The following is a 54,750-nucleotide window of genomic DNA, read 5'->3' as shown; positions in this document are numbered from 1 at the left end:
AAGGGCGGCATGGGACAGGGTCTTGCATTCGGCGAGGTCGATGCGCAGCCCCTTGCCCGAAGCGATCGCCATTTCCGCGAGTGCCAGTGCAAGGCCACCGGACGAGATGTCATGGCAGGCCGTGACCTGGCCGTTGCGGATGGCCGAGCGGATGAAATCGCCGTTGCGGCGTTCGGCGAAGAGATCGACTTCCGGAGCCGGGCCATCGGTCGAGCCGAGAATATCGCGAAGATAGATCGAAGAGCCGAGATGGCTGCCATCAAGGCCGATCATCAGCACATGATCGCCTTCGGAGGCGGAGCCGATGCGTGCCATCGTCTTCCAGTCCGGCAGCAGGCCGACGCCGGCGATGGTGGGGGTCGGCAGGATCGCGACGCCATTGGTTTCGTTGTAGAGCGAGACGTTGCCCGAAACGATGGGGAAATCCAGCGCGCGGCAAGCTTCGCCGATGCCTTTGATCGCGCCGACGAACTGGCCCATGATTTCAGGCTTTTCCGGATTGCCGAAGTTCAGGTTGTCGGTCGCAGCCAAGGGCTCGGCGCCCGTCGCGGTAATGTTGCGCCAGCATTCGGCGACGGCCTGCTTGCCGCCTTCGAACGGATCGGCTTCGACATAGCGCGGGGTGACATCGGACGAGAAGGCCAGCGCCTTGGTCGGATGACCCTCGACGCGGACGACGCCGGCATCGCCGCCGGGAAGCTGCAGCGAATTGCCCTGGATCAGGGTGTCGTACTGCTCGTAGACCCAGCGGCGGCTGGACTGGTTCGCGGAACCCACCAGCTTCAGCAGCGTCTGGCCATAATCTTCCGGAGCTGCGACCAGTTCGGCCGGCAGAGCGGCGCGCTTGTCGGATTCGCGCCACGGGCGGTCATATTCCGGAGCCTGATCGCCGAGATCCTTGATCGGCAGGTTGGCGACTTCCTCGCCCTGATGGATGACGCGGAAGCGCAGGTCGTCCGTCGTCTTGCCGACGATGGCGAAATCCAGGCCCCATTTGACGAAGATCGCCTTGGCGACGGCTTCCTTTTCCGGCTGGAGCACCATGAGCATGCGCTCCTGGCTTTCCGACAGCATCATTTCATAGGCTGTCATCTGCTCTTCGCGCACCGGCACCTTGTCGAGGTCGAGTTCGATGCCGAGGTCGCCCTTGGCGCCCATTTCGACGGCGGAGCAGGTGAGGCCGGCGGCACCCATGTCCTGGATGGCGATGACGGCGCCCGTCTGCATCAGCTCAAGGCAGGCTTCCAGCAGGCACTTTTCGGTGAAGGGGTCGCCGACCTGAACGGTCGGGCGCTTTTCCTCGATCGATTCGTCGAATTCGGCCGACGCCATGGTGGCGCCACCGACGCCGTCTCGGCCGGTCTTTGCGCCGAGATAGACGACCGGCAGGCCGACACCCTTGGCTTCCGAGAGGAAGATGGCGTTGGACTTGGCAAGGCCGGCCGCAAAGGCATTGACCAGGATGTTGCCGTTGTAGCGTGCATCGAACTCGACTTCGCCGCCGACTGTCGGTACGCCGAAGGAATTGCCATAGCCGCCGACGCCGGCAACGACGCCGGACACGAGATGCCGGGTCTTCGGATGATCCGGCTCACCGAAACGCAGGGCGTTCATGGCAGCGACCGGGCGGGCGCCCATGGTGAAGACGTCGCGCAGGATGCCGCCGACGCCGGTCGCAGCACCCTGATAGGGCTCGATGTAGGATGGATGGTTGTGGCTCTCCATCTTGAAGACGACGCAGTCGCCATCGTCGATGTCGACGACGCCGGCATTTTCGCCAGGCCCCTGGATGACGCGTGGCCCCTTGGTGGGCAGGGTGCGAAGCCACTTCTTGGAGGACTTGTACGAGCAATGCTCGTTCCACATGGCCGAAAAGATGCCGAGTTCGGTGAAGGAAGGCTCGCGGCCGATCAGATCCAGAATGCGCTGATATTCATCCGGCTTCAGGCCGTGGGAGGCAATCAGTTCGGGGGTGATCTGGATCGAATTGGAAATGGTCATGGGCGCTCGAGGGTCCTTGCCTGTAAAGGGTTTGAAAGCCGGTCAGGGGATCGGGGTCTCTTTAGCGCAAGTCTCCCTGTCGTGCGACAGGAAAATCACCGGCGTTCACAAGACGCCGGCTGTCAGGATGCACGAACTGCGGATACGGCCATTTGCGGCCGCGCCGCGCGCGTCAGAATTTGTAGCCGACCATGACGCCCGCCCGCGTCATGCCGCCATTGGGGCCGTCGCAAAGATTGGCATGCGATGCATGGGCAATCTGCGCCATCACGTTCCAATGGTTGTCGAAATTGTAGCCGATGCCGGCATATTCGTGGAAGAGGAGGCGACAGCCGAGCATCGGGCCGTGATCCTGCCAGTCGTTGAGATTGCCGCTGTGGACCGTTCCGCCGAAGCCGACTTCCGTGAAGATGCCGTTGCTGTGCGTCAGCGTCCACGAGAGGCCGCCATAGACCTGCGTGGCGGAGCCTGCGGTGCCGATCGACGTTCCGACGTGAATACGTGGATGGGCGAGCTGATCCTTCCAGTCGGCGGTCGGATTGTAACCGAATGGATTGAAGAGCACCTGTACGTCCGGAAAGACACCCTTCTCGTGATCGTAACCGTTCTGAATGGAGCCGCTTGCTCCAAAACGCAATTCATCGAAGACCTTGGCGTCGGAGGCCACGGCAACCTTGTCCGCGGCGGTCGCGACGGATTGCCCTGCGATGAATATGGAACTGACTGCCAGAAAACTCGTAACGAAACGCTTGCTCAAATGACCTGCAAAAATGCTACCAGTAGCCATGCACTCCCCCTGGTATGGCGGGCGAATCTCCTCCTATTGATAGAATGGCAAACTGCCGGGAGTCGAGACGGCCCAAACGGAATTTAAGGGGGTAACTCTCGATAAATCGGGGGGGCTTGCTTAAATGTGACTATCGTATCCCGACGAGCCGTTTTCCAGCAAATGACGCAGGGTCATGAAGCCCGCCGCGACGTCTTCCCGGCGCGGTGGAGATGAAAAAGCGACGCGCACGCGATGGTAGACTTTCTCGATACGGGCCGCCTTGAACTCATCCTCGTCATCGATCAGCACGCCCTCCGTCAGGGCGGCATTCTTGAACGTACCGGACAGCCAGGGCTCCGGCAGTCTCAGCCACAGGAACGGCAGATGCGGATGCGAGTTGAACTCGAAGCCCGACAATGCCTCTCGGGCCAATTGCTCGCGGGCCTTGATTTCCTCCACGGATTTGCGGCGCAGTTCGAGCGCATGGCCACCCAGCACGAGCCGGGCGCAGGTCTCGGCCAGAATGAAGGGCAGGCCGCCCGTCGTCATCTTGTGGGTGACCTTGATGCGCTGGGCGAAATGGGGCGGGCAGGCGACCCAGCCGCCGCGTACGCCCGCCGTCACGGACTTCGACAGGCTGCTGACGACGAAGGTCCGTTCCGGCGCGATGGCGGCCATGAGCGGGTTCTGGTCGCCGGTCATGCCGCCGTAAAGATCGTCCTCGATCAGCCAGACGCTGTGCCGGCGCGCGATGGCGGCGATCGCCCGGCGTCGTGATTCCGGCATTGTCACCAGCGTGGGATTATGTGCCGTCGGCATCAGGAAGGCGAGGCGCGGATGCTGTTGCTGGCAGAGGCGCTCGAAATCCTCCGGGATCATGCCGTGCTCATCCGAATCCACCAGGATCGAGCGGCGTCCGAGGAGGCGCGCGGCACGGCTGATCTGCGTATAGGTGAGGTTCTCGAAGACGATCTTGTCGCCCGGCGAGGTGACGGCCGATATGACGGCGATCGCGCCGGCATGGGCGCCGAGCGTCGGCACGATTGTATCGATTGCCGGCTGCCAGCCGTTCCGGGCAAGCCAGATCTGTCCGGCCTGAAACCAGCTTGCCGGGAAATTCCGGGAGTAGGAGGAGATCTCCGTCTGATGCTCGCTGCTGATGTCGGCGAAGAGCCTGCCGATGATTTCACCCTGGCCGATATCGGGGGCGGCGGTCGTGTCGAAGCGGATCTTGGCATCCGGCGTATTCAGCCCGCGGGTGCCGGCAAGCGCCTGCGTGATCGGATCGACGAGCTCGATCTGCTTGCCGTTCAGGCGCTCCAGCACATAGGTGCCGCGGCCGACTTCGCCGGCCACGAGGCCCCGTTCGTGCACGAGGGCATAGGCCCTGCTGACCGTGCCTATGGTGACGCCGATATCGTAGGCAAGGTTGCGCTGCGGCGGCAGCTTCGTGCCCGGCGGCAGAACGCCATGCGTAATCGCGTTCTCGATGCTGTCGGCAACACGGATGTAGACCGGACCGGTCCCGCTGGAGATGTCAGGAAGCCAATTTGTCATAATGACAATTTCCTAGATTGTCTCCCTCCTTGAGTCAAGTCTATGACTCAATTTGTATCGTTTGGCTCGGTACATCAAAATTGTCACCATCATGCGAGAATGAAAATGAGTACAATAGATGCAATCTGTTCGGCCGATGTGCAGGAATCCTGCTCGGCTGATATCGCAAAGGGGGCGGCGCAGCCAAGGCCGCATCCGATGCGTCGGCTTTGGGCATTCTATTTGCGTTGGCTGGAGAAGCGCGAAAGCCGGTGGGTACTGCGCGAGCTGACGGACGATCAGCTGCGCGATATCGGCCTGACGCGCCGCGAGGCGGCAACGGAAGCGAAGAAGTCGTTCTTCTGGGATTGAGCGCGGTGGACGCAGTCCTGCGCGCGGCGTGCGGCCTTCGGGATGGCTTACGTTAGACCCAGAACCGAATGAACGAAGTCCGCCCGTTCCCCGACGCCGATTTTCGGCAGGATGTGAACCTCGTAGCCGAGGGCCGGATAGGTGGTGCGCAGCCGTTCATATTCCGCAACCGCCGCAGAAAAATCGTGCCGTCGCTCGTGATCGCCGACATATATTTCCGGCCATGGCGGCGTCAGGAAGACATGGCTGTTGTAGCGATGCGATTGGCCGAGCGAAGCCAGGACTTGCTCGCCCGTCAGATGCTCGAGCGCCGATGCCGCATCGATCAATCCCCTGTCGAAAAAGACCGTGCCGGAAGTTGCCTTCGCTTTCTCGCGATCGGCCAGCGACATGGCGATTGCCCGGCGCGCGAACGCCGGTGCGTCGACCCATGGCAAGGCGGAGCCGTCGCCTTCCAGTTCCTCGATGACGATGCGCCGCCCCGGCTCCTCGACAATGGAGTGACCACGGCGCTTGAGCGCTTCCAGCAAAGTGGATTTGCCGCCGCCGGAGCAGCCTGAAAGAATGACAAATCTGTCCATGACAACGATCCCTGATGTTGAGGGCAGGTCATGCGTCGGTAGCTGGTTTGCCGCTGAGGCGGAAGGCCTCAGGCCTAGCTGCAGTTCTTAGAGCCCGCGGCCCAGCGGTTGACGTCGCCCGTGATGCGGCCGCCGGAGGCGCCGCCCATCATCGGACCGAAGGCCTGCAGCTGCGCGGGATTGCCTTCCGCTTGCACAACGAGCGACGGCCTGCCGGTCGGATGTTTCTTGTCGACCACGAGGATGCGCGGACGACCGGTGAAGGAGTTGAGTTCCGGAGAGAGCTGATAACCGGAGAAGGCCGGATCGGACGACTTGAACCAGCAGGCGCTGGCATTGAGCATGACGCGCTCCATCGTCGACAGGGCGCTGTGATCGGTCGCATTGATGCTCGGCGGACGCGGGCCGCACGAGGTCACCAGCAGCCCGAGCATCGCGATGGCAGCGGCGGAGTAAAATCCTGTCAGGAGGCGAGGGCGCATCAATCTCTTTCCAATGAGGCGGTTAAGGCTGTTCGGCCGAAGATCGCCGGATCGCTTTCCGGCGTCCTGCTGTTTTATGCAAAGACGCCGATTTTATGGTTCCGATACCGGGGCGGCCCGTTATCAGGCTGCGATCACGCCGAGCGCGGAGGCAAACAGCCCACGGCCATCGCTGCCGCCGTGAGCAGCCTCGATCAGGTTTTCCGGGTGTGGCATCATGCCGAGCACATTACCCTTGGCGTTCATCACGCCGGCGATGTCGTTGACCGAGCCGTTCGGGTTGGTGCCTTCGGCATAGCGGAAGACCACCTGGCCATTGTCCTCGATCGCCTTCAGTGTCTCGGCGTCGGCGAAATAATTGCCATCGTGATGCGCGACCGGGCTGCGGATGATCTGGCCCTTGGCGTAGGCGGCGGTGAAATCCGTCTCGGCATTGACGACTTCAAGCTTTATTTCGCGGCAGACGAACTTGAGCGAGGCGTTGCGCATCAGCGCCCCGGGCAACATCCCCGCTTCCAGCAGGATCTGGAAACCGTTGCACACGCCGAGAACCTTGACGCCCTTGTCTGCCTTGTCCTTGATCGCCTGCATGATCGGCATGCGGGCGGCGATTGCGCCGCAACGCAGATAGTCGCCGTAGGAGAAGCCGCCGGGAATGACGATCAGATCGACATCCGGAATCTCGGTCTCGGTCTGCCACACGGTCACCGGCGCATGACCGGAAATCTTGGTCAGTGCCGCGATCATATCGCGATCGCGATTGAGGCCGGGGAGTTGGACGACTGCTGATTTCATGATGCTGATCCCGCAACAGGCTAGGGGTAATCGCTGGAATATTCTTCGTGAGCCATACTCCATCGCCTCAGGCAAAGGAAGAACGGCTCGCGAAAGAGGACGATCAGTCGATCGAAATGCTGAAGTTCTCGATCACCGTATTGGCGAGAAGCTTTTCGCACATGGCTTTGAGATCCGCCTCGGCCTTGCTCTTGTCCGTGCCTTCCAGCTCGAGATCGAAGACCTTGCCCTGGCGGACCTGATGAACGCCGTCAAAGCCGAGCGCACCGAGCGCGCCTTCGATTGCCTTGCCCTGCGGATCGAGAACGCCGTTCTTCAGCGTGACGGTTACACGAGCCTTGATCACGATTGTCCTTTCTGAACTTACTTGACGAGAACCGGGCCCGTGCCGCGCACGGGTTCGTTTTCATTGATGATGCCGAGGCGGCGCGCCACTTCGGAATAGGCTTCCAGCAAGCCGCCCATGTCGCGGCGGAAGCGATCCTTGTCCATCTTCTCATGGGTTTCGATGTCCCAGAGACGGCAGCTGTCCGGCGAGATTTCGTCCGCGAGGATGATGCGCATCATGTCGCCTTCGAACAGGCGTCCGCATTCGATCTTGAAATCGACGAGCTGGATGCCGACGCCGAGGAAAAGGCCGGTCATGAAATCGTTGACGCGGATGGCGAGCGCCATGATGTCATCGAGTTCCGCCGGATTGGCCCAGCCGAAGGCGGTGATGTGCTCTTCGGAGACCATCGGGTCTTCGAGCGCGTCGGACTTGTAGTAGAATTCGATGATCGAGCGCGGCAGCACCACGCCTTCCTCGATGCCGAGGCGCTTGGCAAGCGAGCCGGCGGCAACGTTGCGCACGACGATCTCGAGCGGAATCATCTCCACTTCCTTAATCAGCTGCTCGCGCATGTTGAGGCGGCGGATGAAATGCGTGGGAATGCCGATCTTGTTCAGATGGCTGAAAATATACTCGCAGATGCGATTGTTCAGAACACCCTTGCCATCGATGACTTCGTGCTTCTTCTTGTTGAAGGCGGTGGCATCGTCCTTGAAGAACTGGATCAGCGTGCCCGGCTCAGGCCCTTCGTAAAGGATCTTGGCCTTGCCTTCGTAAATACGGCGGCGACGGTTCATTGTTATTGTTCTCTGTCTTTGGCGCTCTCGGGATAGCGCAAGTGGATCATACGTGGGCGTCCCCATAACGGATAAGAAGCGAATTCACAATCCGCCTGCGCCTCCTTCCTCGGAATTCCGGCCTCGGCGGGGCGCCAATGCTAGAATCGGGATCCTGTCTTGGCCTGTTTTACAGGCTTTTGTCTGACGATGGAATGAAGGTGCCCGGTACTTCACAGGCTAGTGAGGCAAGGCGCATCCTATTCCGTTGTCGCTGCCGACACAATCAGGGCTTCAACTGGCTCAGGAACTTGGCGAAGACCATCGTGCCTTCGGGCCAGGGGCCGTGTCCGGATTCGGTGTTGATGTGGCCTGCTTCGCCGGCATCGATCAGGAGCGAACCCCAGCTATTGGCAATGTCGTCCGCATGTTCGTAGCTGCCGAAGGGATCGTTGCGGCTGGCGATCGTGATCGATGGGAACGGCAGGGGATCGCGCGGATAGGGCCCGAAGGTCATCAGATGCTTCGGTCTGATGCCGGGATTGGCGACATCCGGCGGAGCGACGAAGAAAGCGCCCGCGACCTTGTTGCGAAATTGCGGAATGGCATGGATCACCGAGGGAATGCCGAGCGAATGCGCCACGAGCACGACGGGCTTGTCCGAAGCATTCACCTCCTCGGCGATACGGGCGGCCCAATCATCGCGCACGGGCTTCGACCATTCCGCCTGCTCCACGCGCCGCGCGGTCGAGAGCTTCTGCTCCCAACGGGTCTGCCAGTGGTCGGGGCCGGAATTCGTATAACCGGGGATGATGAGGATATTTGCGTCGGAGGCTTTCATGATGGCGCCGATGTGGAAAAGGTGAACTCAACTGTCAAGGGAGAAAGGCGACAATTGCGGCAAAATTTGCTAATATGGCGGCTGCCGGTAGCGAATGATGATGTCGGCATCCATTTTGCCGTCATTTTGCGCCGCCTGCCGAGCACGTCGAGGTTGAGGAGGAGAGCATTATGACGGCCTTTCATGTCATGGCGGGAGCGGATCATACTTTTAGCCGACCAGCCATTCGCAAGATCGGTATCGCCGATCTCGTCGACGCCCTGAAGCTGGGGCTGGACGACTTCAGCGAGAAGCCATCCCACTACGTTTTTCTGTGTCTGATGTACCCGATAGCGGGCATCGCGCTGGCGATCTGGAGCACGGACCAGAACCTGCTGCCGCTGTTGTTTCCATTGATGTCCGGTTTTGCCCTGCTGGGCCCGATCGCCGCAATCGGTCTCTATGAGATCAGCCGACGCCGGGAGAAGGGGCTGGATACGTCGTGGAGCCATGCGTTCGACGTGCGGTTCTCGCCGGCATTGCCGTCGATCATCGTCGCCGGCCTCATGCTGTTCGGCCTTTTCATCGTCTGGCTGTTCGTGGCGCAGAATATCTACTTCATCTATTTCGGCGATGGCGTGCCGCCCACGCTTTCCTCCTTCGTGTCGAGCGTCCTGACTACGCCGGAAGGCATGGCGATGATGCTTTGGGGCGATCTGATCGGCTTCCTCTTTGCGCTCGTCGTACTGGCGACCACGGTCGTCACCTTCCCGCTGCTGCTGGACCGTGACGTCGGCGTCGTCGCGGCGATCGATGCGAGCATCCGGGCGACGCTGACCAATCCGGTGCCGGTGGCGGTCTGGGGCCTGATCGTGGCGGCGCTGCTTGTCATCGGCAGCATCCCGATCTTTGCCGGGTTGGCGGTTGTCATGCCGATACTCGGTCATGCATCCTGGCATCTCTATCGCAAACTGGTGGTATCCGAAGGGTAGATACGGCCATTACAGACGGCGCGTTGCCATCACTGGAACCGTGGCGCGCTTCTCGCGTTGATCCGCATCATCAGGAGATGCGGATCATGACCCGGCTTACGCATGTTTTTACCCGCTTCGCAGTCGTGGTTTCGGAATGGACGGGCAAGCCGGCGATCTTCGTCCTGGCGCTGTGCTCCGTCATTCTATGGGGCGCCACCGGCCCGATCTTCCATTATTCCGACACCTGGCAGCTGGTCATCAATACCAGCACGACGATCGTGACGTTCCTGATGGTTTTCCTGCTCCAGAACGCGCAGACGCGAGACACGCGGGCCATTCAGGCCAAACTCAACGAACTGATCCTGACCAGTGCCGCCGAAAATCGCTTCGTCGGGATCGAGAACCTCGACGAGGAGGATCTCAAGCACCTCGACCTGCTCGTGGGAAAGGCGGCAAAGCGCCAGCAGGACCAATTCGAAGGCAAGGATGAAGGACGTGTCGAGCAAAGTCGCGTGATCGTCGCGAAATCGGCGAGCAAACGAAAAAGGCGGCGCGTCAGTCGCGCCGCCTCAACCAAGGAGCAATCGAAAACGGCAGCTTCTAGCCGAAAACCCGCTTGAAGATCGTATCGACATGCTTGGTGTGATAGCCGAGGTCGAACTTTTCGCGGATATCTTCCTCGGAAAGGGCGGCGCGCACTTCCTGGTCGGCGAGCAGTTCCTCAAGGAAATCCTTGCCTTGCTCCCAAACCTTCATGGCGTTGCGCTGCACGAGGCGGTAGGCGTCCTCGCGGGAAACGCCGGCCTGGGTCAGCGCCAGCAGCACGCGCTGCGAGTGAACAAGTCCGCGGAACTTGTTCAGGTTCTTCATCATGTTTTCCGGGTAGACGAGAAGCTTGTCGACGACGCTGGTCAGGCGGGACAGCGCAAAATCGAGCGTCACGGTCGCGTCGGGGCCAATCATGCGCTCGACGGACGAGTGCGAGATATCGCGCTCGTGCCAGAGGGCGACATTTTCCATGGCCGGGATCGAGTAGGAGCGGACCATGCGGGCAAGGCCCGTCAGGTTTTCCGTCAGCACCGGATTGCGCTTGTGCGGCATGGCGGACGAGCCCTTCTGGCCCGGAGAGAAATACTCTTCCGCTTCCAGAACTTCGGTGCGCTGCAGATGGCGGATTTCGGTGGCAAGGCGCTCGATCGAGGAGGCGACGACGCCGAGGGTGGCGAAGAACATCGCGTGGCGGTCGCGCGGGATGACCTGGGTGGAGACCGGCTCCGGCTTCAGGCCGAGTGCGGCGGCGACATGTTCCTCGACGCGGGGATCGATGTTGGCGAAGGTGCCGACGGCGCCGGAAATGGCGCAGGTGGCGACTTCTTCGCGGGCTGCGATCAGGCGCTGCTTGCAGCGTTCGAATTCGGCATAGGCCAGCGCCAGCTTGATGCCGAAGGTGATCGGCTCTGCATGAATGCCGTGCGAGCGGCCGATGGTAACGGTGTCCTTGTGCTCGAAGGCGCGGCGCTTCAGTGCTTCCAGAAGCTTGTCGATATCGGCGAGCAACAGGTCGCTGGCGCGCACGAGCTGCACGTTGAAGCAGGTATCGAGCACGTCGGAGGAGGTCATGCCCTGGTGAACGAACCGCGCATCCGGACCGACGATTTCGGCGAGATGCGTGAGGAAGGCGATGACGTCGTGTTTCGTCACGGCTTCGATCTCGTCGATGCGGGCGACGTCGAACGTGGCCTTGCCGCCCTTTTCCCAGATGGTGTCCGCAGCCGATTTCGGGATGACGCCGAGGGCTGCCAGCGCGTCACAGGCATGGGCCTCGATCTCGAACCAGATGCGAAACTTGGTTTCGGGCGACCAGATGGCGACCATTTCCGGTCGGGAGTAGCGCGGGATCATGGGCTCAAAGCTTTCTTGGCTATCGGAAAAGGAAAACTCGGCGCCCCCATAACAAAGACGGGCGGCAATCACAATGTTTCAAGGGCACAATGTTTCAGGGGCACAATGTTTGTCGGGTCGATCTTTCGTGCGCCTCAACGGCTCTGGCGAGCAAGATAGGCGGAAACGGCGGTGAGGCATAGCAGGCCGACCGGCAGAAACAGAGTGAGGCCGAGGACGGCGAACTGGTAGACGGCGCTGGCGCCGGTGAACAGGAACTGGAATATCCAGACGAGCGAGCCGAACGGCGCGTGCCAGCGCGAATAGAACCAGCGATAGTCCATCGCGAAAATGAATGCCGTCATCGCCGCAGTGCCGATGGAGAGCGCCAGAAAGAAGGCCGCGAAACGCGCGCTGGTCGGTCGGCCACGCGCGAAACGGCGGGTAAACGGCACGAGAATGGGCCAGGAGAGAGCGCCCCCGAAGAAATAGACGAGAGTAAGGGCCGCGAGGTGGCTGGTCAGAAGGCCGTTGCGCAGGAAGAGGGCCACGAGTGCGGAGGCGGCCATCGCCGCGCCCCAGCAGACCGCACTGCCGAAAACCTCGCGGCAATGCGATGCGACGGTCCTTGCCCGGCCCGTCGCGACGATGGTGTTGGTCGGATTAGTTTGATCCAACGCGACCTCGTTCGGCGGCAGCCCTGAGATCGCCGACCGTCTGGCGATAGGCTTCGACCGATTCGCCCTTGAAGATCGCCGAGCCTGCGACAAGAACGTTTGCGCCGGAGGCGGTGATGAGAGGAGCGGTTTCCACCGAAACGCCGCCGTCGACTTCGAGCTCGATCGGGCGGTCACCGATCAGGGACCTGGCGTTGCGGATCTTGTCGGCCATGGCCGGAATGAACTTCTGGCCGCCGAAACCCGGATTGACCGACATGATGAGGATCAGGTCGATATCGTCGAGCACGTTTTCCAGCACGGACAGCGGTGTTGCCGGATTGAGGGTGACGCCGACCTTCTTGCCGAGATGACGGATCGTCTGCAGCGAACGGTGCAGGTGCACGCCGGCTTCGGCATGGACCGTGATGCGGTCGCAGCCGGCTTTGGCAAAGGCTTCCAGATAGGGATCGGCCGGCGAGATCATCAGGTGGCAGTCGAAGGTGGCGGTCGTATACGGGCGCAGGGCCTTGATGACATCGGCGCCGAAGGAGATGTTCGGCACGAAATGGCCGTCCATGACATCCAGATGGATCCAGTCGGCTCCGGCTTCGGTCACATCCTTGACTTCCTGTCCGAGCTTGGCGAAGTCGGCTGCGAGAATGGAAGGGGCAATGCGGATCGGCAAGGTCATGGGTAGCTGAGCTCCATCTGATTTTTTCGCGACTGGATTAGCACCGCTATCGAGGCCAAACAACAGCCCGAACGGACCGCTTCAGTTCGACGGCGTCGTCGGCGGCACGAACGCGTTGCCTCGCCACTCCAGCAAGCGATAGGGGTTTTGTGTCAATTCGTGGTTCTGCCCGAAGGAGATCGGGCCGATCGCTGTCTGGAATGCCGTGCCGACGAGCTTGTCGGCAATGGGCTTGTTGTCTGCCTTCGCGCCTTCCGCCGCCTGGCTGGCGATCTGTGCGGCGGCGGCGGCCGGCAGGATGTAGCCGTCCGGCTCGATACCGCCGGCGCGCATGGCTTGCACTGTCTGTTGGGCCGCCGGCAGGGTGCTGTACTCGGGCAGCGCGATTGCCTGCACTCCCTCCAGAAGAGGCAGCGGTTGGTCGGCGGCGCGCATGGCATCGCCGCCCATCAGAACCAGCGAGATATTTTCGCTCTTGGCGTCGCGGGCGATGACCGCGACATCGCTGCGGTCGCCGCCGACGAAGACGCGCGTTGCGCCAGCCTTCTTCAGGCGGCGCACGAGGGCGATCTGCTGATCCTGGCCGGGGCGGTAAGTATCGGTGAAGACCGGCTTCAGCCCATTTTCCTCGAGCGCGTTGCGGATCGCGCCGACCAACTCGCGGCCGTGTATCGTGCCGTCGTCGATCAGCGCCATTGGCTCCGCCGCCCAGTTTTTCAGGATCGTATCGATCGCCATGGCGGCCTCGGCGCTGTCGACCGGCGCCAGCCGAAACAATGGCCAGCCGCTCTTCAAGGCATCTTCCATGAGGATGCGCGAGCGCACGGAAACGGTGATGACGGGGATGCCGGCATCCTTGAGACGCGGCAGCGCGCCCTCCAGGGTCTCCGTGCAGAGGAAGCCGATCGCGACCTGTACCTTGGCGGCAACCAGCGCCTCGGCGGCAGCCCGGCCGCCGTCCTCGGTGCAAGGTTCGTCGACCACGGTCGCCGTATCCTTCTGGGCCTGGATCTCGAAATTGGCTCCGGCGGAGATTTCGGCGCCCAGCATCGCGAAGTTGCCGTCCTGCGGTGCTACTACGCCGATGTTAATTCCTGCGGCGTAGCTGCTGCCGGCCGCCGAAAGCAGCACAAACAGGAGCGGAAGGCGACGCAGAACGTTCATCGATCGATTATCCCGGACAATTTTTCTGCTCTATTTATCCGTCTGAAGGGGATCGTCAAAGAAAAAGCAACAAAATCTCTCTGTTTTCAATAATGCTATTGTAGAAAAGCTAATATCTGACCGTCATATTGAATGACAAACGGGCATGACATGACAAAGGAGACGGTGGTGCTAGACAGGCAGCGTATGGATCCGGCGCTTTATCGCGATGCCATGAGCCGCTACGCGGGGCATGTGCAGCTGGTGACGACGGCGCTCGGAGCGGAGCGGCGCGGCGTCACGATCACGGCTGCATGCTCGGTGTCGGATAGTCCCGCAACCGTTCTGATATGCCTCAACAACAGCAACGCCAAGAACGAGATCTTCTTCAAGAGTGGGATCTTCGCGCTGAATACGCTCGGCGCGGATCACCAATCTTTGGCCGACGCCTTTTCCGGAAAGACGCAGCTGACCGTCGACGAGCGCTTCGCTGCCGGCAAGTTCGAGACGCTGGCAACCGGCGCGCCTGTCCTGACCGATGCGCTTGCCGCTTTCGATTGCCGCGTCATCGAGATCAAGCAGGCAACCACGCACAACATCATCTTCGGCGAGGTGATGGCCATACGCTACAGCGAAGCCAAGCCGGCATTGATCTATATGAACCGGGGCTATCACGCGCTATAACCCCTGCGAGGGAGTTATCATGGCGGATCAGACATTACCTTCATTGCCGAGTTCGATCGATGAAGCGATGGCCTTGCTCGGCGCCCACGATTATCTGGCCGGCCGTGCGCTCGGCACGGTCCTGTTTCTCGCCCTGAAGATGAAGCGGCCGCTCTTTCTGGAGGGGGAGGCCGGTGTCGGCAAGACCGAGATCGCCAAGGTGCTCTCCAAGGCGCTCGACAGGCCGCTGATCCGCCTGCAATGCTACGAAGGGCTGGACGTATCCTCGGCCGTCTACGAATGGAACTATCCGGCGCAGATGCTGGAAATCCGGCTGGCGGAGGCATCGGGCCTTACCGACCGCGACCGTATCGAGGCTGATATCTTCTCCGAGCGCTATCTCATCCGCCGGCCGGTGCTGCAGGCGCTGTCGGGTGTCGGTGGGCGTGCCCCGGTATTCCTGATCGACGAGCTCGACCGCACCGACGAGGCTTTCGAGGCATTCCTTCTAGAGGTGCTTTCCGATTTCCAGGTGACGGTGCCGGAACTCGGCACGATCCGCGCCGCCGAACCGCCGATCGTCATCATCACGACGAACCGCACGCGCGAGGTGCATGACGCCCTGAAACGGCGCTGTCTCTATCATTGGGTCGATTATCCCGGGGCCGAGCAGGAGCTCGACATCATTCGCCGCAAGGTGCCCGGCTGCAACGAAGCGCTCTCGCGCCAGATCGTCGCCTATGTGCAGAAGCTGCGCACGCTCGATCTCTTCAAGAATCCCGGCGTTGCCGAGACCATCGACTGGGCGACCGCCTTGACCGAGCTGGATCGGCTGGCGCTCGATCCGGAGACCGTTGCGGACACGCTGGGCACGCTGCTGAAATATCAGGACGATATCGCTCGCATCCAGGGCGCCGAAGGCAGGCGCGTGCTGGATGAAGTGAAATCCGAACTGCTCGCGGCGGGATAAGTCATGGAAACCGGCGCGCAGGATGGCATCGTCGTGGCGCCGTCACCGCCTGGTGACGGGCGCCTTGCCGACAATATCGTGCTGTTCGGCCGGGCGCTGCGCAAGGCGGGTCTCAAGATCGGTCCCGGAGCGATCGCCGACGCCATCGAGGCGGTCGAGGCCATAGGGATCGGTTCCCGCGAGGAGTTCCATGCCGCCTTGTGTTCGGCCTTCGTCAAGCGGCATGAAGATCTTGCCGTGTTCGACGAGGCGTTCCGGCTGTTCTGGCGCTCGCGCGATCTCGTTGCCAAGATGATCGCGATGATGTCGCCGGTCGCACCCGATCACAGGGAGAAGGAAAAGCCGAAGCCGGGAGAGAGCCGGGCAAGCGATGCCTTGCTCAACGACCGCGGCGACCGGCGTCCCCCGCGGGAAACGCCCGATATCGAGATCGATGCGCGCTTCACGAGTTCCGGCAGCGAGCTGCTGCGTCATCTGGATTTCGCGCAGATGTCGGCAGCGGAAATCGCCTACGCCAGGAAGGAGCTCGAAAAGCTGCAATTGCCGCTCGACCGCGTGCGCACCCGCCGCTTTACGCCATCCCTGATGCCGGCCAAGGTCGATCCGCGTGCGACGATGCGCTCGGCGCTGCGAACGGGAGGAGCGCTGATCCTGCCGCGTTTTCGGCGGCCGAAAGAAATACAGCCGCCGCTGGTCGTGCTTGCCGATATTTCAGGCTCCATGAGCCAATATACGCGCATCTTCCTGCATTTCCTGCATGTGCTGACCGAGCGGCGCCGGCGGGTTCATACGTTTCTGTTCGGAACGCGCCTGACCAACGTGACGCGGGCGATGCGGCACAAGGATCCCGATCAGGCACTGGACGAATGTGCGGCGGCGGTGCGCGACTGGTCGGGCGGGACGCGGATCGGCGAGACGCTGAAGGAATTCAACCTCATATGGGCACGCCGCGTGCTGGGGCAGGGCGCGATCGTGCTGCTGATTACCGACGGGCTGGAGCGCGAAGGCGTGGAACTGCTTGCGCAGGAGATGGATCGGTTGCATCGTTCCTGCCGGCGGCTCATCTGGCTCAATCCGCTGTTGCGTTTCGACGGCTTCGAGGCGCGTGCCCGCGGTGTAAAAGCCATGCTGCCGCATGTTGACGAATTCCGTCCGGTTCACAATCTATTATCTCTGGCCGATCTCGTATCGGCCCTCACCGCCGGCCGCGCGGATGCCTATGATCCGCGACGGTTTCTCGGCAAGAAATGAGGCTCCGATGTCAGATATTTCCGAAAGTCTGGATCCGCTCGTGATCGCGGAGGAATGGGTGTCGGCAGGCCGCAATGTGGCCATGGCGACCGTCGTCGATACCTGGGGGTCGGCTCCGCGCCCTGCCGGCAGCCATCTCGTGATCGACGGCGAGGGCAATTTCCATGGTTCCGTTTCCGGCGGCTGCGTGGAGGGTGCTGTGATTACCGAGGCGCTCGATGTCATCGAAACCGGCAAGCCGCGTATGCTGGAATTCGGCGTTGCCGACGAGACGGCCTGGCGGGTCGGCCTGTCATGCGGCGGCCGGATCCGCGTCTATGTCGAAAGGCTCGTCTGATGGACCGTCCAATACTGGCGCGGCTGAACGAGATGCGGCGCAGGCGGCAGGCGGCTATCCTTGTATCCGACCTCTCCGGGGGACCGGATCGGCTTATCGTCGAAGGCGATGTCCTTGAAGGCCCACTGGCCGAAGCGGTTTCGTCCGCATTCCGTTCGGGCCGGTCCTCAGCGGTTGAAATCGATGGGCAGAGCCTGTTCCTGAACGTGCATTTGCCGCCGCCGCGCATCGTCGTCATCGGCGCCGTGCATATCAGCCAGGTTCTGGCGCGCATGGCGGCACTTGCGGACTTCGACGTCACCATCATCGATCCGCGTACCGCCTTCGCGACGCCGGAACGTTTCGAGGGCATCGACCTGATTGCCGACTGGCCTGTGGACGCGCTGAAGGAGCGGCCGCTCGACAGCTATATGGCGCTGGTAGCCGTGACCCACGATCCGAAGATCGATGACGAGCCGATCATTCAGGCGTTGAGGACGGACTGTTTCTATGTCGGCGCGCTCGGCAGCCGCAAGACGCATGCCGGCCGTATGGAACGCCTGAAACGGGCGGGTCTGACAGAGGCGGAGCTTGCCCGCATCCACGCGCCGATCGGGCTTCCCATCGGTGCCGCAAGTCCGGCCGAGATCGCGGTCGCCATCCTGGCGGAGATCATCGGTTCTCTTCGCGGGCGTGACGTGTCGTCGCCCAAAGGTGGGATGCCATGATTTTCGGGGAGTTTTCGACAGTGGAGGCGGAGGGTGCGATTCTCGCGCATTCCGTACGGCTGGCCGATGGCGGCTTTTCCAAGGGACACAGGCTCGTCCACGACGACATCGACCGCCTGACGGCAGCCGGGGTCGAGCACGTCATTGCCGCGCGCATCGAGCCGGGCGATCTCATGGAAGACGAGGCGGCCGAACGGCTGGCGCGAGCGATGGCGCCGGACCATATCACCTTTTCGGAGGCGGCAACGGGACGGGTGAACATCCACAGCGCCGTCGATGGCCTGTTCGTTGCAAACCGTGCGGCCGTCGATCGGATCAACAATGTCGATCCGGCGATTACCCTTGCCTGTCTTGCCGATCACGTTCCGGTACGGTCGGGCGATATGATCGCGACTTTCAAGATCATTCCGCTCGCTGTTTCCGGTTCGAAGGTGGCGGCAGGCGTTGAAATTCTGCGGCAGACGCCGGTTTTCGAGGTCAAACCCTTCCAACCTCACGCCATTTCGCTCATTGCCACCGAGCTGCCATCGTTGAAACCGGCAGTTATGGACAAGACGGCACGCATTCTGTCGCAACGGCTGCAGCCTTCGGGCAGTGTCCTGCAGCGGGAAGAGCGCGTTGCGCACCGGGCGAGCGCTGTTGCCGACGCGATCTGTCGCGCCATGGCGGCACCGGATCGGCTGCCGAAGCTGGTGATCGTCTTCGGCGCATCGGCGGTCATCGATGCCGGCGACGTCATTCCGGAGGCTATACGGCTGGGTGGCGGCGACGTCATTCACGTCGGCATGCCCGTCGATCCGGGCAATCTTCTCGTGCTTGGCAGGGTGAACGACGTCTATGTCGTCGGGGCGCCGGGATGCGCGCGCAGCCCGAAGGAAAACGGATTCGATTGGGTGCTGGACAGAATATTAGCCGGAGAACGACCTGCGCCGCAGGATATTAGCGGCATGGGCGTGGGAGGGTTGCTCATGGAAATACAGTCACGCCCGCGGCCGCGCGACATCGCTACGAAGCCGGCGTCACAAATATCGGTAGCCGTCGTCTTGCTGGCCGCCGGCAAGGCCAGCCGCATGGGCGAGGGTGGTTCACACAAGCTTCTGGCGGAATTCGACGGCGTGCCGCTGGTTCGCCGATCGGCGTTGATTGCCATTGAAAGCGGTGCGTCCGATATCGTCGCAGTCACCGGGCACCGCCGCGACGATATCGAAGATGCGTTGCGTGGTCTTGCGCTCGAGCGGGTCTTCAATCCGGATTATGCCTCGGGCATGGCGAGTTCACTAGTTGCGGGCGTCGGCACGCAGGCGGCACAAAAAGCCGATGGCGTTCTTGTCATGCTTGCCGATATGCCCGGCGTTACCGGCGATGATCTGAAAGCCCTAACGGCCTCCTTCCGCGAGGCGAACGGACAGGCGATCGTGCGGGCGGTCTCCGGCGGCAAACGCGGCAATCCCGTTATCCTGCCGAGATCCGTTCTGAATGCGGTGATGCGGCTGGAGGGCGATGTGGGCGCCCGGCATATCATCGAAACATCGGGGCTTCCGGTCATCGACGTCGAGCTCGGAGAGGCGGCGCATCTGGATGTCGACACGCCCGAGGCCGTCGTCGCGGCCGGCGGCGTCCTGAAAGGGTAGGGAATGGACAATATCGATATCGAGGAGATGTTCCGGTCTCTTGGGCCGGTCACCATCAAACGCATGTTCGGCGGCAAGGGCATCTACCATATGGGGCGGATCCTGGCGCTTGAGGTGGACGACGAGATTCTCCTGAAGGCGGACGATGCCAGCGCGTCCGAATTCGAGGCCGCCGGCGCGCGGCGCTGGGCTTATGAAGGCAAGAAGGGCAAGGCCATCAACATGCCCTATTGGTCGATACCCGACGATGCGTTCGACGATCCGGACGTAATGGCGCGCTGGGTGGGGCTTGCCTATGAGGCAGCGCTGCGCGCGGAAAAATAACAAGATTCGCGCAAAAATGCCGAACTCGGTAGCCGCGCAGCCAACCGAGCCGGTAGCATTTACTGTGATTTGGCTGCGGAAGCGGTCACGCGGCGGAGACTACGCCCAGCGTTCACAAAAGGCCTCTATGTCGCTTGATTGAAAGTCCGCAAGCCGTCCCATGATGGTTTCGAACGGCCAATCCCACCAGGCGATAGAGGCAAGCTTCTCCGCGATGGTTCGTGTAAACCGCTCGCGAATGAATTTGGCGGGAACGCCGCCGACGACGGTATATGGCTCGACGTCTTTGGTGACCACCGCTCCCGCCGCGAGAACGGCACCGTCTCCCACGGTGACACCCGGCAGCACAATGACGCCGTGGCCGATCCAAACATCGTTGCCAATGATGGCGCGATCCTGCTTGCGCTGATCAAAAAAGGAAACGTCGCGTACGGCTTCTGCAGAGTAATATTCCGGGCAATAGGTAAAGCGGTGCATGGACGGGCGGTCCATCGGGTGATTGGGAGCCCCGATCCTCACCTCTGCTGCAATGGCGCAGAACTTTCCAATCGTTGCATCGCCGACGATGCAGCGAGGCCCCAGGTAGGAATAGTCCCCGAGTTCAACCGTGTGCAGAGATGTGTCCGCCAGGATCTCGCAACATTTGCCGATGTGCGAATCTCTTATGCTCGCCGTTTGATGGATTACGGTTTCGGCGATCTTGGGGCGGGTGGGTTGTGCGGTCGAGTGCATTGATGGCCTCCGGATTTCCGCCTGCCTAACCGGAGACGATGAAGGACATGTGACGCAGATCGTGCAGGTGCATCGCGCATCTGAAAGATGGCGGCAAGCCCGGGCGTCAGCGGAAGTCTTCCTCGCTCAGATGCGCGATGGTTGCCTTGGCGAATTCAGAAAGCTGGGGCGGCAGCTCGTCACGGCCGAACCAGCCGAAATCGGAGAGCTTGTCGGGCTCCATCAGGCGAGGCTCGCCCGAAAAATTCCTGCAGACGTAGATAAGAGAGATCCAGTGCTGGCGGTCGGCATCTACGATGACCTCCTCGGTGCAGAGGTAATCGATCCTGCCAATGGAAAGACCGCTTTCCTCTTCCGCCTCGCGGATAGCGGCCTTGGCGGCAGGCTCCATATGATCGACCTTGCCGCCGACGATGCTCCAGAAGCCGGCTTCCGGCGCCTTGAGGCGCCGATAGAGCAACAGCTTGCCGTCCCGCACTATTGCGAGACCAGTTCCCAATCCCGGGAAATCGATGCCAGGCTTGCCCATGCCATGATTCCGAATTTTGCCGCGACTTCCGGCGCAGGGGTTCGGATCGGCGGCAGGTGCGGTTTATCAGCCCTTGGCGTTCGCCACGATGAGCATGAAAGCGGGGATGTCGTCACCGAAACCAACCGGCGTCGGACCGTCATCCTGATCGCGATAACGGTTGCGACGCTCGCGATGATCGTCGTTGGCAGCTGGGAAGGGCCGATGGTTGTTGCGAGAACCGTTATGGGACTTGTTGTTGTTCTCAGACTTGCGCTCGTTCTTCACGCTTTCGGCCTTTGCTGGTGCTGCTTCGATCGCCACGACGCCATTATCCTCGACGTCGATATCAGTTTTATGACTCGGGGCGCTGCGGCCTCCGCGGCTGCGATCGCGATCGCGGCCCTTGCTCTTGGGATCACGGCGGCGGGAGGAGCGATTGTCGTCTCCGCTTTCGTCCGCCGGCGGCAATGCCGACAGGTCGCCGTTCAGCCACTGGACGTCCTCGCCGATCAACTTCTCGATCGCGTCTACATGCTTGGTATCGCGCTTCGTGACGATCGTGAAGGCGGCGCCGGAGCGACCGGCGCGACCGGTGCGGCCAATGCGATGGACGTAATCTTCCGAATGGATCGGAACATCGAAATTGAAGACGTGGCCGACATCGGGAAGATCGAGACCGCGTGCCGCGACGTCGGATGCGACGAGAAGCTGGATCTGGCCGTCACGGAAGTTCTGCAGCATGGTCGTGCGCGAGCGCTGATCCATGTCGCCGTGCAATGCGCCGACCGAGAAGCCGTGGCGCTCGAGCGAACGGAAGAGATCAGCCACATCCTTCTTGCGATTGCAGAAGATGATCGCGTTCTTGAGATCCGTCTGGGCGCGGATGAGATCGCGCAACGTGGCGCGCTTCTCGTAATCCTTGCCATGCGAGGCAACGAAGCGCTGCGTCACGGTCTTGGCCGTCGATGCGGGCTTGGCGACTTCGATGCGCTCCGGATTTTGCAGGAACCGGTCGGCCAGCTTCTGGATTTCAGCCGGCATCGTCGCCGAGAAGAACAGCGTCTGGCGCGTGAAGGGAATGAGCTTGGCGATGCGCTCGATATCCGGGATGAAGCCCATATCGAGCATGCGGTCCGCCTCGTCGATGACCAAGATCTCGACGCCGCTCATCAGAAGCTTGCCGCGTTCGAAATGGTCCAACAGGCGTCCAGGCGTGCAGATCAGCACATCGGCGCCACGCTCAAGCTTGCGATCCTGCTCTTCGAAGGAAACGCCGCCGATCAGCAAGGCGATGTTCAGGCGATGATTCTTGCCATACTTCTCGAAGTTTTCGGCGACCTGCGCCGCCAGTTCGCGCGTCGGCTCCAGGATCAGCGTGCGCGGCATGCGCGCTCGTGCGCGGCCTTTTTCAAGCAGCGTCAGCATCGGCAGCACGAAGGAGGCGGTCTTGCCGGTTCCGGTCTGGGCGATGCCGCAGATGTCGCGGCGCTGAAGCGCAAACGGGATGGCACCGGCCTGGATCGGAGTCGGTGTGGTGTAACCCGCGTCAGTAACCGCGGAAAGGACTTTTTGGCTCAGGCCAAGGTCAGCAAATGTTGTCAAAGGGAAATCTAGTTCCGTCTTGGTTCAGTCGAACACCATGAGTCGACATGCAGGAGCGTGCCGTAATGCTGGGCGACATAGAACCAAATACCCGGGAAGTCAAGGAAAGCAGGCGCTTCAACCGACCTGAAGTTCATTCATGACACAATTTTCGGATTAGTGCCAACTTTGTTGCGCGTTTGTCACAATTCCGGCAGCTAAATTGCGCCCAATCCGCTGATGTAACTTGCGAGTTTCGTGCCGGCATTGATGAAATACATCGGATCGACGGGATGCCCATTCTCGCGTACTTCATAGTGCAGATGGGTCCCGGTCGAGCGCCCGGTGCTGCCGGCAAGACCCACGACATCGCCTGCGCCGACCTTGTCGCCGATCTTGACGAGCACCTGTTCCATATGGCCATAGCGCGTCGAGATGCCATCGCCGTGGTCGATCTCCACCATGTTGCCGTAGCCGCCGGTCCAGCCGGCTGCCGTTATCCTGCCGGGCGCCGTGGCCTTGACCTTCTCGCCGGGACTGAAATGAAAATCCGTACCCGTGTGGAGAGCCAGGGTGCCGAAGAACGGGTCCTTGCGGTTGCCGAAGGGGCTGGTGATGAGCTTGCCCGCAGCCGGATTGCGGAACGGCAGGCTTTCGGCCGCTCCCCGCACCGTTTCCAGATGCGTCAACGCGGTATCGAGGTCTGCCATCGACTGCTCGAACTGATCGACGTTTTCCGGCGGGACATAAGGACCGCCGACGCCGCCATCCGTGTCCTCGCTTCCTGAGCTTGCGACGTCATTCGGAACCTTGACGCCGACATTGTGCATGATCGTCTGGATCTCGTTCGCGGTTTCGGAGGCGTCCGCGGTGAGATTGCGGATTCTGGACAGCTGATCCTGTTCGATGTGCTTCAGCGACAGCGTCACCTTGGAGAAGACACGATCGGCGCGATCCGCGACGGTTTCCGGGGCGGGGACATAGGCGAGCGTGGAGTTGTCGGGCGTGGCGTCGGCCGGCTTGCCGCCGAGGAGAAGCTTTTCGATCGCCTTGGGCGAGGTCAGCTGAGCGTGCTCATTCTTGGGGGCGGCCGCATTCGCGTCGGGATGCGCGCTCTTGTCGGTCAGGCCGGAATTCTCCGCCCTGTCGAGCAGGGTGCTGAGTTTGCCGTTCCGCGAGGTCAGTTGCTGCTGCTGCTCGATAAGCTTGTCGACCTTTTCTTCCACCACCTGCTGATCGAGAAGCTGGCGGGACGTGACACGATCGACCTGGGCGCGCAGCGCGGCGATGCGATCCTCATAGTCATATTGCATGCGCGCCTGGCGCGCCATCGTCGCGCCGATCAGATCGTCCCGCAGCACAAGGTACGACGTCGCAAGGAGATAGCCGATCGAGAAGATACCGACCAGACAGACGGTAACGGCCGCCATCCATGGGCGCACGGTCATATGGCGCACCGTATCGCCGCTCGCGACGATAATGGTGTGATGCCGCTGTTGTTTGCCGAAAACCCGGTTCTGAGGCTTTGCTGTCACCGAGAATCTCCCAATCGATGCCTTTTGGCATTAATTGGAAGTACACGGCATTATGGTTAACGAATGCTTTCGAAGTCATCGTTAGATACGGGAAAACCCTTTGATCTGAGTGGGCTATGCGCTGCTCGTGGATGTCAGGGAGCGATAGAAGGAAGGCGTCAGTCCTGCTTCCGCGCGGGCAATGTCGTTGAACGGCGCCTTGAGCGAGCCGCGGAAATTGGCACGCACCAGCTCCTGGAACGTCCGGGCCGGATCGCGTTTCTCGCGCGCACACAGAAAGCGGAACCATTTGGCACCGACAGCGACATGGCCTTTTTCGTCATTGTAGATGACATCGAGGATCGCGGCGCTTTCCAGGTCGCCGGTTTCGCGCATCTTTGCCTGCAACGCCGGCGTCACGTCCAGCCCCCTGGCTTCGAGGATGAGGGGCACGACCGCGAGGCGGGCCGTCAGATCGGTTCGGGTTGCATGGGCTGCCTGCCATAGGCCGTCATGGGCGGGAAGATCGCCATAGTCGGCGCCCAGTTCGCGTAGGCGTGCGCGTATCATGCGAAAATGCTTGGCTTCCTCGAAGGCGACCTGCATCCACCCGTCGAAGAACGAATTGGGGACCGGGCCGGTCGCGAAGCGAGCGACGATATCCAGCGCCAGATCGACGGCGTTCAGCTCGATATGGGCGATGGAGTGCAATAGTGCGATCCGGCCCTTGAGTGTGTGCAGGGAGCGTTTTTCCATATGTTTGGGCGGCACCAGATCCGGCTTCTCCGGCCGGCCGGGGCGATCGGCCAAGGGCGGATCGAGCGGCGAGCGCAGGGAGAGGGTGCGGGCAAACCAGCGCGTCGCCGATTCCTGGGCAAGCGCGGTCTTGCGATCGAGATCGGCCGAAAGGATGGCGGCGATGGCGCCGCCACGCAGCGAGGTGATGGTTTCGGGACTGCCAGTCATGCCGTCAGAGTTCCTTTGCAGCGGCCAGAACTGCCTCGGCATGCCCCGCGACCTTGACCTTGTCCCATATCCTGGCGATCCGGCCGTCGGCTCCGATCAGAAAGGTCGAGCGGACGACACCCATGTAGGTGCGGCCATACATGCTTTTTTCCCGCCAGACTCCATAGGCGATAGCCATCGTCTTTTCCTCGTCGGCGGCGAGCGGAATGGAAAGCGCATGCTTCCTGACGAATTTGTCATGGCTCTTGACGGTATCCGGCGAGACGCCGAGAAGGGCGACGCCCGCCTTGCCGAACTCGCCTGAGAGCGCCGTGAAGGAAATCGATTCCGTCGTGCATGCCGTGGTGTCGTCCTTCGGATAGAAATAGATGACCAGCGGTCTTGCGGCGAAATCTGCGAGACTCACGCGGCCGCCGCCGTCACGCGGAAGATCGAAATCCGGTGCCTTGTCGCCAATGCCTGGTTGAACTGGGAAAACTTCCGTCACGGGAAAACCTTTCTTTTGCCGGTTTTTTAGATGACACTCACGGGAAGCCATATATACTGCCCGCGTATGCCGTCCAATGGGACGCAGCGTCATCAAAAAAGAAGAAGAGCGAAAGGCACGCACAGGAGTGATCCGAGGCGAAAAGGTAACATTCCGCAAAAAGGATCTCGTGTCGCTCGACCATCTGCCGTCCGCCCAGGTCGAAGATCCCTTGATTGTCCATGTGCCCGAGCGCTCCCGCCGCAGCCGCTCGCATGTCTGGCATGTATGCCGGATGACGCTGGTTTTCTTCGCATTCCTTGCCGTCATCCTCGGAGCCGTCATCGCGACCATCGAAAGCGGCGTCTTCGACGAGCCGCTATCGCAGAAGGCGCAGACGGCCCTCGATCGAGCTATCGGGCCACGTTACAAGGCCGAGGTCGGCGCGACCGTGATCCGGTTCACCTCCGATCTGCGGCTGGCGCTGGAGGCGCGCGACGTCAATGTGGTCGATCAGGACAGCGGCAAGCATCTGTCGACGATGTCGGCGGTGAATATGGAGCTGGATCCGCTGGCCTTGATCGAAGGGCGGATCGAAGTGGCGAGCGTGGCGGCGGAGGGCATTGCGCTCGATACGTCGCTGCTGCCCCAGGGAGATCCGGTCGATCTGACGGCGTTGCGTGTCGATGCATTGCCGCGGGCTCTCGGCGCGACCTTCGACAATCTCGATTTTCTGGAACATTTCGTGCAGCGCGGTGGGACGAACTCCGTGCGTATTTCCGGCTTCTCCATGAAGCTGGCGCGTCAGGAGGGCGATCCGATCTCCCTCGTGGTCGATAGCCTGACCTTCGAACGGGCCGAGCCGAACTCCCTGCATCTCTATGGCAAGGTCGCCGTCAACGGATCCGTTGCGACCCTGGATGTGAAGGCGAATCAGCAGGAGGCCGGCCACACGTCTTCATTGATCGCGAAAATATCCAATCTCGATCTCAAGCCGCTGACGATGGCCTATGATGCAAGCGGCACGCCGCGGCAGGGCGTCATGAGCCTTGCCGACGTCACGCTTTCGGCTGTCAAGGGAGGCGATGGTGCCGATCCGAAGCTCGATGCTTCCATCAATGTAAAGCCTGGCACCATCTATATGGACCGCGATGCGCAGGACCTGACGGCAGGCAATATCAACCTCGCCTACAATTTCGACCACCAGACCTTGGAGATTGCGCCGTCGAAGGTGCAATTCGTCGGTACGATGGTGCCGTTCTCCGGTGCCCTCATCGATCTCGATCGTATCGATGCCAACGCAGGCAAGGGGTTCGGGGTCGATTTCGTAATCAAGAACGGTATCGCCGCCTCGTCCATTTCGGGAGAAAGGCCTGTCAGCTTCGATGGCCGCGCCATGGGACGCTTCCTTTCGGCGACCAAGGAGCTCCAGGTGGACAATCTCGGCATATCGACGCCGCAGGGCGCGCTGTTCGGCTCTCTCCATGCTAAGTTCGGAGACAGCTCGCCGGAGATCAGTTTCGGCGGCCGAGCCGACAAGCTCGACACGACGGTCGTCAAGCAGCTATGGCCGTTCTGGATGGCGTCCAAGCCCAGGGCCTGGGTCGAAGCCAACCTCTTCGGCGGCTCGGTGACCAATGCCGTCATATCAGTCTTCATTCCTGCCGGAAGGCTGCGGGAGGCTGCCCAATCCGGCAAGCTGCAGCTCGGCAAGAACGAGCTCCACATCGCCTTCGACATAGACGGCGCCCGCCTGAACATTCCGGGCGAAATTCCGCCGCTGCGCGACACCAAGGCCCATTTCGACCTGACCGGTCCGGCGATGGTCGTCGATATCAATACGGCGACCTCCTATTTCCCGACCGGACGAACGATCTCGCTGAATGACAGCAGCTTTTCGATCCCGTCGACCTACGACAAGCCGCTAATGGCCGATCTTGCGCTGACGATATCCGGTTCCGGCGACGCCATCGGCGAGCTTCTTACCTACAAGCCTCTCGAGGTATTGCAGAGAACCGAGTTCAAGCCGGAGGATTTCAACGGCAAGATCGTCGCCAAGGTCGATGCCAGGATCGGGCTGATCAACGACCAGAAGCCGCCTCCGCCGGATTGGCAGGCGACACTCGATCTCAACAATGTCGATCTGCTGAAGCCCATGAACAATCGCAAGATCGACAATATCACCGGCGAGATTTCGGCTGACTCGCTATCCGTGCACTTACAGGCTCAGGCCCAGATCGACGGTATTCCCGCGCAGATCGACATGGTCGAGCCCACGGACGGCAAATCGTCCGTCAAACGCAGCCGCGTGATAACGGCGACGCTCAACGACGCCCAGCGCAACACGGTTCTGCCGGGTCTTCGCGATATGATAGACGGCCCCGTCAAGGTGGAGCTAACCCGCATCGACGACGATCGCCAGGGCGTTAAGGTCGATCTCGGTAAGGCGACGCTCACGGTTCCCTGGGTCGGTTGGTCGAAGGGCGTCGGCATTCCGGCGACGGCTCAGTTTGAAGCGTCCGGACCGGATAGCCAGACCGCGTTGAAGAACTTCACGCTCAAGGGGGATGGTTTCGGGGTCAGCGGTGATCTCCTGATCAGCAAGGGAAGCCTGTCGTCGGCCAATTTCGACAGCGTGAAGCTCTCGGCGCTCGACGATTTCGCGCTATCCCTGAAGCGGAGCAAGAGCAGCGGCTACGACGTCTCCGTATCGGGCAATTCCGCAGACATACGCCCGATCCTCGCGCGCCTGAAGACATCGACATCCGGCGGGCAGCAAAGCTCCGGCGGGGACGATTCAGCGAGCGCGACCGTTCGAGCCAATATCGACAAGGTCATCGGCTTCAACGACGAGACGATCGGCAACGTCAAGGGCGTCTATTCGATCGCCGGCGGCAAGACGACGGCAGCGGATTTCTCCGGCGTGACGCGCAGCGGCGAGGCGCTCGTCACGCAGATGAGCAAGGGCAGCAATGGAGCGATCCGTATCACAAGCGGCGATGCCGGCGCGGTGGCGCGCTTTACAGATCTCTACAAGCACCTGAGGGGCGGGCTGTTGAATTTGTCGCTCCGCTCGACCGGGCAGGATGATTGGGACGGCTCGCTGGATATCCGCAACTTCTCCATCATCGATGAAAAGAAGCTCTCGACCATCGTATCGACACCGAGCGGCAAGAACGGAAAGAGCCTGAACTCGGCCGTCAAGGAGAACATCGATACGCGCTCGCAGAGCTTCGGGCGGGGGTTTGCCCGGCTGGTCATGCGTGATGGCGCACTTTCGGTCGAGAACGGCGTGGTACGCGGCGTGCAGGTGGGGGCGACGTTCCAGGGAGTGCTGAAGGATGCCAGCGGCAAGATGGACATGACCGGAACCTTCATGCCCGCTTACGGCCTGAACCGGCTGTTCGCAGAAGTTCCCATCGTCGGCTTCATTCTGGGCAACGGCAGCGATCGCGGCCTGATCGGCATCACTTTCCGGCTGACCGGCAGCTTCGACAAGCCGAACATGCAGATCAATCCATTGTCGATCATCGCGCCGGGCGTCTTCAGGCAGATCTTCGAATTCTGATCAGGCGCACGGCGCGACTGCTATCATTTTTCCTCGGCCAATCGCTGGCGGATGCCTTCCGGTCCGCCGGCCACGCGCCGCGCAAATGGTCGATCGGGGTCCACGAGGCGCCAAAACGGAGCGGTACCACTCTGGCTGATCTGCACCAGATGTCGCTGAAGGGTGACCGGACAGCAGGCATCCGCTCCATATTGCTTTGCAAGCGCCCGCCTGACTTCGGCAACGTCGGATAGTTGCCCAGGGGTCGCCGCCTGTAGCGCGCGGATAATCATCTCCTCGCTCGGAATCAACATGCTCTGCGTGAGGCTTCGGCCTTTGCGCCTCGTCTTGATCACCGGCAGTTCATCCATAGGGCACCTCTGGGATTAGGATATTACCAGAGGACGAACGGGCCAACGGCGATCCGACAAAACGGACTTAAAAAGCCTCGAACAAGGCAGACGATATCGCCAAGTCCACGCTCAAGGCAAAAAGCAACAAAGCCGGCGGGGATGCGCCGGCTTTGTTGGAAGACTGCTCGATTGATCAACCCGCCGGCCGGATCAGGATGTGCTTCTTCTTGCCGAGCGACAGCTTGACGACGCCATCCGCCGTCACTTCGCCGCTGCCGATGATCTTGCGCTCGTCGCTGACGGCTTCGTCGTTGATACGCACCGCGCCGCCCTGGACGTGGCGGCGAGCCTCGCCGTTGGAAGCGGCAAGGCCGGCGCGAACGATCAGCGAGAGAAGGCCGATGCCGGCTTCCAGTTCGGGCGCAGGAATCTCGATCGACGGCAGGTTTTCGGACAGGCCGCCTTCTTCGAAAGTCTTGCGCGCGGTTTCGGCTGCCTGCTCGGCCGCGGCGCGACCGTGCAGGATTGCCGTAACCTCGGTCGCGAGGATTTTCTTGACCTCGTTGATTTCAGAGCCGGCGAGCGCCGAAAGACGAGCGATCTCGTCCATCGGCAGCGTCGTGTAGAGCTTCAGGAAGCGGGAAACGTCGGCATCCTCGGTGTTGCGCCAGTACTGCCAGAAGTCGTAGGCCGAGAGCAGGTCGGCATTCAGCCAGACCGCGCCGGTGGCGGACTTGCCCATCTTGGCGCCCGACGCCGTCGTCAGCAAGGGCGACGTCAGTGCGAAGAGCTGCGGCGTCCCCATGCGGTGACCGAGGTCGATACCGTTGACGATGTTGCCCCACTGATCCGAACCGCCCATCTGCAGGCGGCAATCATAGCGCTTGGCCAGTTCGACGAAGTCGTAGGCCTGCAGGATCATGTAGTTGAATTCGAGGAAGGACAGCGATTGCTCGCGGTCGAGGCGCGTCTTGACGCTGTCGAAGGACAGCATGCGATTGACCGAGAAGTGGCGGCCGACGTCGCGCAGGAATTCGAGGTAGTTCAGCGAGCGCAGCCATTCGGCGTTGTTGATCATCAACGCATTCTTCGGGCCTTCGCCGTAGCTGAGGTAGTTCGAAAAGCAACGCTTGATCGAAGCGATGTTGCTTTCGATCGTATCGATCGTCATGAGCTGGCGGGACTCTTCCTTGAAGGAGGGGTCGCCGACCATGCCGGTGCCGCCGCCCATCAGCGAGATGGGCCGATGGCCGGTTGCCTGCATCCAGTGCAGCATCATGATCTGGATCAGCGAGCCGGCGTGCAAGCTCGACGCCGTCGGATCGAAGCCGATATAGGCCGTCACGGTTTCCTTGGCGAAGAGGTCGTCGAGGCCGGCTTCATCGGAAATCTGATGAATGAAGCCGCGCTCTTGCAGAGTGCGCAGGAAATCGGATTTGAACTCAGCCATGATCTTGGTCTCTCGAAGCCGCATCGCTGCAGGATGCGGTGAAGTCGCTGTTGTTGAATGTCGCGGTGGCGCGTTTAGCACCGATTTGCCGACGCGTCATCATTTTGGTGGGTGCAATGTCAAGTTTCAGGCGCGGCGACGGGTCAAAGCGCTATTTTCAGGCGGTTGCGGCGCTCGCAGTGTCACCCGATTGCCCTTGTTGAAATCATGCCGTGCGTTTAGCACTTGTCCGCGAATTCGTGCCGCCACCGTACCGCGAAAGCAGGCAAGCTGATGAGTGACATCCCCGTTCTCGAAACTCCGCGCCTCGTTCTGACGATGTGGGGCAAGGACGATGCAGAGCTGATTCGGCAGCTGCATTCGACGATCGAAACGACGCGCTATCTTTCCGGCGCGGCTCCGTGGACGCTGGAAAAGGCGGAGGAGCGGCTGAAGAGCTGGTTCGGCGAACAGGCGCGCGACGGCGTGACCAAATACAAGATGCTGAAGCGTGAAGATGGCCGCTTTATCGGCCGAGCCGGTTTTTCGCGCTTTCATGGGGAACGCGGGCGCGGCGAATTCGAACTCGGTTACTCGATACGAAGGGAAGCCTGGGGCAACGGCTATGCGACGGAGATCGCCGCCGCGCTCGCCCAATGGTTCTTCAGCCGCGGTTTTTCCAGGCAGTTCATCGCCTTCACGCATCCGGAGAATTCGGCGTCGCAACGCGTGTTGCGAAAGATCGGGATGCAGGATCACCCGCCGATGACCATCGACGGGATCTCGTGTCCAACGTTCAGGATGGCCCGATAAGGGCCGGCTTCCTTAGCGGATGCGCTTGGCGGCCGGTTCCGGCACCAGTTCGCCGTTCAGGCGGCGGTCGAGGTAATCCTCGCATTCGCCCAGAAGCGTATCGACCTGGCCGTTGAAGAAGTGGTTGGCACCTGACACGATCTTGTGCGTGATGAGGATACCCTTTTGCGTCTTCAGTTTCTCGACGAGGCCGTTGACATCCTTTTCCGGCGCGACCTTGTCGGCGTCGCCGTTGATGATGAGGCCGGACGACGGGCAGGGGGCGAGGAAGGAGAAATCGTAGATGTTCGGCTGCGGTGCGATCGACATGAAACCTTCGATCTCGGGGCGGCGCATCAGTAGCTGCATGCCGATCCAGGCGCCGAAGGAGTAACCGGCAACCCAGCAGCTCTTGGAATCAGGATGAAGGCTCTGGACCCAATCGAGCGCCGATGCCGCATCGGAAAGCTCGCCGGCGCCGTGATCGAACTCGCCCTGGCTGCGCCCGATTCCGCGGAAGTTGAAGCGAAGCGTCGTGAAGCCGCGCTTCTGGAACATATAGAAGAGCTGGTAGACAACTTGGTTGTTCATCGTCCCACCGAACTGCGGGTGGGGATGAAGAATGATCGCGATCGGGGCGCTCTTCTCCTTGGAGGGTTGATAGCGGCCTTCAAGGCGACCAGCGGGGCCGTTGAAAATTACTTCAGGCATCGATACTCCGGCTCTTCTTTTTCTGCGTTCAAACCCAACGGCACGCAGCAAGTTGACTTGACGAATGCGCTCATCTTTTCTAGAACGCAGTTTAGAACAATTCGAAACTTGATGCGGTGGTCCGCGCGTTGTGTGTGCAACGGTTTGTGGAACGTGTCATAAGGCATGCTCGGCTGAAATTTCAAGGAAAATGAGCCGACCTTAGCAAAGCAACGTCGCGCAGGAAGAAGATTATGGCGGCACCACGCCTTTATCTCGATTGGAATGCTACCGCGCCGCTTCATCCGGCGGCACGCGAGGCAATGATGCGTGCGATGGATATTCAAGGCAACCCCAATTCCGTTCACGGCGAAGGTAGGGCGGCGCGCGCCGCCGTCGAGGCCGCGCGCCGGCAGGTTGCAAGCTTGACGGGTGCCGAGCCTGCTCATGTCGTTTTCACCAGCGGCGCCACCGAGGCGGCCAACATGGTGCTGACGCCGGAATTCCGCATGGGGCGCACACCGCTGACGGTAAGCCATCTGTACATATCGGCCGTCGAACATCCCGCCGTGCGCGAGGGCGGGCGATTTGCCGGGGACAGGATCAGCGAAATACCGGTGACGCCGGACGGCACGGTCGACCTTGCAGCGCTGGAGGCGATGCTCTCCGCCCATGACAAGACGGCCGGCCTGCCGATGGTTGCCATCATGCTCGCCAACAACGAGACTGGAATTCTCCAGCCCGTCGGTGAAGCGGCGAAGATTGTTCAGGCCGCCGGCGGGTTGTTCGTCGTCGATGCCGTGCAGGCTGCCGGTCGGGTGCCGCTCGATATCAATGAGATCGGCGCAGATTTCCTCATCGTCTCCTCGCACAAGATCGGCGGCCCCAAGGGTGTCGGCGCGCTCGTCTCGCGCGGCGAGGTTCTGATGCCGAAGCCGCTGATCCATGGCGGCGGGCAGGAAAAGGGCCATCGCTCGGGCACGGAAAACACGCTGGCGATCATCGGCTTCGGCGCGGCTGCAGCTGCGGCGCTGGATCAGTTCGATGCCCGCAATGCCGCGATCGAGGTGCTTCGCGAGCGGCTGGAAGACGGTATGCGGCTTGCTGCACCGGATGTCATTATTCATGGCGAAGGTGGCGCGCGCGTTCCGAATACCTGCTTCTTTACCTTGCCGGGATTGAAATCCGAGACCGGCCAGATTGCCTTCGATCTCGAAGGCGTCGCCATATCGGCCGGCTCCGCCTGCTCGTCGGGCAAGGTCGGCGAGAGCCATGTGCTCGTGGCGATGGGATGCGATCCCAAGCTCGGGGCTCTGCGCATTTCGCTGGGGCCCACCACGACCGAGGCCGACATCGACCAGGCAATCGCTGCTTTTGCCCGCATCGCGGGAAGGCGCAAACTGGCGGGTGCGGCGGCCTGACGGCCATAATTTTGCGGAAACAGAATTTTCCGCTTGCCAAGCGGGATGAAAAATCCCTTTTGGCCGACTACATAGGGGGCAGACATAAGTCTGCCGCAACGTTGACAAGCTGCCGGACCTTGGATCCGGCGAGATTGGAGAACGAAATGCCTGCAGTCCAGGAAACGGTCGATCAGGTTCGCCAGATCGACGTGGACCAGTATAAGTATGGTTTTGAAACCACCATCGAGGTGGACAAGGCTCCCAAGGGCCTATCCGAAGACATCATCCGCTTCATCTCCGCCAAGAAGCAGGAGCCGGAATGGATGCTGGAATGGCGCCTCGAAGCCTATCGCCGCTGGCTGACGCTGGAAGAGCCCACATGGGCGCGCGTCGACTATCCGAAGATCGACTTCAACGACATCTATTATTATGCCGCGCCGAAGAGCACATCGGGACCGACCTCGCTCGAGGACGTCGATCCGGAACTCTTGAAGGTTTACGAGAAGCTGGGCATTCCCTTGCGCGAGCAGGAGATGCTTGCCGGTGTCAAGCAGTCGAAGATCGCGGTCGATGCCGTGTTCGATTCCGTTTCGGTCGTCACCACTTTCAAGGAAGAGCTGAAAAAGGCCGGCGTGATCTTCATGTCGATCTCGGAAGCCATCCGCGAACATCCCGATCTGGTGCGCAAATATCTCGGCTCCGTCGTGCCGACGACCGATAATTTCTATGCGACGCTGAATTCGGCCGTCTTCACCGACGGTTCGTTCGTCTTCGTGCCGAAGGGCGTTCGTTGCCCGATGGAACTGTCGACCTATTTCCGTATCAACGAGAAGAACACCGGCCAGTTCGAGCGCACGCTGATCATCGCCGAAGAGGGAGCTTACGTTTCCTATCTCGAAGGCTGCACCGCGCCGCAGCGTGACGAAAACCAGCTGCACGCCGCCGTCGTCGAGCTTGTCGCCCTGGATGATGCCGAGATCAAGTATTCGACCGTCCAGAACTGGTATCCGGGCGACAGCAACGGCAAGGGCGGTATCTACAACTTCGTTACCAAGCGTGGCGATTGCCGCGGCCACCGTTCCAAGATTTCCTGGACGCAGGTCGAGACCGGCTCCGCGATCACCTGGAAATATCCGTCCTGCATCCTGCGTGGCGACGACAGCCGTGGCGAATTCTACTCGATCGCCGTTTCCAACGGTCATCAGCAGGTCGACAGCGGCACCAAGATGATCCATCTCGGCAAGAACACGTCGAGCCGTATCGTTTCGAAGGGCATCGCTGCCGGCGTTTCGCAGAACACCTATCGCGGCCAGGTCTCGGCTCACCGCAAGGCGTCGAACGCCCGTAACTTCACGCAGTGCGATTCGCTGCTGATCGGCGACAAGTGCGGCGCGCATACGGTGCCCTATATCGAGGCGAAGAATTCGACGGCGCAGTTCGAGCATGAAGCCACGACGTCGAAGATCTCCGAGGACCAGCTGTTCTACTGCCTGCAGCGCGGCATCCCGACCGAAGCGGCGATCGCACTGATCGTCAACGGCTTCGTCAAGGAAGTGCTGCAGGAGCTGCCGATGGAATTCGCCGTCGAAGCGCAGAAGCTGATCGGTATATCGCTCGAAGGCAGCGTCGGCTGACCTTCGCATAAAAACCAGTTCTGGCGCGCCGAGCGCGCCGCACGTCCATTCCTTCGTTAGGATTCTACAATGCTTGAAATCAAGAACCTGCACGCCCGTATCGCCGAAGACGGCACCGAAATCATCCGTGGCCTGAACCTGACCGTGAAGGCAGGCGAAGTCGCCGCCATCATGGGGCCGAACGGCTCCGGCAAGTCAACGCTCTCCTATATCCTGGCCGGCCGCAGCGACTACGAAGTCACCGAGGGCGACATTCTCTATAACGGCGAGAGCATTCTGGAGCTCGATGCCGCCGAACGCGCTTCAAAGGGCATCTTCCTGGCCTTCCAGTATCCGGTCGAAATTCCCGGTGTCGCCACCATGCAGTTCCTGAAGGTGGCTCTGAACGAGCAGCGCAAGGCACGCGGCGAAGACGAGCTGACGACGCCGGACTTCATCCGCCGCGTCAAGGATGCCGCGGCCAAGCTGCAGATCAACATGGACATGCTGAAGCGCCCGCTAAACGTCGGCTTCTCCGGCGGCGAGAAGAAGCGCGCCGAAATCCTGCAGATGGCTCTGCTGGAGCCGAAGCTTTGCGTGCTCGATGAAACCGATTCCGGCCTCGACATCGACGCCTTGAAGATCGTTGCCGACGGCGTCAATGCGCTGCGTTCGCCTGACCGTGCCGTGATCGTCATCACCCACTATCAGCGCCTGCTCGACTATATCGTTCCGGACACCGTTCACGTTCTCTACAAGGGCCAGGTAATCAAGTCCGGCGACAAGACGCTGGCGCATGAGCTCGAAGCCAACGGCTATGCCGACATCATCGGAGCTGCAGCCTGATCGGGGCGGAAAGGACACGTCGATGAACATTCAGACGACGAACCGCCTCACTGCCGCGGAAACGGCGCTGATCGAGGCCTATAACGACCAGTTGGGCGATCTGCCCGGTGACGGCGAAGTCTTTGCCGTCCGGGATCGGCTGCTGGACGACCTGAAAACCGCAGGCCTGCCGACGCGCCGCGTCGAGGCCTGGCACTACACCGATTTCAAGAACCTGCTGCGTCTGGTTCCCAGCGACATCGGCAAGGGCCTAGCCGAAGCGCTGCCGCCGACGGTCGAGGGATCTTCCGTTCTCGCCGTTCTTCAGGGCAGGGCGAGCGAGAAGGCTGCCGTCAAGAATCTGACGGTCGCACGCTATGCGGACAGCCTGGTCAACGGCAAGGCTGCCGCCGGGCTCGAAGCGCTCGGCAAGGATGATGCCATCGGGCGCATCAATGCAAGCTTCGTGCGCGATGGCTATGTCATCGATCTGCCAGACGGTACGGAATTTGACGCGCCCTTGGAAGTGCAGTTCGTCCATGCCGGCGGCCAGATTCACAGCCGCCTGCCGGTCAACTTCGGCGCCGACGTCAAGGCGACCCTCATCGAGCGCCATCAGGCCGTCGAAGGTGCCGCGGCACTTGTCTCGTCGGTGAGCGAAGTCAAGATCGGCGAGCGGGCCGACGTGACCTGGATCGTCCTGCAGGAACAGGGATCCGAGGATACGCATCTCGGCCAGATCCGTGTCGATCTCGGTGCCGACGCCAAGCTGAGACTGTTCGTCATCAATGCCGGCGGCAAGCTGGTGCGTCAGGAACTGCATATCAAGGTGACGGGCGAGGGCGCCGATCTCAAGATTCGCGGCGTCAATCTTTTGGGTGGCGACACCCATACGGACGTGACGCTGGTGCTCGGCCATGACGTTCCGCATACAGGCTCGACGGAAATCGTCCGTAACGTGGTGTTCGACCGCGCCCGCGGCGTCTTTCAGGGCATGATCCGTGTGGCGCCCGATGCACAGAAGACCGATGCGCGCATGGCTTGCAATACGCTGCTGATGTCCGACGATGCCGAATTCTCGGTGAAGCCGGAGCTCGAAATCTTCGCCGACGACGTGCAGTGCGGCCATGGTGCGACTGTCGCCGATATCGACGGCAACCATCTCTACTACCTGATGGCGCGCGGCATTCCGAAGAACAAGGCGCGTGCCATGCTGGTCAACGCCTTCGTGGCGGAGATCGTCGAGGAACTGGAAGACGAAGCCCTGGTCGAGGCGCTGGAAGGCGTTATCTCCGGCTGGCTGGAAAAGCACGCCTGATTGGAGGCAAAGCTCGTGGACAAGATCCTGCCGGCAACGGCCTATGACGTCGAAGCCATTCGCCGGGATTTCCCGATCCTGACGAAAACGGTGCATGGCAAGCCGTTGGTCTATCTCGACAACGGCGCGTCGGCACAGAAGCCGCAAGTCGTCATCGACGCGATTTCACATGCCTATTCCAACGAATATGCCAATGTGCATCGCGGCCTGCACTTCCTGTCCAACGCGGCGACGGAAGCCTATGAGGCGGCTCGCGAAAAAGTGCGCCGCTTCCTGAACGCGCCGTCGGTGGACGATATCGTTTTCACCAAGAATTCGACGGAGGCGATCAACACCGTCGCCTACGGCTGGGGCATGCCGAAGATCGGCGAAGGCGACGAGATCGTCGTCTCCATCATGGAGCATCACTCCAATATCGTTCCCTGGCATTTCATCCGGGAGCGGCAGGGCGCCAAGCTCGTCTGGGTGCCGGTCGACGACGAGGGCGCGTTCCATATCGAGGATTTCGAGAAGAGCCTCACGGAGCGCACCAAGCTTGTCGCCATCACCCATATGTCGAACGCGCTCGGAACCATCGTTCCGGTGAAGGAAGTGTGCCGCATCGCCCATGAGCGCGGCATTCCGGTTCTGATCGACGGGTCGCAGGGTGCGGTGCATCTGCCTGTCGATGTGCAGGATATCGATTGTGACTGGTACGTCATGACCGGGCACAAGCTCTATGGCCCCTCCGGCATCGGCGTTCTATACGGCAAGAAGGATCGGCTTGCCGAGATGCGGCCTTTCCAGGGCGGCGGCGAGATGATCTTCGACGTCACCGAGGAAAACGTCACTTACAACGAGCCGCCGCATCGCTTCGAAGCCGGCACGCCGCCGATCGTGCAGGCGATCGGCTTGGGCTACGCGCTCGACTATATGGACGGCATCGGCCGCGAGGCGATCGCACGCCACGAGGCCGATCTCGCCGCCTATGCGGCCGAGCGGCTACGGGATATCAATTCGTTGCGGGTGATCGGCACGGCGCCCGATAAGGGCGGCATTTTCTCCTTCGAGCTTGCCGGCATCCATTCGCACGACGTCTCGATGGTGATCGACCGCCAGGGTGTCGCCGTTCGCGCCGGGACGCATTGCGCCCAGCCGCTCTTGAAACGCTTCGGCGTTACCTCCACATGCCGTGCATCGTTCGGCCTGTACAATACGCGCGCCGAGGTGGATGCTTTGGCGGATGCGCTGGAATATGCGCGCAAGTTCTTTGCCTAAGGAGGCAAGCGATGTCACTCGACGAAAGCGAACAGAAGATCGACGTACGCGAAGGGATCGTGCATTCCAGCATTCCCGAGGATGAGCTGGCTCGTCTCAGCGACGATATCATCAGCGCGCTGAAAACGGTCTACGATCCTGAAATTCCCGCCGATATTTTCGAGCTTGGTCTGGTCTACAAGATCGATATCGAAGACGACCGCATGGTGAAGATCGTCATGACCTTGACCGCGCCCGGCTGCCCCGTTGCCGGCGAGATGCCGGGCTGGGTCGAGAATGCCGTCGGCGCCGTCGAAGGCGTTTCCGGCGTCGATGTCAGCATGACCTTCGATCCGCCGTGGACGCCGGACCGCATGTCGGAAGAAGCGCAGGTCGCCGTCGGTTGGTATTGAAGCTTTAAGCCGCCGGCTTTACATTAAGACTCGAAGCGCCGGATCTTGACCCCGGTTGTGGAAGGAGAATGAGCCCATGGGCTTTTCAGTGATGAGCATGACGGATGCGGCAGCGGCCCGCGTCAAGGCAATCGTCGAGAATTCCGGTCCTGATGCCAAGGGCGTGCGCGTCGGCATCAAGAAGGGCGGTTGCGCCGGCATGGAATATACCATCGACCTGGTGACGGAGCCGAACCCGAAGGATGATCTGATCGAGCGCGACGGCGCAAGAGTCTGGGTCGAGCCGTCGGCCGTGCTTTATCTGCTCGGCACGGAGATGGGCTTCGAGATGACGACGCTGCGTTCGGGCTTCATCTTTACCAATCCCAACCAGACATCGGCCTGCGGCTGCGGCGAATCCGTCGAGCTGAAGCCTGCCGATCTCGCTGCTCTGGCGGCACAGCGTCAGTCTGCGCAGGCGATCTGAGCCAAATTCTATCTTTCCAGTCTTTCAGATCGTGCCGGATTCGCAATGCGCGGCCGGCACCGGCGTCAGCTTGAGCCCCAGCGCCTTGACAACCTTCAGGATCGTCGCGAATTCCGGATTTCCATCGCCGCTGAGCGCGCGATAGAGCGCTGAACGGTTCATGCCGACATCCTTGGCGAGCTTGCTCATGTTGCGGGTGCGGGCGACTTCGCCCAGTGCCTTGGCGATCGAGGCCGGATCGTCCGTTGCAAAAGCGGCTGCGATGTAGCTGTCGGGATCGTCGGTGCTCAGGGAAATCTCCTGATTCATGTCATGGGCCTTTCCGTAGCAGCCAATCGCGGATGATGCCGGTCTCGTCCTGATGAAGGTCGTGACCGGCCGCCAGCACATGGGCACTGACATCCGCGCCGGCATTTTCAAGTTGGTTTTTCATGACATCCGCATCGCCGGCCTCGCGCCGCCGGTCGTGCTCGCCCGATGTGATCAGGATCGGCAATGCGGTCAGCGGCGGGAAATCTGCTGTCGGTGCCGGCGAGAGCGGCCGTATCAGAATAGCGGCGGAGGCCAGTTGCGGTTGCCGAAGAAGAATGGACGCGGCCACGATCGCGCCGTTTGAGAAGCCGAGCAGAATTGGCGGCTGGGAGATTGTCTCGTCTTCCAAGGCCGAGGCGATGAAATGGCAGAGTTTGTCGGTCCGTCTCTCGAGATCGGCATGATCCAGGCTGCGATCCGGATTGCGACGGAAGAAAGCAAAGCCTGCCTCCCATGTCAGGGAGCCGCGCAGGGCCATATAGGGCCGATGCGGTGCGACCGCGCCGGCAAGGGGGATAAGCGATGTTTCGTCCCCGCTGCTGCCATGCAGCAGAAGCAGTGGGGAAGAGGAATAGTCCGCTCGTCCGATGATGAAGTGATGTTCCGGTTGTTCCGGCATGAAACTGAATTCCAGGGCCCAATGCCGACTCACGAAAAACGCCGCGCATCCGTTGAGATACGCGGCGTTTTCATAGACAAGTTTCGCGATAGATTTATGTCTATTGCAAGCGAAGCGACTGAACCGCTTCGCTTTTTCGTAAAAATCCTACTCCGCGGCCTCGGCGTAGGATTCCAGCGGCGGGCAGGTGCAGATCAGATTGCGGTCGCCGTAAACATTGTCGATGCGGTTGACCGGAGACCAGTATTTGTCCACGCGGAAGGCGCCGGGCGGGAAGCAGGCCTGTTCGCGCGAATAGGGACGATCCCACTCGCCGACGAGATCTTCCACCGTATGCGGTGCGTTCTTCAGCGGGTTGTTGGTCTTGTCCATCCGGCCGTCCTCGATGGCGCGGGCTTCCTCGCGGATGGCCAGCATTGCCTCGCAGAAGCGGTCGAGCTCGGCCTTGGTTTCCGATTCGGTCGGCTCGATCATCAGCGTGCCGGCAACCGGCCAGCTCATGGTCGGCGCGTGGAAGCCGCAATCGATGAGGCGCTTGGCGACATCGTCGACCGTCACGCCGGCGCTTGTGACCAGCGGGCGCGTATCGATGATGCATTCGTGCGCGACGCGTCCGGCCTCGGACTTGTAGAGCACATCATAGGCACCCTTCAGCCGGGCGGCGATATAGTTGGCGTTGAGGATCGCCACCTTCGTCGCCTGCGTCAGGCCTTCGCCGCCCATCATCAGGCAGTAGCTCCAGGAGATCGGCAGGATGGAGGCCGAACCGAAGGCTGCCGCCGAGACAGCACCGCTGCGGCCGTCCGTTTCCGGGTGACCGGGGAGATACGGCGCCAGATGCGCCTTGACGCCGATCGGGCCCATGCCGGGACCGCCGCCGCCATGCGGGATGCAGAAGGTCTTGTGCAGGTTCAGGTGGCTGACATCGGAACCGATATCGCCCGGACGCGACAGGCCGACCATGGCGTTCATGTTGGCGCCGTCGAGATAGACCTGACCGCCATGCTTGTGCACGAGATCGCAGATCTCCTTCACCGTCTCCTCGAAAACGCCGTGCGTCGAGGGATAGGTGATCATGCAGCAGGAGAGGTTGTCGGCATATTGCTCGGTCTTGGCGCGGAAGTCGGCCATGTCGATATCGCCGTCGTCGCTGACCTTGACGACCACGACCTTCATGCCCGCCATCTGTGCCGAGGCCGGGTTGGTGCCGTGCGCGGAGGTCGGGATGAGGCAGATGTCGCGATGTCCCTGGCCATTGGCAATATGGTAATTGCGGATGGTCAGGAGGCCTGCATATTCGCCCTGCGCGCCGGAATTCGGCTGCATGGAGAAGGCGTCGTAGCCTGTCACGGCGCAGAGCTTGTCCGTGAGGTCGTCGATCATCTCGCGGTAGCCGAGCGCCTGGTCGGCCGGAACGAAAGGATGGATATCCGAAAATTCCGGCCATGTGATCGGCAGCATTTCCGCCGTCGCATTGAGCTTCATGGTGCAGGAGCCGAGCGGGATCATCGAGCGGTCGAGCGCCAGGTCGCGGTCGGAGAGACGACGGATGTAGCGCGTCATCTCGCTTTCGGCGCGGTTCATGTGGAAGATCGGATGCGCCAGATATTCGCTGGTGCGCAGCAGGGTCTTCGGCAGGCGATAGGACGGCTCGAAATCGGCGATGCGGAAATCGCCGCCGAACGCGCGCCAGACGGCTTCCACCGTCGCCGGGCGGGTGCGCTCGTCGAGGCTGATGCCGATCTTCGTTTCACCGACCTTGCGCAGGTTCACGCCTTCGGCGACGGCCGCGCGCAGGATGAGACCCTGCATATGGCCGACTTCGACGGTGATGGTGTCGAAGAAGGTTTCGGGCTCGACGGCGTAGCCGAGCTTTTCCAGCCCCTTGGCCGTCAGGACAGCCTTCTGGTGGACCTGCTGGGCGATCGCCTTGAGACCCTGCGGACCGTGGAAGACCGCATACATGGAGGCCATGACGGCGAGCAGCACCTGTGCGGTGCAGATGTTCGACGTCGCCTTTTCGCGGCGGATATGCTGCTCGCGTGTCTGCAGCGACAGGCGATAGGCGCGATTGCCGCGTGCGTCGACCGAAACGCCGACGAGACGCCCGGGCATGGAACGCTTGTAGTCGTCCTTGACCGCCATATAGGCCGCATGCGGGCCGCCGTAGCCGACCGGCACGCCGAAGCGCTGCGAGGAGCCGATGGCGATATCCGCGCCCATTTCGCCCGGAGATTTCAGCAGCGTCAGCGCCAGCAGATCGGCGGCGACGATTGCGATTGCGCCGGTCTGGTGCAGGCGGGCGATCAGGCCGCTGAAGTCGTTGATATGGCCATGCGTGCCGGGATATTGGAAGACCGCGCCGAAGACGTCGACGGGATCGAGATCGGTGAAGGGGTTGCCGACGATGACGGTCCAGCCGAGCGGCTCGGCGCGGGTCCGGATCAGCGCGATGGTCTGCGGATGGCAGTCGGCGTCGACGAAGAAGGCCTTTGCCTTCGACTTGGCGACGCGTTCCGCCATCGCCATGCCTTCGGCCGCGGCGGTCGCTTCATCGAGCAGCGAGGCGTTGGCGACATCGAGGCCGGTGAGGTCGCTGATCATCGTCTGGTAGTTCAGCAGTGCCTCGAGGCGGCCCTGGCTGATTTCCGGCTGGTAGGGCGTATAAGCGGTGTACCAGGCCGGGTTCTCCAGAATGTTGCGCTGGATGACCGGCGGCGTGATCGTGCCGTAATAGCCCTGGCCGATCAGCGAAACGAGAACCTTGTTCTTGTTGGCGGTCTCGCGCAGCCTGTCGAGCGCCTCGCGCTCGGTCATCGGCGCGCCCCAGGAGAGCGGCGTCTTCTGGCGGATGGCCGGTGGCAGCGTCGCGTCGATCAGGCCATCGAGGCTCTTATAGCCGATCACCTTGAGCATGTCGGTCATCTCGGAGGGAGACGGGCCGATATGGCGGCGATTGGCAAAATCGTATGGCTGGTAATCGGTGAATGTGAATTCCGTAGGCGTCGTCATTATCCGATCAGCTCCTTGTAACCGGATTCATCAAGAAGACCATCGACATCGCTCACATTCTTCAGCTTGAGCTTGAAGAACCAGCCGGCACCCATCGGGTCGGAATTGACGAGCGCCGGGTCGGCGGTGATGGCTTCGTTGACTTCGGTGATCTCTCCGTCGAGCGGACAATAGACTTCGGACGCCGCCTTGACGGATTCAACGGTTGCCGCATCGTCGCCCTTGGAGAAGCTGGCGCCGACCTCGGGCAGTTCCACGAACACGAGATCGCCGAGCTGCTCGGCCGCATGCGCCGTGATGCCGACGGTTGCGACATCGCCTTCAATGTTCAGCCACTCGTGTTCTTCGGTAAACTTCAGCATGGATAATCCTCTCTGGAAAAGACGTTCAGCGTTTGTAGGTAGGCTTGATGAAAGGCAGCGCGCTTACGGCGACCGGCAGATACTTGCCGCGCACCTCGGCATAAACGGTGGTGCCGGGCGCCGTGAATTCGGTCGGCACATAGCCCATGGCGACCGGGGATTCGGCGCTGGGGCCGAAACCGCCAGACGTGACTTCGCCAATCTCGGCCTTGCCTTCGGCATCGGCATAAAGCTTGGCGTGACCGCGAACCGGTGCCTTGCCCTCGGGTTTCAGGCCGACGCGGCGGCGCGACGTGCCGCCATCGAGTTCGGCGAGAATACGGGTTGCACCGGGGAAGCCGCCGGCTCTGATGCCGCCGGTCTTGCGGGCCTTCTGGATGGCCCATTCGAGCGCGCCTTCGACCGGCGTCGTCGTCTCGTCGATGTCGTTGCCATAGAGGCAGAGACCGGCTTCGAGGCGAAGGGAGTCGCGGGCGCCGAGGCCGATGGGCTGAACGTCGGGATGTTCCAGCAATCGCTTGGCGATATCCTCGGCCTTGTCTGACGGAACGGAGATTTCGAAACCGTCTTCGCCGCTATAGCCTGATCGCGACACGAGGCAGGAGACGTCGTGGAGGCGACAATGGCGCACGTCCATGAACTTCATGTAGGCGATATCGGCCCAGAGTTCGGCAAGCACGTCGACGGCGCGCGGTCCCTGCAGGGCAATCAGCGCGCGATCGAGTAATGTAACTTCGCAGCTATCGCCTATATGATCTTGAAGATGCTTGAAATCCTGCTCTTTGCAAGCAGCGTTGACGACGACGAAAAGATAGTCGTCCAAATGGGTGATCATCAGATCGTCGAGAATGCCGCCCTTGTCGTCGGTGAAGAAGCCGTAGCGCTGGCGGCCTTCGGCGAGGCCGAGGATATCGACCGGCACGAGGCTTTCCAGGGCGAGCGCAGCATCTTCATATTTGCCGGAGCGGGCGCGGATCGTCACCTGACCCATATGCGACACATCGAACAGGCCGGCATTCGATCGAGTCCAGAGATGTTCCTTCAGGACGCCGGGGGCATATTGCACCGGCATGTCGTAGCCGGCAAACGGCACCATGCGGGCACCGAGAGACACATGCAGGGCGTGAAGGGGTGTTGTCTTGAGGGCAGCGGTCTCGTCCAAATGACGCCTCCGGGTTTTGCGCTCGTTTCGAAGCGCTGAGCTCACAATTTCGGCGCGACTGCGCCTGACGATGAGCCCCCTCTGTCTGTTTGCCTGAGATTGTTATCCCTTCGGCGAACGCTTGCGCGCTTCTCTCCAGAGTTCCGTCTGCCCCTTGCTGGTCCTTTGGCCTGAGAGTTTCCGGGGCGGTTGCTCCTTCGGCACCGGCTTGCACCGGATTCTCCCAACAAGGTCGAGTGCCATTATCCGGTCCCGGGCAGAGATGGCAAGGGGCAAATGTCGCCGCTGAACAAATTTTTGTCGCGCCGATCAATCCTGCGTTTGGCAATGATTACGGGCCTTTGCAACGGACATGGGAGAGGCTATCCCTTTTCGTCGTTTGAGGAGCCGGGCAGGAGATGAAGATGAACCGCAACCACGCCGCCGCACTGCTGATTTCGATCGGCGCATTTTCACTTTCCCTCGGCGGGGCGATGGCGCAGGACAACGGCACGATGAAGTCGATGCCCGGAATGCACATGGATGCCGGCGCGGCGCCTTCCGGCTCCGCCGGGGCCAAACTGGGCGATCTCGATATCAGCGGCGGCTATGTTCGCGCCATGCTTCCCGGCCAGCCGGTCGGCGGCGGGTACATCACCATCCACAACGGCGGCAAGTCCGACGACAGGCTGACCTCGGTGACGTCATCGGCGGCCGGCAAGGTCGAACTGCACGAAATGAAGATGGACGGCGAGATCATGAAGATGCGCGAGATAAAGGGTGGCATCGCCATTCCGGCCGGGGCCACCGTGACGCTTGCGCCGAACACGATGCACATGATGTTCAAGCAGGTGAAGGCACCCTTCAAGCAGGGCGGCACGGTGGCCGTAATGCTGATGTTCGACAAGGCGGGCATGGTCGATATCAATCTGCCCGTCGTCTCCGCCAAGGGAAACTGAGCCAGAAAATCATTCTGCCGCGCAATTCCGATTTCCACTTTTCCTCGAAATGCTCTAAAGCCACGTCAAAAGGCCGGAAAATGTCCGGCCGCGGGGCCTATGGTCTCGTCGTTTGAATAGGCATGAACCCCGTCCAGCGATCGTCTGACACCTCCTGGGACATGCCGCGGTATTTGAAAGAAGAAGAATGGCCGGGATTGAGCATATTGAGGTCGAGCCTGACGAGGCCGGCATGCGCCTCGACCGCTGGTTCAAGGTGCATTTTCCGGGGCTCGGCTTCGGACAATTGCAGAAGCTGATGCGCTCCGGTCAGGTGCGTGTCGACGGAGGTCGCGTGAAGACGGACGCGCGGGTTCAGCCAGGGCAGATGGTGCGCGTGCCGCCGCTGGATGTCGACGCCAAAGGGCCGAAGAGTGGCCCCATTGCCGGCAGTGACCTCAAACATTCCGGCGATGCCGAGCTGCTTGCGCGGATGCTGCTGCATGAAGACGACAAGGTCTATGTGCTGAACAAGCCGGCAGGCCTCGCCGTGCAGGGTGGCTCCGGCCTTACCCGCCATATCGACAAGATGCTCGAGGCATGGACGAACAAGAAGGGCGAGAAGCCGCGCCTGGTGCACCGTCTCGACCGCGACACGTCGGGCGTTCTGGTCGTTGCCCGCACCCGTGGCGCAGCGCAGAAATTGACGGCCGCCTTCCGTGAACGCGACACCAAGAAGACCTACTGGTCACTGGTAAAGGGCGTGCCGCGCAAGCATGAAGACAAGATTTCGACCTGGCTGGTGAAGGAAGCGACGCCTGACGGCGACCGCATGCGCATCGCCAAGCATGGGGAGGAGGGCGCCGATCACGCCATCTCCTATTATCGCGTGCTCGAAACCGCCGCTCAGAGCCTCGCCTGGCTTGAGATGGAGCCCTATACCGGCCGCACCCATCAGCTGCGCGTCCACGCGCTGCACATGGGCCATCCGATCATCGGCGACCCCAAATATTTCGACGACGATCCGAATTGGGATTTCCCGGGCGGCGTGCAGAAGCGGCTGCATCTGCATGCCCGCCATATCGATATTCCGCATCCGAACGGCGGCCGCCTGCGCGTAACCGCTCCTCTGCCGCCGCATATGGTGCAGACCTGGAACCTTCTCGGACTTGACATGGCATCGGCAGGGGAGCCGGACGACGAATGAAGCTGGTTCTTTTCGATTGCGATGGCACGCTGGTCGATAGCGTGCGGTTGATCCACGAGGTCATGGCACGAACCTTCGTGGCTTTCGGCTACAAGCGCCCGGACGTCTCCGCCACCAAGTCGATCATCGGCCTCACGCTGGATATCGCCATCGCCCGCCTGCAGGGCAAGCCGCATGTCGATGAGGAAGCGGTCGCCATGACCGCGCATTACAAATCGATCTTTCCCGACGTGCGCGACGAAGCGGACATGCAGACGCCTCTCTTCGATGGCATCAAGCCGCTGATCGAGACGCTTGCCGCGCATGAAGAGCTGCTGCTCGGCGCCGTGACGGGTAAATCCCGCCGCGGCCTGACCCATATTCTTGCCGTCAACGATTTCACGCCCTATTTCATCGTCTCGCGTACAGCCGACGATTGCCCGTCGAAGCCGCATCCGGCGATGGTGACGGAATGCTGCGATGAAACCGGCATGGATCCGCACGATACCATCGTCATCGGCGATGCGATCTACGACATGCAGATGGCGAAAGCGGCGGGTGCGACCGCCATCGGCGTCGCCTGGGGCTATGCCTCCGTCGAGGATCTGCTGGCAGCCGGGGCCGATGCCATCGCCCACCATCCGAACGATTTGTTGAGCCATATTCTCTGAGGTGACGCCATGCGCGACCTGTTGAACGACCTTTCCGAGGGTCTGAGCCATCCAGATCCGATCCGCCGCGCGCAGATCCAGATGAAGAAGCCGTTGCCCAAGCGCTTCTACAAGGATGTCACGATCAATCAAGGCGAGGGCGGCCATGCCATCGCGCTCGACGGAAAGGTTATCAAGACGCCGGCAAGGCATTCCCTGGCTTTGCCGACGGAAGCGCTTGCCAAGCTGGTGGCTGCCGAGTGGGTACGGCAGGTCGACGTGATCGATCCCTCGACCATGCCGGTCACACGCCTCGTCAACACGGCTATCGACGGTGTTGCGACGGAGAGCCAGGCCGTGTTCGACGAAATCGTCCGTTTCTCCGGCAGCGATCTGCTCAGTTACCGCGCTGACGGGCCCGAGCGGCTTGTCGAGCGGCAGTCGGCGCGCTGGAACCCGGTGATCGAATGGGCGGCGCGCGACATCGGCGCCCGCTTCATTCTGGCCGAGGGCGTCATACATCAGGAACAGCCCGGCGAAGCCATCACGGCCTTTTCCGCCGCATTGCGCAAATACGACACGCCGATGGAGCTTGCCAGCCTGCATACGATCACGACGCTCACCGGCTCGGCGATCCTGGCGCTTGCATTTGCCGAAGGCTTCCTCCCGCTTGCCGATGTGTGGTCGCTTGCCCATCTCGATGAAGACTGGACGATCGAGCATTGGGGCAGCGACGAAGAAGCCGAACAGCGCCGTGCACAGCGTTTTGAGGAGTTTCAGGCCGCGACCGACGTTTTTTCTGCGCTTCGCAGTTGAATATTGTTGGATTTCAGTCCTTTATATCGATCTGCATAACTTGCGGGTTTGAAAGTCGGGGCAGGGATCATGTTGTTGTCGAGGTCGAGAGCCGTGTCGGCGCTCGTGGTATGTTTGGCATTGGCCGCATGCTCGAGCTGGTCTGTCGAACCTCCGCCTGCCGCCTATGACGTGCGTAGCGCGACTGTGGTGGCGGATCAGGCTTTGCCGCCGGTATCGCCGGCCCTGGTCGCCGCCGTCAACGATCGCGTCAATGCTGCAATCACATCCACCACCCGCACGACCACCTTGCCGCAGGTCGCCCTGACTGTCCGGCTCACCGATGTCCGCCGTGCCCGCGGCTTCAATCGGGATCGCAACAGCGCCAAAATCAATATCGACGCGGCGGCGATGGATGGGGGCGCGGTGGTCGCCATGGCGTCCTTCGAGATCAGAACGGTCGCTCCGGATCCCGCCACGGCGGATGAGCTGATGGCGGAGGACATAGCCGCCCGCATCCGCTCGATATTCGCGTTGAACACGCCGCGGCTGGCAAACTGAGCCGGCGGCTTCAAACGACGCGCGCATCATGCTAAGCCCGAGTGGCAATGGAGAGAGGGCCGCATGAAGGAAATCCTACAGGAACTGGAACGCCGCCGCGAGGTTGCCAGACTGGGCGGCGGGCAGGTGCGAATAGACGCGCAGCACGCGCGCGGCAAGCTGACCGCCCGCGAGCGCATCGACATCTTTCTCGATGAGGGTTCCTTCGAGGAGTTCGACATGTTCGTCGAACATCGCTCGACCGATTTCGGCATGGACAAGAGCAAGATCGCCGGCGACGGCGTCGTGACGGGCTGGGGCACGGTCAACGGCCGTACCGTTTTCCTTTTTGCCAAGGATTTCACGGTCTTCGGTGGATCTCTTTCGGAAGCACATGCGGAAAAGATCACCAAGGTACAGGACATGGCGCTGAAGAACCGGGCGCCGATCATCGGCATCTATGATGCCGGTGGCGCCCGCATCCAGGAAGGCGTTGCAGCACTCGGCGGCTATGCCGAGGTGTTCCAGCGTAATGTGCTCGCCTCCGGCGTCATTCCGCAGATTTCCATCATCATGGGTCCCTGTGCCGGCGGCGACGTCTATTCTCCCGCCATGACTGATTTCATCTTCATGGTGCGCGACACCTCCTACATGTTCGTCACCGGCCCGGATGTGGTGAAGACGGTCACGAACGAGACAGTGACCTCCGAGCAGCTCGGCGGCGCCTCGGTGCACACGACGAAATCCTCGATCGCCGATGCCGCCTACGACAACGATATCGACACGCTGCTGCAGGTGCGCCGCCTCATCGATTTCCTGCCGCAGTCGAACACGGCGGCGGTGCCTGAGATCGAGTGCCATCAATCCGTCACCGAGCCGGACACGTCGCTCGATACGCTGATTCCCGCCAATGCAAACAAGCCCTACGACATCAAGGAACTGATCCTGAAGGTCGCCGACGAGGGCGACTTCTTGGAAATACAGGAAAGCTTTGCCAGGAATATCGTCTGCGGCTTCGGCCGTATCGAGGGTGCCACGGTCGGCTTCGTCGCCAACCAGCCCATGGTGCTGGCCGGCGTTCTCGATAGCGACGCATCGCGAAAGGCCGCGCGCTTCGTGCGCTTCTGCGATTGCTTCAACATCCCGATCGTCACCTTCGTCGATGTGCCCGGTTTCCTGCCGGGAACCGCACAGGAATATGGTGGCCTGATCAAGCACGGCGCCAAGCTGCTCTTTGCCTATGCCGAAGCGACAGTGCCGAAGCTCACCGTCATCACCCGCAAGGCGTTCGGCGGCGCTTATGACGTTATGGCCTCGAAGCACCTGCGCGGCGACCTCAACTATGCCTGGCCGACGGCGCAGATCGCGGTCATGGGCGCCAAGGGTGCGGTCGAGATCATCTTCCGCAAGGACATTGCCGATCCGGAGAAGATCGCAGCCCATACCAAGATGTATGAGGACCGCTTCCTTTCTCCCTTCGTTGCCGCCGAACGCGGCTATATCGACGAAGTGATCATGCCGCGCTCCACCCGCAGACGGTTGGCGCAGGGGCTGCGGATGCTGCGCAACAAAGATCTGACCAATCCCTGGAAGAAGCACGACAACATTCCGCTGTGAAACTGTGACAACAAGCCACGGATTTCACACGGAAAATTGATTGGACGTCAGAAGCCGTGTTTTCCCGTCTCAGGCAGGTCGCTCTAAAGATTCCTGCAGGGGGAGTTGAAACTGGAGTTAAAAATGGCGCTTTCCGATCGGCTGAATCAATATCAGCCCCATGCTCTTACTGTATTGCGTATCGTCACCGGCGTGTTGTTCATCGAACATGGCCTGCAGAAGCTTTTCGGCTTTCCGCCCGGCGGGCAGTTTCCAAGCCCGCTGCCGACCCTGCTTCTGGTTCAGGGTATCATCGAGGTCGTCGGCGGCTTGGCCACGATCGTCGGATTCTTTACCCGTCCCGTCGCCTTCATCCTTTGCGGCAACATGGCGGTCGCCTATTTCATGGCGCACTATCCGAAGAATTTCTTCCCCGCCAACAACGGCGGCGATGCAGCCATCCTCTACTGCTTCGTCTTCCTGTTCCTGATCTTCGCAGGCCCGGGCCTTCTGGCGATCGACAACAAGAAGAAGTAAATCATACCTGCGCCGGGCTCGATCAATCATCGGGCCCGGCGAATAAAATCGTCTCTCGCGTGTTGATTCCGTTATCAGCGGAGCGGGAGGCTTTCGACAAGATCTCGTCCGCATCCCAAATTCGAACGGAGATCTTCATGTCACTTTCCGAGCGCCTGTCGCCTTACCAGCCGTCTGCACTCGCGATGCTGCGATTGATGACGGCCATTTTGTTCATCGAACACGGGAGCCAGAAGCTGTTCGGCTTTCCGCCGGCGCCCTATGACATTACGACATTGTTCTTCGTGGCGGGGATGCTGGAACTCGTGGGCGGCATTCTTGTTCTGCTCGGACTCTTCACCCGACCCGTCGCCTTTCTCCTCAGCGGCGAAATGGCGATCGCCTATTTCACGGTGCACATGCCGATCAATTTTTTCCCGGCCAACAACCAGGGAGACGGCGCGATCCTGTTCTGCTTCATCTTCCTGTTCATGGTGTTTTCCGGACCGGGGGATTGGGCGCTGGACAATCGCCAGCGCCGATAGCGGCAACCCGTCAGGCGGTGAGCTTGAGGCCCGCAATGCCGGCGACGATCAGGCCGATGCAGAGCACGCGGACAAGATTTGCAGGGTCGCCCAGCAACCATATGCCCAGCAGAACGGTGCCGACCGTGCCTATGCCGGTCCAAACCGCATAGGCCGTGCCCATCGGCAAGGTCTTCACCGCGAGGCCGAGCAGCACGACGCTGATGACCATGGAAACGACGGTAAGGGCCGTCGGCACGAGCCGGGTGAAGCCATCGGTATATTTGAGGCCAACTGCCCAGCCGATTTCAAACAAGCCTGCAAGGAAAAGCAGGAACCAAGCCATTTTACGCTCCTTGTTAAGAGCGAGGCCGTCCCCGCGATGTCTACGGCCGGCTATGGATGCTGGCCGCCGCAGTCGTCTGCGTGGTTCCTATATGCCTTTGCCGCTTGCGCATTTCAAGGCATGACGTGAATGCTGGCCGGTTTCACGCCAGACGTTCGGCGTGCCACTTTAGATGATCGTCCATGAAGCTTGAGATGAAGTAGTAGGAGTGGTCGTAGCGCTCGTGCATGCGCAGCGTCAGGCCGATGCCGGTGCCTTTGATCGCTTCTTCGAACAGCCAGGGACGGAGACCGCTTTCGAGGAAGCTGTCCGCCTTGCCCTGGTCGATCAGGAATTCGGGGAAGCGGGCGCCATCTTCGACGAGCGAGCAGGCGTCGTATCGTCTCCATGCGGACTTGTCGCTGCCGAGATACTTTTCGAAGGCGGGTGCCGACCAGTCGGCCGTCGACGGCTGGACGATTGGGGCGAAAGCGGAGCAGCTCTTGAAGCGCTCCGGATGCTTCAGCGCGATCGTCATGGCGCCATGGCCGCCCATGGAATGGCCAAAGATGCCCTGACGGCTCATATCTGCCCGGAATTGCCTGGCGATGAGACCGGGCAGCTCTTCCGTGATGTAGCTGTACATCCGATAGTTTTCGACCCAGGGCGTTTCGGTGGCGTCGAGATAGAAGCCGGCGCCTTTGCCCATCTGCCAATTGGTCAGTTCGTCGGGCACATCGTTGCCGCGCGGGCTGGTGTCCGGGCAGACGATAATCAGGCCGAGCTCGGCGGCCATGCGGCGATATTCGCCTTTCTCCATGACGTTGGCATGGGTGCAGGTGAGGCCTGAAAGATACCAGAGGACGGGACGAGGCTCCCGGATCGCCTGCGGTGGCACGAAGACGGCAAAGGTCATCTCGCATTTGCAGGCTTCGGAATCATGCGAAAAGACGCCCTGCATGCCGCCGAATGCGGTGTTCTGGGAAATGATGTTCACGGCTGGTCTCCAGGCGATTGATAGGCTTTTGCACGCCGGCAAAGCCGGTCGAAGGTTTCGAGAAAGGCGGAGCGGTCGCGCGGCGAGAAGGCGGCATTGTACCCCTTGCTTTCGCCGGTTTCGCGAAGATGCGCGCCGAGATCGCGCATGGCCGTCACCATGCCGATGTTGGTCTTGTCGAAGATGCGGCCGGTCGGCCCGGTCACCTCCGCTCCGGCGGCGACGCAGCGCCCGGCCAGTGGAACATCGGCCGTCACGACGATATCGCCGGGACCGGCATGTTCCGCGATCCAGTTGTCGGCGGCGTCGAAAGCATTGGAGACGATCACATTGCGGACCATCGGATCACGCGACGGCCTGAGCCCGGAATTGGCAACGAAGGTCACCTCGATGCCGTGGCGCTCGGCCACTTTCAAAATCTCCGGCTTCACCGGACAGGCATCGGCATCGACATAGATCATTGGCAACGGAACTTTATCATGATGAGCGCTGCGCGTCCGACCGAACGCGCAGTCGCGGTTTATCGAAGTCCCACGCATGGGGCCAGATTTATTCCCTCAAGGTGCCCGCCTTTTTCGCCACAAAGGTGGCGATGACATCCATCAATGTCGGCGAGAGGCAGTCGTAGGGCTCGAGACGAAGTTCTCTCAGCCGGCTGCGAACGGCGGTCATCGCAGACGGCGGCGTTCCCGATTCGATAATGGACGAAACAAAGGCCGCGAATGTGGGTTCCGGCCAGCCACTCTCCTGGAAACGTTCCGGATGGATGAAATCAAGCCCCTTGAAGGCGTGGTCTCGCTCCACCGGTCCATACATGTGGACACCACACGCCTTGCAGGCATGGCGGAGGATCAACGCGTCCGGATCGACAATCGCGAGCTTGTCGCCATTTTCGAGAACCTTCACGTTTTCATGGGCCGTCACGGCAACGACTGAGAAGGCGGCGCCTTGCGGCTTCCAGCATTTGGTGCAGCCGCAGGCGTGATTGTGTGCAATCCCGCCGGTGATCGCGACTTTGACCGGGCGATCGGTGCAGGCACAAACGAGCGTCCCACCGCTGAAATTCGCCTGTCCTGCCTTCACTCCGCCGTCGAGCGCCGGATGTATCGATACTTGACTTGGCATGTTCAGCTCCTCCTCCTTGGTTGCCCACGGCCTCCCAAATCCGGATTGATTTGCGAAAAGGCCGTGTGCCATTCAAAGTCGTGCAGCGTTCCCTTGTGCCGTCTAAGTCTCAGGCAGTCTTTTAGTACAGCACCACGCTTCTGATGCTTTCGCCTGAGTGCATGAGCTCGAAGCCCTTGTTGATGTCCTCGAGCGGCATGGTGTGGGTGATCATCGGATCGATGATGATCTTGCCCTCCATGTACCAGTCGACGATCTTCGGAACGTCGGTGCGGCCGCGCGCGCCACCGAAGGCCGTCCCCATCCAGCTGCGGCCCGTCACCAGCTGGAACGGACGCGTCGAGATCTCCTGGCCGGCGCCGGCAACGCCGATGACCACCGACTTGCCCCAGCCGCGATGGCTCGCCTCCAGCGCCTGGCGCATCACCCGGGTGTTGCCGGTGCAGTCGAAGGTGTAGTCGGCGCCACCGATCTGGTCGGCGCCGCGCTTCGTCAGGTTGACGAGATAGGGCACGATGTCGTCGCCCACTTCCTTCGGATTGACGAAATGCGTCATGCCGAAG

The 54,750-nt window shown here is 61.2% G+C and carries 59 protein-coding genes and 1 riboswitch (1 of these 60 only partly in view); of the genes, 27 read left to right on the top strand and 32 right to left on the bottom strand.

Going from position 1 to position 54,750, the window contains the following annotated elements; genetic code table 11:
- The 3 genes from purL to ACQZ6J_RS00285 all read right to left on the bottom strand — a co-directional run.
- Window positions 1–2,001, bottom strand: the 5' portion of a protein-coding gene (purL, locus tag ACQZ6J_RS00295) for a phosphoribosylformylglycinamidine synthase subunit PurL (RefSeq protein ID WP_163991018.1). The gene continues 231 nt to the left of window position 1, outside the view; the window shows 2,001 of its 2,232 coding nt (coding positions 1–2,001); its start codon is at window positions 1,999–2,001; its stop codon lies off the left edge, out of view.
- Window positions 2,002–2,173: 172 nt separating this feature from the next.
- On the bottom strand, window positions 2,174–2,788 hold the full coding sequence (locus tag ACQZ6J_RS00290) for an acyloxyacyl hydrolase (protein WP_163991020.1): 615 nt from the start codon (window positions 2,786–2,788) through the stop codon (window positions 2,174–2,176).
- Between the two features lie 120 nt (window positions 2,789–2,908).
- Window positions 2,909–4,327 carry an aminotransferase-like domain-containing protein gene (locus tag ACQZ6J_RS00285; protein WP_449081117.1) on the bottom strand — a complete coding sequence of 473 codons (1,419 nt, stop codon included), beginning with the start codon at window positions 4,325–4,327 and terminating at the stop codon, window positions 2,909–2,911.
- Between the two features lie 105 nt (window positions 4,328–4,432).
- Here ACQZ6J_RS00285 and ACQZ6J_RS00280 point away from each other — a divergent pair, with 105 nt between their 5' ends.
- Entirely contained in the window at window positions 4,433–4,678 is a 246-nt protein-coding gene (locus tag ACQZ6J_RS00280; protein ID WP_163991024.1) for a DUF1127 domain-containing protein, read from the top strand.
- Between the two features lie 47 nt (window positions 4,679–4,725).
- Here the strand turns inward: ACQZ6J_RS00280 and ACQZ6J_RS00275 are convergent, their stop codons facing one another.
- The 6 genes from ACQZ6J_RS00275 to ACQZ6J_RS00250 form a co-directional block, all read right to left on the bottom strand.
- Entirely contained in the window at window positions 4,726–5,259 is a 534-nt protein-coding gene (locus ACQZ6J_RS00275) for an AAA family ATPase (protein WP_449081115.1), read from the bottom strand.
- Between the two features lie 74 nt (window positions 5,260–5,333).
- The gene (locus ACQZ6J_RS00270) at window positions 5,334–5,741 is read right to left on the bottom strand and encodes a hypothetical protein (protein ID WP_163991028.1); all 408 of its coding nucleotides are present in this window, start codon (window positions 5,739–5,741) and stop codon (window positions 5,334–5,336) included.
- Between the two features lie 123 nt (window positions 5,742–5,864).
- The gene (gene purQ, locus ACQZ6J_RS00265) at window positions 5,865–6,536 is read right to left on the bottom strand and encodes a phosphoribosylformylglycinamidine synthase subunit PurQ (protein WP_163991030.1); all 672 of its coding nucleotides are present in this window, start codon (window positions 6,534–6,536) and stop codon (window positions 5,865–5,867) included.
- Window positions 6,537–6,639: 103 nt separating this feature from the next.
- Window positions 6,640–6,882, bottom strand: coding sequence for a phosphoribosylformylglycinamidine synthase subunit PurS (purS, locus tag ACQZ6J_RS00260; protein WP_037202350.1), 243 nt, complete (start codon window positions 6,880–6,882; stop codon window positions 6,640–6,642).
- A gap of 17 nt (window positions 6,883–6,899) precedes the next feature.
- A complete protein-coding gene (gene purC, locus ACQZ6J_RS00255; RefSeq protein WP_015340039.1) occupies window positions 6,900–7,664 on the bottom strand; it encodes a phosphoribosylaminoimidazolesuccinocarboxamide synthase in 765 nt (254 codons plus the stop codon).
- A 265-nt stretch (window positions 7,665–7,929) separates the two neighbouring features.
- The gene (locus tag ACQZ6J_RS00250) at window positions 7,930–8,484 is read right to left on the bottom strand and encodes an RBBP9/YdeN family alpha/beta hydrolase (RefSeq protein ID WP_163991032.1); all 555 of its coding nucleotides are present in this window, start codon (window positions 8,482–8,484) and stop codon (window positions 7,930–7,932) included.
- 170 nt (window positions 8,485–8,654) lie between these two features.
- Between ACQZ6J_RS00250 and ACQZ6J_RS00245 the strand changes: the two genes are divergently transcribed.
- Both ACQZ6J_RS00245 and ACQZ6J_RS00240 read left to right on the top strand, forming a co-directional pair.
- Entirely contained in the window at window positions 8,655–9,455 is an 801-nt protein-coding gene (locus ACQZ6J_RS00245) for a DUF2189 domain-containing protein (protein ID WP_449081111.1), read from the top strand.
- 86 nt (window positions 9,456–9,541) lie between these two features.
- Complete coding sequence (locus ACQZ6J_RS00240; protein ID WP_449081109.1) at window positions 9,542–10,057, top strand: low affinity iron permease family protein; 516 nt, start codon at window positions 9,542–9,544, stop codon at window positions 10,055–10,057.
- On the opposite strand, the gene purB is transcribed toward ACQZ6J_RS00240, so the two are convergent.
- The 4 genes from purB to ACQZ6J_RS00220 form a co-directional block, all read right to left on the bottom strand.
- Window positions 10,038–11,339, bottom strand: a complete 1,302-nt coding sequence (gene purB / locus ACQZ6J_RS00235; RefSeq protein WP_163991040.1) for an adenylosuccinate lyase — start codon at window positions 11,337–11,339, stop codon at window positions 10,038–10,040. The genes ACQZ6J_RS00240 and purB overlap by 20 nt on opposite strands.
- Window positions 11,340–11,473: 134 nt before the next feature.
- The gene (locus tag ACQZ6J_RS00230) at window positions 11,474–11,995 is read right to left on the bottom strand and encodes a hypothetical protein (RefSeq protein WP_449081107.1); all 522 of its coding nucleotides are present in this window, start codon (window positions 11,993–11,995) and stop codon (window positions 11,474–11,476) included.
- Window positions 11,982–12,668: a ribulose-phosphate 3-epimerase gene (gene rpe, locus ACQZ6J_RS00225; protein ID WP_163991042.1), complete on the bottom strand. Its 687-nt coding sequence runs from the start codon at window positions 12,666–12,668 to the stop codon at window positions 11,982–11,984. The genes ACQZ6J_RS00230 and rpe overlap by 14 nt, the downstream gene beginning before the upstream one ends.
- A gap of 81 nt (window positions 12,669–12,749) precedes the next feature.
- Complete coding sequence (locus ACQZ6J_RS00220) at window positions 12,750–13,832, bottom strand: ABC transporter substrate-binding protein (RefSeq protein ID WP_449081104.1); 1,083 nt, start codon at window positions 13,830–13,832, stop codon at window positions 12,750–12,752.
- A 168-nt stretch (window positions 13,833–14,000) separates the two neighbouring features.
- Between ACQZ6J_RS00220 and ACQZ6J_RS00215 the strand changes: the two genes are divergently transcribed.
- Genes ACQZ6J_RS00215 through ACQZ6J_RS00185 form a run of 7 tightly spaced genes read left to right on the top strand, consistent with a single transcriptional unit; the run spans window position 14,001 to window position 19,694 of the window.
- Window positions 14,001–14,495, top strand: coding sequence for a flavin reductase (locus tag ACQZ6J_RS00215; protein WP_163991130.1), 495 nt, complete (start codon window positions 14,001–14,003; stop codon window positions 14,493–14,495).
- Window positions 14,496–14,514: 19 nt separating this feature from the next.
- The gene (locus tag ACQZ6J_RS00210) at window positions 14,515–15,444 is read left to right on the top strand and encodes an AAA family ATPase (protein ID WP_163991046.1); all 930 of its coding nucleotides are present in this window, start codon (window positions 14,515–14,517) and stop codon (window positions 15,442–15,444) included.
- A 3-nt stretch (window positions 15,445–15,447) separates the two neighbouring features.
- On the top strand, window positions 15,448–16,695 hold the full coding sequence (locus tag ACQZ6J_RS00205; protein WP_163991047.1) for a vWA domain-containing protein: 1,248 nt from the start codon (window positions 15,448–15,450) through the stop codon (window positions 16,693–16,695).
- 7 nt (window positions 16,696–16,702) lie between these two features.
- On the top strand, window positions 16,703–17,032 hold the full coding sequence (locus ACQZ6J_RS00200; protein WP_163991049.1) for an XdhC family protein: 330 nt from the start codon (window positions 16,703–16,705) through the stop codon (window positions 17,030–17,032).
- A complete protein-coding gene (locus ACQZ6J_RS00195) occupies window positions 17,032–17,739 on the top strand; it encodes an XdhC family protein (protein ID WP_163991051.1) in 708 nt (235 codons plus the stop codon). The genes ACQZ6J_RS00200 and ACQZ6J_RS00195 overlap by 1 nt, the downstream gene beginning before the upstream one ends.
- Window positions 17,736–19,370 carry an NTP transferase domain-containing protein gene (locus ACQZ6J_RS00190; RefSeq protein WP_163991053.1) on the top strand — a complete coding sequence of 545 codons (1,635 nt, stop codon included), beginning with the start codon at window positions 17,736–17,738 and terminating at the stop codon, window positions 19,368–19,370. The genes ACQZ6J_RS00195 and ACQZ6J_RS00190 overlap by 4 nt, the downstream gene beginning before the upstream one ends.
- A 3-nt stretch (window positions 19,371–19,373) precedes the next feature.
- A complete protein-coding gene (locus tag ACQZ6J_RS00185; RefSeq protein ID WP_163991055.1) occupies window positions 19,374–19,694 on the top strand; it encodes a TfoX/Sxy family protein in 321 nt (106 codons plus the stop codon).
- A gap of 99 nt (window positions 19,695–19,793) precedes the next feature.
- On the opposite strand, the gene ACQZ6J_RS00180 is transcribed toward ACQZ6J_RS00185, so the two are convergent.
- The 6 genes from ACQZ6J_RS00180 to ACQZ6J_RS00155 all read right to left on the bottom strand — a co-directional run bounded on the left by ACQZ6J_RS00180 (window position 19,794) and on the right by ACQZ6J_RS00155 (window position 25,485).
- Window positions 19,794–20,426 carry a DapH/DapD/GlmU-related protein gene (locus ACQZ6J_RS00180; protein ID WP_163991057.1) on the bottom strand — a complete coding sequence of 211 codons (633 nt, stop codon included), beginning with the start codon at window positions 20,424–20,426 and terminating at the stop codon, window positions 19,794–19,796.
- 106 nt (window positions 20,427–20,532) lie between these two features.
- On the bottom strand, window positions 20,533–20,955 hold the full coding sequence (locus tag ACQZ6J_RS00175; RefSeq protein ID WP_163991059.1) for an NUDIX domain-containing protein: 423 nt from the start codon (window positions 20,953–20,955) through the stop codon (window positions 20,533–20,535).
- A gap of 66 nt (window positions 20,956–21,021) precedes the next feature.
- Window positions 21,022–22,539 carry a DEAD/DEAH box helicase gene (locus ACQZ6J_RS00170; RefSeq protein ID WP_163991061.1) on the bottom strand — a complete coding sequence of 506 codons (1,518 nt, stop codon included), beginning with the start codon at window positions 22,537–22,539 and terminating at the stop codon, window positions 21,022–21,024.
- A gap of 197 nt (window positions 22,540–22,736) precedes the next feature.
- On the bottom strand, window positions 22,737–24,053 hold the full coding sequence (locus ACQZ6J_RS00165; protein WP_449081099.1) for a peptidoglycan DD-metalloendopeptidase family protein: 1,317 nt from the start codon (window positions 24,051–24,053) through the stop codon (window positions 22,737–22,739).
- Between the two features lie 114 nt (window positions 24,054–24,167).
- The gene (locus ACQZ6J_RS00160) at window positions 24,168–24,998 is read right to left on the bottom strand and encodes a ferritin-like domain-containing protein (RefSeq protein WP_449081097.1); all 831 of its coding nucleotides are present in this window, start codon (window positions 24,996–24,998) and stop codon (window positions 24,168–24,170) included.
- Between the two features lie 4 nt (window positions 24,999–25,002).
- Window positions 25,003–25,485 (bottom strand): peroxiredoxin, encoded by a 483-nt coding sequence (locus ACQZ6J_RS00155; protein ID WP_449081095.1) that lies wholly within the window; start codon window positions 25,483–25,485, stop codon window positions 25,003–25,005.
- A 76-nt stretch (window positions 25,486–25,561) separates the two neighbouring features.
- Here ACQZ6J_RS00155 and ACQZ6J_RS00150 point away from each other — a divergent pair, with 76 nt between their 5' ends.
- Window positions 25,562–29,032, top strand: coding sequence for a YhdP family protein (locus ACQZ6J_RS00150; protein ID WP_449081093.1), 3,471 nt, complete (start codon window positions 25,562–25,564; stop codon window positions 29,030–29,032).
- Between the two features lie 23 nt (window positions 29,033–29,055).
- Here the strand turns inward: ACQZ6J_RS00150 and ACQZ6J_RS00145 are convergent, their stop codons facing one another.
- Window positions 29,056–29,382, bottom strand: coding sequence for a hypothetical protein (locus tag ACQZ6J_RS00145; RefSeq protein WP_449081091.1), 327 nt, complete (start codon window positions 29,380–29,382; stop codon window positions 29,056–29,058).
- Window positions 29,383–29,557: 175 nt separating this feature from the next.
- Window positions 29,558–30,814 carry a tyrosine--tRNA ligase gene (gene tyrS, locus ACQZ6J_RS00140; protein ID WP_449081089.1) on the bottom strand — a complete coding sequence of 419 codons (1,257 nt, stop codon included), beginning with the start codon at window positions 30,812–30,814 and terminating at the stop codon, window positions 29,558–29,560.
- Between the two features lie 273 nt (window positions 30,815–31,087).
- Between tyrS and ACQZ6J_RS00135 the strand changes: the two genes are divergently transcribed.
- The gene (locus ACQZ6J_RS00135; RefSeq protein ID WP_449081087.1) at window positions 31,088–31,606 is read left to right on the top strand and encodes a GNAT family N-acetyltransferase; all 519 of its coding nucleotides are present in this window, start codon (window positions 31,088–31,090) and stop codon (window positions 31,604–31,606) included.
- Between the two features lie 12 nt (window positions 31,607–31,618).
- On the opposite strand, the gene ACQZ6J_RS00130 is transcribed toward ACQZ6J_RS00135, so the two are convergent.
- Window positions 31,619–32,296, bottom strand: coding sequence for an alpha/beta hydrolase (locus tag ACQZ6J_RS00130; RefSeq protein ID WP_163991076.1), 678 nt, complete (start codon window positions 32,294–32,296; stop codon window positions 31,619–31,621).
- A gap of 233 nt (window positions 32,297–32,529) precedes the next feature.
- Between ACQZ6J_RS00130 and ACQZ6J_RS00125 the strand changes: the two genes are divergently transcribed.
- The 7 genes from ACQZ6J_RS00125 (at window position 32,530) to sufA (ending at window position 39,549) form a co-directional block, all read left to right on the top strand.
- A complete protein-coding gene (locus ACQZ6J_RS00125) occupies window positions 32,530–33,696 on the top strand; it encodes a cysteine desulfurase family protein (RefSeq protein ID WP_449081085.1) in 1,167 nt (388 codons plus the stop codon).
- Between the two features lie 146 nt (window positions 33,697–33,842).
- On the top strand, window positions 33,843–35,312 hold the full coding sequence (sufB, locus tag ACQZ6J_RS00120; RefSeq protein WP_163991080.1) for a Fe-S cluster assembly protein SufB: 1,470 nt from the start codon (window positions 33,843–33,845) through the stop codon (window positions 35,310–35,312).
- A gap of 69 nt (window positions 35,313–35,381) precedes the next feature.
- Complete coding sequence (gene sufC, locus ACQZ6J_RS00115) at window positions 35,382–36,137, top strand: Fe-S cluster assembly ATPase SufC (protein WP_163991083.1); 756 nt, start codon at window positions 35,382–35,384, stop codon at window positions 36,135–36,137.
- A 22-nt stretch (window positions 36,138–36,159) separates the two neighbouring features.
- Entirely contained in the window at window positions 36,160–37,434 is a 1,275-nt protein-coding gene (gene sufD, locus ACQZ6J_RS00110; protein WP_449081083.1) for a Fe-S cluster assembly protein SufD, read from the top strand.
- A gap of 15 nt (window positions 37,435–37,449) precedes the next feature.
- Window positions 37,450–38,691 (top strand): cysteine desulfurase, encoded by a 1,242-nt coding sequence (locus tag ACQZ6J_RS00105; RefSeq protein ID WP_449081081.1) that lies wholly within the window; start codon window positions 37,450–37,452, stop codon window positions 38,689–38,691.
- 11 nt (window positions 38,692–38,702) lie between these two features.
- A complete protein-coding gene (locus ACQZ6J_RS00100; protein WP_092716450.1) occupies window positions 38,703–39,083 on the top strand; it encodes an SUF system Fe-S cluster assembly protein in 381 nt (126 codons plus the stop codon).
- A gap of 76 nt (window positions 39,084–39,159) precedes the next feature.
- Window positions 39,160–39,549, top strand: coding sequence for a Fe-S cluster assembly scaffold SufA (sufA, locus tag ACQZ6J_RS00095; RefSeq protein WP_163991088.1), 390 nt, complete (start codon window positions 39,160–39,162; stop codon window positions 39,547–39,549).
- 24 nt (window positions 39,550–39,573) lie between these two features.
- Here sufA and ACQZ6J_RS00090 read toward each other — a convergent pair whose 3' ends face one another.
- From ACQZ6J_RS00090 to gcvT, 5 genes are all read right to left on the bottom strand, one after another.
- Entirely contained in the window at window positions 39,574–39,858 is a 285-nt protein-coding gene (locus ACQZ6J_RS00090; RefSeq protein ID WP_163991090.1) for an addiction module antidote protein, read from the bottom strand.
- 1 nt (window position 39,859) lies between these two features.
- Window positions 39,860–40,480, bottom strand: coding sequence for an alpha/beta hydrolase (locus ACQZ6J_RS00085; RefSeq protein ID WP_449081079.1), 621 nt, complete (start codon window positions 40,478–40,480; stop codon window positions 39,860–39,862).
- A 147-nt stretch (window positions 40,481–40,627) separates the two neighbouring features.
- Window positions 40,628–43,492 (bottom strand): aminomethyl-transferring glycine dehydrogenase, encoded by a 2,865-nt coding sequence (gcvP, locus tag ACQZ6J_RS00080; RefSeq protein WP_449081078.1) that lies wholly within the window; start codon window positions 43,490–43,492, stop codon window positions 40,628–40,630.
- Complete coding sequence (gcvH, locus tag ACQZ6J_RS00075) at window positions 43,492–43,854, bottom strand: glycine cleavage system protein GcvH (protein ID WP_163991097.1); 363 nt, start codon at window positions 43,852–43,854, stop codon at window positions 43,492–43,494. The genes gcvP and gcvH overlap by 1 nt, the downstream gene beginning before the upstream one ends.
- 25 nt (window positions 43,855–43,879) lie before the next feature.
- Complete coding sequence (gene gcvT / locus ACQZ6J_RS00070; RefSeq protein ID WP_449081076.1) at window positions 43,880–45,016, bottom strand: glycine cleavage system aminomethyltransferase GcvT; 1,137 nt, start codon at window positions 45,014–45,016, stop codon at window positions 43,880–43,882.
- 148 nt (window positions 45,017–45,164) lie between these two features.
- A riboswitch (glycine riboswitch) is annotated at window positions 45,165–45,252 on the bottom strand.
- A gap of 168 nt (window positions 45,253–45,420) precedes the next feature.
- Here gcvT and ACQZ6J_RS00065 point away from each other — a divergent pair.
- The 8 genes from ACQZ6J_RS00065 (at window position 45,421) to ACQZ6J_RS00030 (ending at window position 51,761) form a co-directional block, all read left to right on the top strand.
- Window positions 45,421–45,954 carry a copper chaperone PCu(A)C gene (locus ACQZ6J_RS00065; protein ID WP_449081074.1) on the top strand — a complete coding sequence of 178 codons (534 nt, stop codon included), beginning with the start codon at window positions 45,421–45,423 and terminating at the stop codon, window positions 45,952–45,954.
- Window positions 45,955–46,141: 187 nt separating this feature from the next.
- Window positions 46,142–47,140 carry an RluA family pseudouridine synthase gene (locus tag ACQZ6J_RS00060; protein ID WP_449081072.1) on the top strand — a complete coding sequence of 333 codons (999 nt, stop codon included), beginning with the start codon at window positions 46,142–46,144 and terminating at the stop codon, window positions 47,138–47,140.
- Complete coding sequence (locus ACQZ6J_RS00055) at window positions 47,137–47,790, top strand: HAD-IA family hydrolase (protein ID WP_449081070.1); 654 nt, start codon at window positions 47,137–47,139, stop codon at window positions 47,788–47,790. The genes ACQZ6J_RS00060 and ACQZ6J_RS00055 overlap by 4 nt, the downstream gene beginning before the upstream one ends.
- A 9-nt stretch (window positions 47,791–47,799) precedes the next feature.
- Window positions 47,800–48,585, top strand: coding sequence for an ATP12 family chaperone protein (locus ACQZ6J_RS00050; protein WP_449081069.1), 786 nt, complete (start codon window positions 47,800–47,802; stop codon window positions 48,583–48,585).
- A 69-nt stretch (window positions 48,586–48,654) separates the two neighbouring features.
- Window positions 48,655–49,125: a hypothetical protein gene (locus ACQZ6J_RS00045; RefSeq protein ID WP_163991109.1), complete on the top strand. Its 471-nt coding sequence runs from the start codon at window positions 48,655–48,657 to the stop codon at window positions 49,123–49,125.
- A gap of 63 nt (window positions 49,126–49,188) precedes the next feature.
- Window positions 49,189–50,721: an acyl-CoA carboxylase subunit beta gene (locus ACQZ6J_RS00040; protein ID WP_449081067.1), complete on the top strand. Its 1,533-nt coding sequence runs from the start codon at window positions 49,189–49,191 to the stop codon at window positions 50,719–50,721.
- A gap of 123 nt (window positions 50,722–50,844) precedes the next feature.
- Window positions 50,845–51,237 carry a DoxX family protein gene (locus ACQZ6J_RS00035; protein WP_163991113.1) on the top strand — a complete coding sequence of 131 codons (393 nt, stop codon included), beginning with the start codon at window positions 50,845–50,847 and terminating at the stop codon, window positions 51,235–51,237.
- Window positions 51,238–51,374: 137 nt separating this feature from the next.
- Window positions 51,375–51,761, top strand: coding sequence for a DoxX family protein (locus ACQZ6J_RS00030; RefSeq protein ID WP_449081065.1), 387 nt, complete (start codon window positions 51,375–51,377; stop codon window positions 51,759–51,761).
- A gap of 10 nt (window positions 51,762–51,771) precedes the next feature.
- Here the strand turns inward: ACQZ6J_RS00030 and sugE are convergent, their stop codons facing one another.
- The 5 genes from sugE to ACQZ6J_RS00005 form a co-directional block, all read right to left on the bottom strand.
- Window positions 51,772–52,086: a quaternary ammonium compound efflux SMR transporter SugE gene (gene sugE / locus ACQZ6J_RS00025; RefSeq protein ID WP_163991117.1), complete on the bottom strand. Its 315-nt coding sequence runs from the start codon at window positions 52,084–52,086 to the stop codon at window positions 51,772–51,774.
- 142 nt (window positions 52,087–52,228) lie between these two features.
- A complete protein-coding gene (gene fghA / locus ACQZ6J_RS00020; protein ID WP_449081062.1) occupies window positions 52,229–53,062 on the bottom strand; it encodes an S-formylglutathione hydrolase in 834 nt (277 codons plus the stop codon).
- A complete protein-coding gene (locus tag ACQZ6J_RS00015) occupies window positions 53,059–53,523 on the bottom strand; it encodes a YaiI/YqxD family protein (RefSeq protein WP_163991131.1) in 465 nt (154 codons plus the stop codon). Before ACQZ6J_RS00015 ends, fghA begins: the two co-directional genes overlap by 4 nt.
- Before the next feature lie 88 nt (window positions 53,524–53,611).
- A complete protein-coding gene (gene gfa, locus ACQZ6J_RS00010) occupies window positions 53,612–54,187 on the bottom strand; it encodes an S-(hydroxymethyl)glutathione synthase (protein WP_449081060.1) in 576 nt (191 codons plus the stop codon).
- A gap of 121 nt (window positions 54,188–54,308) precedes the next feature.
- A partial coding sequence (locus tag ACQZ6J_RS00005) for a zinc-binding dehydrogenase (protein WP_449081058.1) occupies window positions 54,309–54,750 on the bottom strand: 442 nt, incomplete at its 5' end.

Source organism: Rhizobium sp. A37_96, assembly GCF_053521765.1.
This window is presented reverse-complemented; position numbering and strand designations above follow the sequence as displayed.

Excerpts from the sequence above, each read along its gene's own strand:
- ACQZ6J_RS00290 (WP_163991020.1), bottom strand. The coding sequence starts at position 2,788 with ATGGCTACTGGTAGCATTTTTGCAGGTCATTTGAGCAAGCGTTTCGTT.
- ACQZ6J_RS00285 (WP_449081117.1), bottom strand. The coding sequence starts at position 4,327 with ATGACAAATTGGCTTCCTGACATCTCCAGCGGGACCGGTCCGGTCTAC.
- ACQZ6J_RS00280 (WP_163991024.1), top strand. The coding sequence starts at position 4,433 with ATGAGTACAATAGATGCAATCTGTTCGGCCGATGTGCAGGAATCCTGC.
- ACQZ6J_RS00275 (WP_449081115.1), bottom strand. The coding sequence starts at position 5,259 with ATGGACAGATTTGTCATTCTTTCAGGCTGCTCCGGCGGCGGCAAATCC.
- ACQZ6J_RS00270 (WP_163991028.1), bottom strand. The coding sequence starts at position 5,741 with ATGCGCCCTCGCCTCCTGACAGGATTTTACTCCGCCGCTGCCATCGCG.
- purQ (WP_163991030.1), bottom strand. The coding sequence starts at position 6,536 with ATGAAATCAGCAGTCGTCCAACTCCCCGGCCTCAATCGCGATCGCGAT.
- purC (WP_015340039.1), bottom strand. The coding sequence starts at position 7,664 with ATGAACCGTCGCCGCCGTATTTACGAAGGCAAGGCCAAGATCCTTTAC.
- ACQZ6J_RS00250 (WP_163991032.1), bottom strand. The coding sequence starts at position 8,484 with ATGAAAGCCTCCGACGCAAATATCCTCATCATCCCCGGTTATACGAAT.
- ACQZ6J_RS00245 (WP_449081111.1), top strand. The coding sequence starts at position 8,655 with ATGACGGCCTTTCATGTCATGGCGGGAGCGGATCATACTTTTAGCCGA.
- ACQZ6J_RS00240 (WP_449081109.1), top strand. The coding sequence starts at position 9,542 with ATGACCCGGCTTACGCATGTTTTTACCCGCTTCGCAGTCGTGGTTTCG.
- purB (WP_163991040.1), bottom strand. The coding sequence starts at position 11,339 with ATGATCCCGCGCTACTCCCGACCGGAAATGGTCGCCATCTGGTCGCCC.
- rpe (WP_163991042.1), bottom strand. The coding sequence starts at position 12,668 with ATGACCTTGCCGATCCGCATTGCCCCTTCCATTCTCGCAGCCGACTTC.
- ACQZ6J_RS00220 (WP_449081104.1), bottom strand. The coding sequence starts at position 13,832 with ATGAACGTTCTGCGTCGCCTTCCGCTCCTGTTTGTGCTGCTTTCGGCG.
- ACQZ6J_RS00210 (WP_163991046.1), top strand. The coding sequence starts at position 14,515 with ATGGCGGATCAGACATTACCTTCATTGCCGAGTTCGATCGATGAAGCG.
- ACQZ6J_RS00205 (WP_163991047.1), top strand. The coding sequence starts at position 15,448 with ATGGAAACCGGCGCGCAGGATGGCATCGTCGTGGCGCCGTCACCGCCT.
- ACQZ6J_RS00200 (WP_163991049.1), top strand. The coding sequence starts at position 16,703 with ATGTCAGATATTTCCGAAAGTCTGGATCCGCTCGTGATCGCGGAGGAA.
- ACQZ6J_RS00195 (WP_163991051.1), top strand. The coding sequence starts at position 17,032 with ATGGACCGTCCAATACTGGCGCGGCTGAACGAGATGCGGCGCAGGCGG.
- ACQZ6J_RS00190 (WP_163991053.1), top strand. The coding sequence starts at position 17,736 with ATGATTTTCGGGGAGTTTTCGACAGTGGAGGCGGAGGGTGCGATTCTC.
- ACQZ6J_RS00185 (WP_163991055.1), top strand. The coding sequence starts at position 19,374 with ATGGACAATATCGATATCGAGGAGATGTTCCGGTCTCTTGGGCCGGTC.
- ACQZ6J_RS00180 (WP_163991057.1), bottom strand. The coding sequence starts at position 20,426 with ATGCACTCGACCGCACAACCCACCCGCCCCAAGATCGCCGAAACCGTA.
- ACQZ6J_RS00175 (WP_163991059.1), bottom strand. The coding sequence starts at position 20,955 with ATGGGCAAGCCTGGCATCGATTTCCCGGGATTGGGAACTGGTCTCGCA.
- ACQZ6J_RS00160 (WP_449081097.1), bottom strand. The coding sequence starts at position 24,998 with ATGACTGGCAGTCCCGAAACCATCACCTCGCTGCGTGGCGGCGCCATC.
- ACQZ6J_RS00150 (WP_449081093.1), top strand. The coding sequence starts at position 25,562 with ATGGGACGCAGCGTCATCAAAAAAGAAGAAGAGCGAAAGGCACGCACA.
- ACQZ6J_RS00145 (WP_449081091.1), bottom strand. The coding sequence starts at position 29,382 with ATGGATGAACTGCCGGTGATCAAGACGAGGCGCAAAGGCCGAAGCCTC.
- tyrS (WP_449081089.1), bottom strand. The coding sequence starts at position 30,814 with ATGGCTGAGTTCAAATCCGATTTCCTGCGCACTCTGCAAGAGCGCGGC.
- ACQZ6J_RS00135 (WP_449081087.1), top strand. The coding sequence starts at position 31,088 with ATGAGTGACATCCCCGTTCTCGAAACTCCGCGCCTCGTTCTGACGATG.
- ACQZ6J_RS00130 (WP_163991076.1), bottom strand. The coding sequence starts at position 32,296 with ATGCCTGAAGTAATTTTCAACGGCCCCGCTGGTCGCCTTGAAGGCCGC.
- ACQZ6J_RS00125 (WP_449081085.1), top strand. The coding sequence starts at position 32,530 with ATGGCGGCACCACGCCTTTATCTCGATTGGAATGCTACCGCGCCGCTT.
- sufB (WP_163991080.1), top strand. The coding sequence starts at position 33,843 with ATGCCTGCAGTCCAGGAAACGGTCGATCAGGTTCGCCAGATCGACGTG.
- sufC (WP_163991083.1), top strand. The coding sequence starts at position 35,382 with ATGCTTGAAATCAAGAACCTGCACGCCCGTATCGCCGAAGACGGCACC.
- sufD (WP_449081083.1), top strand. The coding sequence starts at position 36,160 with ATGAACATTCAGACGACGAACCGCCTCACTGCCGCGGAAACGGCGCTG.
- ACQZ6J_RS00100 (WP_092716450.1), top strand. The coding sequence starts at position 38,703 with ATGTCACTCGACGAAAGCGAACAGAAGATCGACGTACGCGAAGGGATC.
- sufA (WP_163991088.1), top strand. The coding sequence starts at position 39,160 with ATGGGCTTTTCAGTGATGAGCATGACGGATGCGGCAGCGGCCCGCGTC.
- ACQZ6J_RS00090 (WP_163991090.1), bottom strand. The coding sequence starts at position 39,858 with ATGAATCAGGAGATTTCCCTGAGCACCGACGATCCCGACAGCTACATC.
- ACQZ6J_RS00085 (WP_449081079.1), bottom strand. The coding sequence starts at position 40,480 with ATGCCGGAACAACCGGAACATCACTTCATCATCGGACGAGCGGACTAT.
- gcvP (WP_449081078.1), bottom strand. The coding sequence starts at position 43,492 with ATGACGACGCCTACGGAATTCACATTCACCGATTACCAGCCATACGAT.
- gcvH (WP_163991097.1), bottom strand. The coding sequence starts at position 43,854 with ATGCTGAAGTTTACCGAAGAACACGAGTGGCTGAACATTGAAGGCGAT.
- ACQZ6J_RS00065 (WP_449081074.1), top strand. The coding sequence starts at position 45,421 with ATGAACCGCAACCACGCCGCCGCACTGCTGATTTCGATCGGCGCATTT.
- ACQZ6J_RS00060 (WP_449081072.1), top strand. The coding sequence starts at position 46,142 with ATGGCCGGGATTGAGCATATTGAGGTCGAGCCTGACGAGGCCGGCATG.
- ACQZ6J_RS00055 (WP_449081070.1), top strand. The coding sequence starts at position 47,137 with ATGAAGCTGGTTCTTTTCGATTGCGATGGCACGCTGGTCGATAGCGTG.
- ACQZ6J_RS00050 (WP_449081069.1), top strand. The coding sequence starts at position 47,800 with ATGCGCGACCTGTTGAACGACCTTTCCGAGGGTCTGAGCCATCCAGAT.
- ACQZ6J_RS00045 (WP_163991109.1), top strand. The coding sequence starts at position 48,655 with ATGTTGTTGTCGAGGTCGAGAGCCGTGTCGGCGCTCGTGGTATGTTTG.
- ACQZ6J_RS00040 (WP_449081067.1), top strand. The coding sequence starts at position 49,189 with ATGAAGGAAATCCTACAGGAACTGGAACGCCGCCGCGAGGTTGCCAGA.
- ACQZ6J_RS00035 (WP_163991113.1), top strand. The coding sequence starts at position 50,845 with ATGGCGCTTTCCGATCGGCTGAATCAATATCAGCCCCATGCTCTTACT.
- ACQZ6J_RS00030 (WP_449081065.1), top strand. The coding sequence starts at position 51,375 with ATGTCACTTTCCGAGCGCCTGTCGCCTTACCAGCCGTCTGCACTCGCG.
- sugE (WP_163991117.1), bottom strand. The coding sequence starts at position 52,086 with ATGGCTTGGTTCCTGCTTTTCCTTGCAGGCTTGTTTGAAATCGGCTGG.
- ACQZ6J_RS00015 (WP_163991131.1), bottom strand. The coding sequence starts at position 53,523 with ATGATCTATGTCGATGCCGATGCCTGTCCGGTGAAGCCGGAGATTTTG.
- gfa (WP_449081060.1), bottom strand. The coding sequence starts at position 54,187 with ATGCCAAGTCAAGTATCGATACATCCGGCGCTCGACGGCGGAGTGAAG.